This is a genomic window from uncultured Clostridium sp., from assembly GCF_937920395.1.
In the GTDB taxonomy this organism is placed as follows: Bacteria; Bacillota; Clostridia; order Clostridiales; family Clostridiaceae; genus Clostridium_AD.
Map to the genome: position 1 here is coordinate 1 of NZ_CALEVF010000280.1, position 45688 is coordinate 45688.

Annotated in this window: 48 protein-coding genes and 1 CRISPR repeat array; of the genes, 32 read left to right on the forward strand and 16 right to left on the reverse strand. The window is 29.4% G+C overall.

Annotated features, from left to right (window positions below):
• The coding region (locus Q0649_RS17680; RefSeq protein WP_298845109.1) for a TRM11 family methyltransferase at nt 1–653 on the forward strand (653 nt) is incomplete at its 5' end.
• Nucleotides 654–859: 206 nt separating this feature from the next.
• Here the strand turns inward: Q0649_RS17680 and Q0649_RS17685 are convergent.
• Nucleotides 860–1012 (reverse strand): lmo0937 family membrane protein, encoded by a 153-nt coding sequence (locus tag Q0649_RS17685; protein WP_298845111.1) that lies wholly within the window; start codon nt 1010–1012, stop codon nt 860–862.
• 184 nt (nt 1013–1196) lie between these two features.
• On the opposite strand from Q0649_RS17685, the gene Q0649_RS17690 reads away from it, so the two are divergent.
• The 3 genes from Q0649_RS17690 (at nt 1197) to Q0649_RS17700 (ending at nt 2998) form a co-directional block, all read left to right on the forward strand.
• Nucleotides 1197–1520 carry a hypothetical protein gene (locus Q0649_RS17690; protein WP_298845114.1) on the forward strand — a complete coding sequence of 108 codons (324 nt, stop codon included), beginning with the start codon at nt 1197–1199 and terminating at the stop codon, nt 1518–1520.
• A 165-nt stretch (nt 1521–1685) separates the two neighbouring features.
• Nucleotides 1686–2645, forward strand: a complete 960-nt coding sequence (locus Q0649_RS17695; protein ID WP_298845117.1) for an ROK family protein — start codon at nt 1686–1688, stop codon at nt 2643–2645.
• Between the two features lie 41 nt (nt 2646–2686).
• A complete protein-coding gene (locus Q0649_RS17700) occupies nt 2687–2998 on the forward strand; it encodes a hypothetical protein (RefSeq protein WP_298845120.1) in 312 nt (103 codons plus the stop codon).
• A gap of 71 nt (nt 2999–3069) precedes the next feature.
• On the opposite strand, the gene Q0649_RS17705 is transcribed toward Q0649_RS17700, so the two are convergent.
• Nucleotides 3070–3456: a hypothetical protein gene (locus Q0649_RS17705; RefSeq protein WP_298845123.1), complete on the reverse strand. Its 387-nt coding sequence runs from the start codon at nt 3454–3456 to the stop codon at nt 3070–3072.
• Nucleotides 3457–3717: 261 nt separating this feature from the next.
• On the opposite strand from Q0649_RS17705, the gene Q0649_RS17710 reads away from it, so the two are divergent.
• A complete protein-coding gene (locus Q0649_RS17710; RefSeq protein WP_298845235.1) occupies nt 3718–5733 on the forward strand; it encodes a YgiQ family radical SAM protein in 2016 nt (671 codons plus the stop codon).
• Nucleotides 5734–5783: 50 nt separating this feature from the next.
• Here Q0649_RS17710 and Q0649_RS17715 read toward each other — a convergent pair whose 3' ends face one another.
• Nucleotides 5784–5969, reverse strand: a complete 186-nt coding sequence (locus Q0649_RS17715) for a hypothetical protein (protein ID WP_298845125.1) — start codon at nt 5967–5969, stop codon at nt 5784–5786.
• Between the two features lie 303 nt (nt 5970–6272).
• Here Q0649_RS17715 and Q0649_RS17720 point away from each other — a divergent pair, with 303 nt between their 5' ends.
• Nucleotides 6273–6761 (forward strand): hypothetical protein, encoded by a 489-nt coding sequence (locus Q0649_RS17720; protein ID WP_298845128.1) that lies wholly within the window; start codon nt 6273–6275, stop codon nt 6759–6761.
• A gap of 88 nt (nt 6762–6849) precedes the next feature.
• Here the strand turns inward: Q0649_RS17720 and Q0649_RS17725 are convergent, their stop codons facing one another.
• Entirely contained in the window at nt 6850–7437 is a 588-nt protein-coding gene (locus Q0649_RS17725) for a protein kinase (RefSeq protein ID WP_298845131.1), read from the reverse strand.
• Between the two features lie 174 nt (nt 7438–7611).
• Between Q0649_RS17725 and pulA the strand changes: the two genes are divergently transcribed.
• The gene (gene pulA / locus Q0649_RS17730) at nt 7612–9501 is read left to right on the forward strand and encodes a type I pullulanase (protein ID WP_298845134.1); all 1890 of its coding nucleotides are present in this window, start codon (nt 7612–7614) and stop codon (nt 9499–9501) included.
• A gap of 111 nt (nt 9502–9612) precedes the next feature.
• On the opposite strand, the gene Q0649_RS17735 is transcribed toward pulA, so the two are convergent.
• Nucleotides 9613–9795 (reverse strand): hypothetical protein, encoded by a 183-nt coding sequence (locus Q0649_RS17735; protein ID WP_298845137.1) that lies wholly within the window; start codon nt 9793–9795, stop codon nt 9613–9615.
• A gap of 711 nt (nt 9796–10506) precedes the next feature.
• Nucleotides 10507–10722: a YwbE family protein gene (locus Q0649_RS17740; RefSeq protein ID WP_298845140.1), complete on the reverse strand. Its 216-nt coding sequence runs from the start codon at nt 10720–10722 to the stop codon at nt 10507–10509.
• Between the two features lie 202 nt (nt 10723–10924).
• Here Q0649_RS17740 and Q0649_RS17745 point away from each other — a divergent pair, with 202 nt between their 5' ends.
• From Q0649_RS17745 to Q0649_RS17755, 3 genes are all read left to right on the forward strand, one after another.
• On the forward strand, nt 10925–11554 hold the full coding sequence (locus Q0649_RS17745; protein ID WP_298845143.1) for a hypothetical protein: 630 nt from the start codon (nt 10925–10927) through the stop codon (nt 11552–11554).
• Nucleotides 11555–11787: 233 nt separating this feature from the next.
• Nucleotides 11788–11946, forward strand: coding sequence for a hypothetical protein (locus Q0649_RS17750; protein WP_298845146.1), 159 nt, complete (start codon nt 11788–11790; stop codon nt 11944–11946).
• A 220-nt stretch (nt 11947–12166) separates the two neighbouring features.
• The gene (locus Q0649_RS17755) at nt 12167–13315 is read left to right on the forward strand and encodes an aminotransferase class V-fold PLP-dependent enzyme (protein WP_298845149.1); all 1149 of its coding nucleotides are present in this window, start codon (nt 12167–12169) and stop codon (nt 13313–13315) included.
• A gap of 40 nt (nt 13316–13355) precedes the next feature.
• Here the strand turns inward: Q0649_RS17755 and Q0649_RS17760 are convergent, their stop codons facing one another.
• From Q0649_RS17760 to Q0649_RS17775, 4 genes are all read right to left on the reverse strand, one after another.
• The gene (locus Q0649_RS17760; protein WP_298845152.1) at nt 13356–13895 is read right to left on the reverse strand and encodes a DUF4489 domain-containing protein; all 540 of its coding nucleotides are present in this window, start codon (nt 13893–13895) and stop codon (nt 13356–13358) included.
• A gap of 175 nt (nt 13896–14070) precedes the next feature.
• The gene (locus Q0649_RS17765) at nt 14071–14640 is read right to left on the reverse strand and encodes a DUF4489 domain-containing protein (protein WP_298845155.1); all 570 of its coding nucleotides are present in this window, start codon (nt 14638–14640) and stop codon (nt 14071–14073) included.
• Nucleotides 14641–14794: 154 nt separating this feature from the next.
• On the reverse strand, nt 14795–15562 hold the full coding sequence (locus Q0649_RS17770; RefSeq protein ID WP_298845158.1) for a hypothetical protein: 768 nt from the start codon (nt 15560–15562) through the stop codon (nt 14795–14797).
• A 281-nt stretch (nt 15563–15843) separates the two neighbouring features.
• Nucleotides 15844–16611: a hypothetical protein gene (locus Q0649_RS17775; protein WP_298845161.1), complete on the reverse strand. Its 768-nt coding sequence runs from the start codon at nt 16609–16611 to the stop codon at nt 15844–15846.
• 230 nt (nt 16612–16841) lie between these two features.
• Here Q0649_RS17775 and Q0649_RS17780 point away from each other — a divergent pair, with 230 nt between their 5' ends.
• The 3 genes from Q0649_RS17780 (at nt 16842) to Q0649_RS17790 (ending at nt 20405) form a co-directional block, all read left to right on the forward strand.
• On the forward strand, nt 16842–18374 hold the full coding sequence (locus tag Q0649_RS17780) for a hypothetical protein (protein ID WP_298845163.1): 1533 nt from the start codon (nt 16842–16844) through the stop codon (nt 18372–18374).
• 159 nt (nt 18375–18533) lie between these two features.
• Nucleotides 18534–18800: a putative Se/S carrier-like protein gene (locus Q0649_RS17785; RefSeq protein WP_298845165.1), complete on the forward strand. Its 267-nt coding sequence runs from the start codon at nt 18534–18536 to the stop codon at nt 18798–18800.
• A gap of 114 nt (nt 18801–18914) precedes the next feature.
• Nucleotides 18915–20405 carry a YncE family protein gene (locus Q0649_RS17790; protein ID WP_298845167.1) on the forward strand — a complete coding sequence of 497 codons (1491 nt, stop codon included), beginning with the start codon at nt 18915–18917 and terminating at the stop codon, nt 20403–20405.
• Between the two features lie 90 nt (nt 20406–20495).
• Here Q0649_RS17790 and Q0649_RS17795 read toward each other — a convergent pair whose 3' ends face one another.
• Nucleotides 20496–20768 carry a hypothetical protein gene (locus tag Q0649_RS17795; RefSeq protein WP_298845171.1) on the reverse strand — a complete coding sequence of 91 codons (273 nt, stop codon included), beginning with the start codon at nt 20766–20768 and terminating at the stop codon, nt 20496–20498.
• A 302-nt stretch (nt 20769–21070) separates the two neighbouring features.
• Between Q0649_RS17795 and Q0649_RS17800 the strand changes: the two genes are divergently transcribed.
• Entirely contained in the window at nt 21071–22441 is a 1371-nt protein-coding gene (locus Q0649_RS17800; protein ID WP_298845174.1) for a hypothetical protein, read from the forward strand.
• Between the two features lie 115 nt (nt 22442–22556).
• Nucleotides 22557–22895 (forward strand): arsenate reductase family protein, encoded by a 339-nt coding sequence (locus tag Q0649_RS17805; protein ID WP_298845177.1) that lies wholly within the window; start codon nt 22557–22559, stop codon nt 22893–22895.
• A 76-nt stretch (nt 22896–22971) separates the two neighbouring features.
• On the opposite strand, the gene Q0649_RS17810 is transcribed toward Q0649_RS17805, so the two are convergent.
• Nucleotides 22972–23520, reverse strand: coding sequence for a biotin transporter BioY (locus Q0649_RS17810; protein WP_298845179.1), 549 nt, complete (start codon nt 23518–23520; stop codon nt 22972–22974).
• Between the two features lie 167 nt (nt 23521–23687).
• On the opposite strand from Q0649_RS17810, the gene Q0649_RS17815 reads away from it, so the two are divergent.
• A complete protein-coding gene (locus Q0649_RS17815) occupies nt 23688–24347 on the forward strand; it encodes an HD domain-containing protein (protein WP_298845182.1) in 660 nt (219 codons plus the stop codon).
• A 46-nt stretch (nt 24348–24393) separates the two neighbouring features.
• Here Q0649_RS17815 and Q0649_RS17820 read toward each other — a convergent pair whose 3' ends face one another.
• Nucleotides 24394–24606, reverse strand: coding sequence for a helix-turn-helix domain-containing protein (locus Q0649_RS17820; protein WP_298845184.1), 213 nt, complete (start codon nt 24604–24606; stop codon nt 24394–24396).
• A 386-nt stretch (nt 24607–24992) separates the two neighbouring features.
• Here Q0649_RS17820 and Q0649_RS17825 point away from each other — a divergent pair, with 386 nt between their 5' ends.
• The 4 genes from Q0649_RS17825 (at nt 24993) to Q0649_RS17840 (ending at nt 28886) form a co-directional block, all read left to right on the forward strand.
• The gene (locus Q0649_RS17825; RefSeq protein WP_298845187.1) at nt 24993–25679 is read left to right on the forward strand and encodes a response regulator transcription factor; all 687 of its coding nucleotides are present in this window, start codon (nt 24993–24995) and stop codon (nt 25677–25679) included.
• A complete protein-coding gene (locus tag Q0649_RS17830) occupies nt 25669–27180 on the forward strand; it encodes a HAMP domain-containing sensor histidine kinase (RefSeq protein ID WP_298845190.1) in 1512 nt (503 codons plus the stop codon). Before Q0649_RS17825 ends, Q0649_RS17830 begins: the two co-directional genes overlap by 11 nt.
• A 657-nt stretch (nt 27181–27837) precedes the next feature.
• Nucleotides 27838–28737 carry a hypothetical protein gene (locus Q0649_RS17835; protein ID WP_298845193.1) on the forward strand — a complete coding sequence of 300 codons (900 nt, stop codon included), beginning with the start codon at nt 27838–27840 and terminating at the stop codon, nt 28735–28737.
• A gap of 26 nt (nt 28738–28763) precedes the next feature.
• Entirely contained in the window at nt 28764–28886 is a 123-nt protein-coding gene (locus tag Q0649_RS17840) for a hypothetical protein (protein WP_298845196.1), read from the forward strand.
• Nucleotides 28887–29021: 135 nt separating this feature from the next.
• On the opposite strand, the gene Q0649_RS17845 is transcribed toward Q0649_RS17840, so the two are convergent.
• Entirely contained in the window at nt 29022–29780 is a 759-nt protein-coding gene (locus Q0649_RS17845; protein WP_298845237.1) for a 3-oxoacyl-[acyl-carrier-protein] synthase III C-terminal domain-containing protein, read from the reverse strand.
• A gap of 321 nt (nt 29781–30101) precedes the next feature.
• Nucleotides 30102–30470 carry a hypothetical protein gene (locus tag Q0649_RS17850; RefSeq protein ID WP_298845199.1) on the reverse strand — a complete coding sequence of 123 codons (369 nt, stop codon included), beginning with the start codon at nt 30468–30470 and terminating at the stop codon, nt 30102–30104.
• Between the two features lie 536 nt (nt 30471–31006).
• Here Q0649_RS17850 and Q0649_RS17855 point away from each other — a divergent pair.
• Nucleotides 31007–32755 carry an ABC transporter ATP-binding protein gene (locus tag Q0649_RS17855; protein WP_298845201.1) on the forward strand — a complete coding sequence of 583 codons (1749 nt, stop codon included), beginning with the start codon at nt 31007–31009 and terminating at the stop codon, nt 32753–32755.
• 79 nt (nt 32756–32834) lie between these two features.
• Here Q0649_RS17855 and Q0649_RS17860 read toward each other — a convergent pair whose 3' ends face one another.
• The gene (locus Q0649_RS17860) at nt 32835–33398 is read right to left on the reverse strand and encodes a uracil-DNA glycosylase family protein (RefSeq protein WP_298845203.1); all 564 of its coding nucleotides are present in this window, start codon (nt 33396–33398) and stop codon (nt 32835–32837) included.
• 330 nt (nt 33399–33728) lie between these two features.
• Between Q0649_RS17860 and thiS the strand changes: the two genes are divergently transcribed.
• The 11 genes from thiS to cas2 all read left to right on the forward strand — a co-directional run bounded on the left by thiS (nt 33729) and on the right by cas2 (nt 44873).
• The gene (gene thiS / locus Q0649_RS17865; protein ID WP_298845206.1) at nt 33729–33926 is read left to right on the forward strand and encodes a sulfur carrier protein ThiS; all 198 of its coding nucleotides are present in this window, start codon (nt 33729–33731) and stop codon (nt 33924–33926) included.
• 59 nt (nt 33927–33985) lie between these two features.
• Entirely contained in the window at nt 33986–34762 is a 777-nt protein-coding gene (locus Q0649_RS17870; protein ID WP_298845209.1) for a thiazole synthase, read from the forward strand.
• A gap of 13 nt (nt 34763–34775) precedes the next feature.
• Nucleotides 34776–35933 (forward strand): 2-iminoacetate synthase ThiH, encoded by a 1158-nt coding sequence (gene thiH / locus Q0649_RS17875; protein WP_298845212.1) that lies wholly within the window; start codon nt 34776–34778, stop codon nt 35931–35933.
• The gene (locus Q0649_RS17880) at nt 35926–36522 is read left to right on the forward strand and encodes a thiamine phosphate synthase (protein ID WP_298845215.1); all 597 of its coding nucleotides are present in this window, start codon (nt 35926–35928) and stop codon (nt 36520–36522) included. The genes thiH and Q0649_RS17880 overlap by 8 nt, the downstream gene beginning before the upstream one ends.
• 440 nt (nt 36523–36962) lie before the next feature.
• Complete coding sequence (gene cas3, locus Q0649_RS17885) at nt 36963–39389, forward strand: CRISPR-associated helicase Cas3' (RefSeq protein WP_298845218.1); 2427 nt, start codon at nt 36963–36965, stop codon at nt 39387–39389.
• A gap of 14 nt (nt 39390–39403) precedes the next feature.
• Nucleotides 39404–40141 (forward strand): type I-C CRISPR-associated protein Cas5c, encoded by a 738-nt coding sequence (cas5c, locus tag Q0649_RS17890; RefSeq protein WP_298845220.1) that lies wholly within the window; start codon nt 39404–39406, stop codon nt 40139–40141.
• Nucleotides 40116–42032, forward strand: a complete 1917-nt coding sequence (gene cas8c, locus Q0649_RS17895; RefSeq protein ID WP_298845223.1) for a type I-C CRISPR-associated protein Cas8c/Csd1 — start codon at nt 40116–40118, stop codon at nt 42030–42032. The genes cas5c and cas8c overlap by 26 nt, the downstream gene beginning before the upstream one ends.
• A 1-nt stretch (nt 42033) precedes the next feature.
• Complete coding sequence (gene cas7c / locus Q0649_RS17900; RefSeq protein WP_298845226.1) at nt 42034–42891, forward strand: type I-C CRISPR-associated protein Cas7/Csd2; 858 nt, start codon at nt 42034–42036, stop codon at nt 42889–42891.
• Complete coding sequence (cas4, locus tag Q0649_RS17905; RefSeq protein WP_298845240.1) at nt 42881–43546, forward strand: CRISPR-associated protein Cas4; 666 nt, start codon at nt 42881–42883, stop codon at nt 43544–43546. Before cas7c ends, cas4 begins: the two co-directional genes overlap by 11 nt.
• Entirely contained in the window at nt 43543–44574 is a 1032-nt protein-coding gene (gene cas1c / locus Q0649_RS17910; RefSeq protein WP_298845230.1) for a type I-C CRISPR-associated endonuclease Cas1c, read from the forward strand. The genes cas4 and cas1c overlap by 4 nt, the downstream gene beginning before the upstream one ends.
• Nucleotides 44575–44582: 8 nt before the next feature.
• Nucleotides 44583–44873 (forward strand): CRISPR-associated endonuclease Cas2, encoded by a 291-nt coding sequence (gene cas2, locus Q0649_RS17915; RefSeq protein ID WP_298845232.1) that lies wholly within the window; start codon nt 44583–44585, stop codon nt 44871–44873.
• Nucleotides 44874–45039: 166 nt separating this feature from the next.
• Nucleotides 45040–45665: a CRISPR direct-repeat array (repeat unit 32 nt; unit sequence GTCGCTCCTAACATAGGGGCGTGGATTGAAAT).
• Nucleotides 45666–45688: the final 23 nt, after the last annotated feature.

Below are 45688 nucleotides of genomic sequence, written 5' to 3' on the forward strand. Positions count from 1 at the left end.
TAGGTTTTCATGAGGGGCGTAGAATTGAATTTGAAATAGGTTTTAGCATACTTGGGGAATGTGAAATGAAAAAGCCAGAAAATATTTTTGGTATAACAAAAATAGCAAACATATGGATATTTGGTAAATGTGAAAGCAACAATTCTGAATGGTTACAAAGGAACAAAAAACCTTTTTCTTATTCTAATGCATTAAAAGTTAACGTTTGTAGAGCAATAGTTAATATAGCAGTAGGCAATAATTTAAACTGTAGTGTTGTAGATCCTTGTTGTGGTATTGGTACAGTACTAATTGAAGCTATATCAATGAAAATTAATATTAAAGGTTATGAGATAAACCCTCTAATTGGTAAAAATGCTAAGACGAATCTAAGGTACTTTGGATATGAGGATGTGATAACTATCGGCGATATGAATAATATTCAAAATAAGTATGATGTAGCCATAGTTGATCTTCCATATGGCATATTTACTCAAATTACGGCAGATGAACAGTTAGCTATCATGGGTAGTGCACGTAGAATAGCATCTAAAATGGTGATTGTTACTTTTGATGATATGAAAGAACAAATTAGATCTGTTGGATTTCATATAGACGATAGGTGTAGTGTATCTAAAGGAACTTTTCAAAGACACATATATATATGTAGTTAATAAAACCAAGTAGCACAATATTATTCATTTATAATTTAATTATACGTTAAAACTATAATCTATTACAACATTAAACTAATAACAAAAATAAGTATATCAGCTTTTATGCAAATATACTTATTTTTTGTTATCAATAGTGGTCTGTTTTGACGTAATATTAATATGATGTATTAATGTACAATAATAATTATTTATAAAATTGGTTTTTAGACTTTTTTTCTACCAGTAATCATATCTACTATAAATACTATTACGGCAACTACAAGTAATATATGGATCATACCACCACCTATTTTAAATATAAGCCCTAAAACCCAAAAGAACACTATTATTCCACCTAACCAACGTAAAAATCCCATATAAAAAACCACCTTTCATCTAGATGTTTATTTATTGTTATTATTTATTATAGTGAACCAAAATCAACTTAATTATGCGAAATCATTTCATTTTTAAATTTGGAGGAATAATTAGAATTATTGGTTACCTATTTTTTTATAATTTACTGTATAATGTAATTAATATAAAAGATAGGGTGATAAAATGTTTTTTAATAGTAAAAAGTTAAAAGCAAAAAAAGAAAATGAATTAAGACTTAAAAGAATTATTAATTTTGAAGTGAGATATGTCACAACTAGAGATCCAATTCAATACGGTGAATCTATAATAGGAAAAGGTTGTATAATAAATATTTTAGATAATCAATTTATCATTCAGAATAGTAATAATGTTATTTTTACACACTCTATAGAAGGTTTACAGGCTTCTGAATTAATGAGTCAAAACGGGATAATTTTAAGTTATACTGATGATAAAACAGGTAAATATATAGAAGTTATTGCATATTATAAGTACCATAGAAAATAAATGTATAAATAATTTTGTAAATTTATAAAATTATAAAGCATGAATACGTATATATGATATAATTTACTTGTACGTGGAATTATATAACTTACTATTAATATAATTATAAATAGAAATATTTTATCCAAAATAAATGATAGCAGCTGCTATGGAAGGAAGCATTGTATGTATATAGGTATTGATTTAGGAGGCACTAATATTGTTGTTGGTATTGTTGATGAGAACGGGAAAATAGTACACGAAAAGTCATGTGAAACAAGGTCAGAAAGAGAGCCACATGAACTAATAGAGGATATGATAGCTCTTGTTTTAAATGTACTAGACGAATTTCATATGCAAATTAACGAAATAAATGCTATAGGTATAGGTATTCCAGGTCTATCTGATAAAGAGGGTAATGTAATATTTTGTGTAAACCTTGGATGGAGAAATGTACCATTACGAAGGATGATAGAAGATGCACTTCATACACCTGTTTATATAGATAATGATGCTACTGTAGCTGCACTTGCTGAATATGAGAGTGGGTCTATGCAAAATTGTAAAAGTGGTTTAATGTTAACATTAGGTACTGGCATTGGTGGCGGAATTATAATAAACGGTGAAATTTATAGTGGCTTTAATGGAGTAGGATCGGAACTTGGACATACAGTTATTGGTGAAAATTTTTATGATTGTAATTGTGGCAGAAATGGTTGTTTAGAAACATTTGCATCATCAACAGCTATAATAAAATATGCTAAGAAACTAATTATGGAAATGAATGAACCTACTACAATTTTGGAAAATGTTGAGGGTAATATAAATAATCTAAATGCAAAAATTATTTTCGATTGTGCTAAAAAAGGTGATAAAATAGCAACACTCGCAGTTAATAGATTAATAAAATATTTAGGTATAGGTATTATTAATATAGTTAATTTTATTGATCCAGAAATAATAGTACTTGGTGGCGGGATTGCAGGGGCAGGACAATATCTTTTAGATTTGATTACAAAAGAAGTAATGGCAAATAAATACTACGAAGAATTACCTATAGCTAAAATTGTCTTAGCGCAGTTAGGAAATGAAGCAGGTGTAATTGGTGCAGCAATGGTTGCAAAACATGAAGATGTAAAACACTAAGATAAAATAATATTGTTATGCATTATTAAGGAGTGGTTATGATGAAAATTCAAGATATAATGTTAGGCGATTTTTCTAAGTATCCTGAGGAAACACAAATTTTTATGAAAGAATATACAGAAAAGCTTCGAGAGATTATAAAAGAAGAATTAATAAAAGATATATCAACAAAAATGCTTAAAGATATAGACCAAAGTAAAGAGTATTTTATGAATGTATTAACTGATATTTTAGATAATGGATATAAAGGTCTTAATAAATTGACTACTCAATCACTTATAGATAAATATCTAGTAAAGAAAAACGAGCAAGACTTTTTAAAATTGTTAGAAAAAGTAAATGATCAAGTCTAAATCCCTAAGGGTTTATTGAATTTTATAAAGATAGAATTTAATAAACCTAAATAGGATTAGACATATTAGGGTTAGTAATTAATAGATATTTCTCCACACAAAGTTGTATCTTTAGGTTGGGTCCAAATAGCTTCAATTAAAAGATTTACTTTTAACCCTGTTTTATATTTAAAAGATATCTCTTTATCATGTACCATATTATTATTTTCATAAACCACTATATTTCTTTTGGCTTTGTCTCTAATCACAATATGAAAAGTTCCATTTTGAGGCTGAAATATTTTAGCAGTAATAATTAAACTTGACCAAAAGGAATTATTAATACCAGTATCATAAAAGCCTTTTCCATTATGGATATTTATTTTAAAATCTTGTTGAATATTGTTAGTAGTCCCTGTTACTGCTTCTTCACTATATCTTATTTTTTTATTCTTTGTATTATCTATTGAACGTTGCATATATTTCCTCCTTATTTTATAAAATATTAAATTATAGTTTAAATGCATTCACTTTACAACATGAATTCATTATATTATACGCAAATATATAAAAAATGTTGTTATTAAAATTACAAGAAATTGTAATTTTTTTAATCCAAGAGATTATTAAATATATAATTCAAATTATTATTTTTAAAGAATTAATTCGTAAAGCATGATATAATTGTATTTTGAATTATATATTCAAACTTACGATTAAATCAAAAGAAGGTGGACTTAATTAAAGATAATAAATATTTACCTATTTGCATGCAAGATATTATAGATAGAGGTTGGACTGAATTAGATTTCATTATAGTTACAGGTGATGCATATGTGGATCATCATAGCTTTGGAACTGCAATCATTTCAAGGGTTTTAGAAAATGAGAGTTATAAAGTTGGAATAATAGCTCAACCTGATTGGAAAAATATAGATGATTTTAAAAAGTTAGGCAAACCAAGACTTGGATTTTTAGTTAATTCTGGGAATATGGATTCTATGGTTAATCATTATACTGTAAGCAAGAAAATAAGAGAAAAAGATTTATATTCTCCAGGTGCAAAGATGGGCCTAAGACCTGATAGAGCGACAATAGTTTATTGCAACAGAATTAGAGAAGCGTATAAAAATGTTCCTCTTATTATTGGTGGCATAGAAGCAAGTTTAAGGCGATTTGCACATTATGATTATTGGAGTGATAAGGTAAGAAAATCAATGCTTTTAGATAGCGGAGCAGATTTATTAATCTATGGCATGGGTGAAAAACAAGTTGTTAATATTGCAAAACTATTAAATGAAGATGTAGATATAAAAGATATTACAAATGTACTTGGCACATGTTATGTTTCGGAAAATACAGAAAATATAAAAGATTATATTGAAATAGCATCTTATAAAGAAGTATGTAGAGATGTACATAAATATTCACAGGCTTTTAAAATACAATATGATGAGCAAGATCCCATTCGCGGAATTGGTATTGTACAAAAACATGCTAATAAGTATCTTGTGCAAAATAAACCAGAAATGCCATTAACGAGAGAGGAATTAGATAAAGTTTATGGATTGCCCTATCAGAAGAACTATCACCCTAGTTATGAATCAATGGGTGGAATACCTGCTATAGAGGAAGTTCAATTTAGTCTAGTAAGTTCAAGAGGATGTTTTGGGAGTTGTGCTTTTTGCGCCATAACTTTTCATCAAGGAAGAATTGTGCAAAGCAGAAGTGAAAATTCACTAATTGAAGAAGCAATTCAAATTACAAAACTTAAGGATTTTAAAGGGTATATTCATGATGTAGGAGGCCCTACAGCTAATTTTAGAAGACCAGCATGTGATAAACAATTAAAAGTAGGTGCTTGCAAGGATAGGCAATGTTTGCATCCTAGCCCATGCAAAAACTTAGATGTTGATCATATGGAGTATTTAAAACTCCTAAGAAAATTAAGAGAACTTCCAAATATTAAAAAAGTGTTTGTACGTTCAGGACTACGTTATGATTATATTATGGCAGACAAAGATGACACCTTTTTAAATGAACTTATAAAGCATCATGTTAGTGGACAGCTTAAGGTTGCACCAGAACATGTTGCACATAAAGTTTTGAAATACATGGGTAAACCGGCTGGTAAAACTTATAATAAATTTTTGGAAAAATTCTATAAATCTACTGAGAAAATAGGGAAGAAGCAATACGTTATTCCTTATTTTATGTCTAGTCACCCTGGCTGTACACTAGAGTCCTCAATAGAACTAGCTGAATACCTTAGAGATATTAATTATCAACCAGAACAAGTTCAAGATTTTTATCCAACACCGGGAACACTTTCTACAACAATGTTTTATACAGGATTTGATCCAATAACGCTTGAAGAAGTTCATATACCTAAAACTAAAAATGAAAAAGCTATGCAAAGGGCGCTTCTTCAATATAAAGATCCGATGAAATATGATTTAGTATTATCCGCTTTAACACAAGCTGGAAGAGAAGATCTTATTGGTTACGGACCTAAGTGTCTAGTAAAACCTAGAGGAAAAAAGAATAAAGAACAATTTAATAAGCAGAGTGGGAAGCAAAAGGAATTTAAAGGTGTAAATAGAGATAAAATTAATACCGTAAAAAGTAAAACTAAGGATGCACCTATAAGCAAAAGGTTAAAAGATAAAAGTAAACCTATAATCACCCAAGGTAGGCCAAGTCATGGAATTAAAAGTAGCAATAAAAAGAAATCAAAACTTAAGAAAAGACAATAGTTAATTATAATAAATGCCTACACTCAATTAAAGAATGTAGGCATCTATTATTAATCTACAGTAATTATTTTGTTTATACTGTCTTGTTCTACAAGTTCACTTTTACTGAAACCCTTTCTAAAATATCTAATTTGCTTATATTTAACTTTGTTCATTTCAAAATCTAAAACGTCAATTCTATCACCACTATAAATAATAGCTTTTTTACTTCCTTTTAAATATACATGTATTTCCATAGTTTCATCTATTAGCTGCGAATCAGCTACTCCTTTCTTTATATTCTAACTTTAATAATATTAGTGTTGTATTTACATTAGTATTATATGAGCTTATTTTATTAAATAATATTCACTTTAAAAAGCTAGAAATTAAATAATATTATTTAAATTATAATGGTAATATATACATTTATCAAGGTAAAATAAAAGATTAATATTAGTTAACTATTTAGATAATAATGAATATAATATTAATAAACTAGCAAACCAATCATTTTAAAAAAAGACTACTATTGATTTAATTCTAAAGGAGATAAGATTATGATATGTAAAGAGTATTTATTGGATACTAATATTATTATAAAGGTGTGGAGTAAATATCCTACTTTGCTTGATACTATTGAAAATATAAAATCTATCGATTTTAAAATTTCTGAGGATATAGCAGGGGAATTATCAGTAAAGGAATATATAAAATTCAATGAAGATTTTATACTTTCAAATAAATTTTTAAAATTATTAGGTCATATCATTACTAATAATGAAATAGGTTCCAATTTTATCGACTGTAGTTTACCAAGTAATTTTATTAAATATCAACAAAATAAAAATTTATATTTAGTTAATGGAGATAAAATTTCAATAAATGATTATAGTTTAATTGATATCTGCGAAAAAAACAAAAAATATATTCTTGTAACGGATGATAAAAAGTTAATTCGAAATGCAAAAATAATATTAGATTCTTCAAGAGCACTGAACTTTCAAGAATTTTTAGATAATTTAAGAGACTTAAATATATTGCAATAAGACATTAGAATAAGAGACTGAAGCCTTCATGGATTACAGTCTCTTATTCTCTTTTGTATGATTATTTAATAAAGATAATTTATAAAACCTATTTAATACTTTTCTCTAAATATTGGTTAAATCTAAAACTCCATATTTTATACGTTTTTGGGCGTTTCTCATTAACTACTGATAAAAATTCATCTATTACTCCTAAGTTGTTGAGTCCTTTCATTAAATGCCTTGGATAAGTTACATTTTTAGAGTAATTGTTTTTAGGATCAATTACATTAATTGAAAAATCATCCATTAAAAACAAATCTTTACACCTAATATCTAGTCTATTAAATTTAAGTTTTGTAAACTCTTCAATAAGTTTAATTATGTTAAGTGATATTACTTCATTAATACCATGTTTTTTTATATATTTATCAAGACGTTTTCCACCTACATAATCTCTTACAATATAGTAAGCTCCATGCTCATATACGTTTGGAAAATATTTGCTTTTTCTAGTCTTAATAAAGATATTATATTCTCCCGAACAAACTTTCTTATCCTTAAAAATTTTAATTACTCTTTTGTTAGGCAGTAAATAAACTATTCCATTGTGACCAGATCCTAAAAATTCCGATGTTTTAAGCATTTTTTCAACTTTACTGTTTAATTGAATATAGCAATTTTTGTCTTCATTCATATTTTCATCTTCTTTATAATAGATATCACTATATTATATGAGAAAGGTGTATAATTATTTCCTAAATATATAAATGTTATCTTGATTAATATTATATTTAATAATATAATGTTAAGGAATATATATACAATTAATTAAGTAGTTTAGCTGATTATTAAGGAGAGATAGTTGATAATGACAAAAACATTAGATACTCAAGAATATATATACAATGGAAATGATTTAGGTGCTGTTTATTCTAAAGAAAATACAATATTTAAAGTATGGGCACCTACCATAGATAAAATATCGGTAATAGTTTATGAAACATTTAACGATTACTCCGGACAAAAACATGAAATGATTAAAGTCAAAAATGGAGTTTGGGAGCTTAAACTTGATGGAAATTATAAAAATAAATATTACAATTATTTAGTATTAAATGATGGGATAGAAATAGAGACCCCGGATATATATACTAAAGGTGCAAGTGCTAATGGTGAAAAGGGTATGATTGTTGATTTTCCTTCTATAAATCCATATAACTGGTCAAAGCACAAAAGACCGACATCGATTAATAGAACTGAATCAATTATTTATGAAATTCATATTAGAGATTTTTCATCATCAGAATATTCAGGAATGAAAAACAAAGGAAAATATTTAGCGTTTACTGAGAAGAATACTAAAACACCTGTGGGTGTTATTACAGGACTTGACCATCTCAAAGACTTAGGAATAACCCATGTTCACTTGTTACCTGTCTTTGATTTTGCAAGCGTAGATGAAAGAACAGAAGAATATAATTGGGGATACGATCCATATTTATATAATGTTCCTGAAGGCTCATATGCTACGAATCCCTATGATGGTACTGTACGAATTAGAGAGTTCAAAACTATGATCCAAACCTTGCATGAAAATGGTATTAGTGTAATTATGGATGTTGTATATAATCACACTTTTACTAATCTAAATTCTCCAATGGATATATTAGTTCCAAAATATTATTATAGAACAGATGATGATGGCAATTATACAAATGGTTCTGGTTGTGGAAATGAAATTGCGTCTGAAAAACCAATGGTGAGAAAATTTATAGTCGATAGTATTAAGTTCTGGGCTAAGGAATACAAAATAGATGGTTTTAGATTTGATTTAATGGCACTTCATGATATTGATACTATGAAGGAGGTTGAAAAGCAGGCTAAAATTATTAATTCAAATATTATTATTTATGGTGAGCCTTGGATAGGAGGACCATCTTCATTACCACAGAAAATGCAGATGAGAAAAGGTAGTCAAAAAGGCATGCAAGTATCTGTATTTAATGATGATCTAAGAAACGCATTAAAGGGAGATAATGATGGGGATGGTTTAGGATTTGTTAATGGGGGGAAGGGGTTTGAATTAGAAATTAAGAAGGGCATTGTAGGTGGAATTAAATATAATAATGATATATGTAATTTCACACAAAATCCGGGAGAATCCGTAAACTATGTAAGTGCTCATGATAACTTATGCTTGTATGATAAATTTGAGAAAAGTAACCCTCATAATACTCCTTTTGAAAGAGAAAAAATGAATAGGCTAGCTTTGGCCATAGTCCTTACATCACAAGGAGTTCCGTTTATCCAAGGTGGCACAGAAATATTAAGGACTAAACAAGGAAATCACAATAGTTATAACGCTGGAGATATGATTAATAAAATAAGTTGGGATAGAAAATCTGTGTTTTCACAAACTTATAAATATATTAAGGGACTTATTTCTTTAAGAAAAAATCAAAAGGTCTTGACATTAGACAACGAAAACGATGTAAGAAATTCATTGAAATTTCTTACATCGCCATATAACTGCGTAGCATATGAACTAACTTCAAAATTTGCAGGCAATTATGATAAATTACTTATAATTCATAATGCTAACAAAAATGAAATTAAATTTATTATACCAGATAGTGATGAATGGTTAATTATAGCAAATGAATTTGAAGTAAATGAACTAGGTGTATGTAGAGGTGATAAAACTTGTCTTAATGATATTATTGTACCAGCCATTTCTACCGTTATATTATGTAAATAGAAAAAAAACATTTGTAAAAAAAGCAAAGAAGCAACATTTTTAGAAATGTTGCTTCTTTGCTTTTAATGGATTATATACCAAAATATTTAATGGTTAAATAAAGTACGAAACCTAAGGTTCTATCTCAATATAAGCTATTGCCTTCTTATTAAATAAATATTTTTTACCCATATTGTTAACTTCATGAGGTCTTGAATTTTCAAAATTATAAAACCAGCTTTTAAATAAATCACTTTCAGATTGTTTTAAATCCAATATTTCACTTTCACCACTAATAAAAGAAATCGTTAACATTTTAGTCACTCCTTTTCAAGTAAATATTCTCTTATTATAACTATTCTCTATTTAAAAGGAATTTCCTCTTTTTATAACATAATTTATTAAAAAGAATTAAAAATAACATAATCATACTAAAATAATTTCCAAATATACTTAAATGTTAAATATATACATATATATTTATATAAAAAAAAGAAACCTTCACTAGGACAGGATTAGTGATAGATTTGTTTTTTTGTTATTAGTCTAGACATTCCAAACATTCATTTATCACATCTTCTGTGATTTCAAATACGTAATCTGTTCTCATTTAGGCACCTCCTTAATAGTATATGGGTACACAAAAAATACTAGTTGTAACTCATATAATGTGATTTAAATTCATTTTATAACAAATGAGATGTTATAATTGTTATCAGTACGTTATTCAAAAAAATTTACTAGGGATTCATTAAGAAATTTTCGAATGAAAAGGGTAAGAATTTGAGCGTGGGTTTTTAAAATTCATGTCTTCTCTTTTGTTAAGTGATTTAATGATCCGTTTTTAATGCGTTAGTACGTATTAGATAGTTTTTTTGGAATTTTTATTGTTACTAGGTAACTCTCTTAGTATATAACATTTTATCTTGAAATGCAATGAAAATTTTTAATAAAGTGCAAAAATCCAATTTATTATTAACTACTGATGTAATAATAAACTGGATTTTTATATTTAATTATTAATTTCTATTTTGAAATAATGGCTTGAACTCTTCCAACTTGTCCATCTTCCAACATAACCTTTATTCCTCTATGATGTACTGCTGAGTTTGTTAATATTCGTTGAACTATACCTCTAGTTAGGGTAGTTGTTCTTTGGTCCTTTTTCAACACAACATCCACTGTAGTACCAACTGGTACATTGCTTCTTATCTGTCCTCTGTTATCATTTTGGGTATTCATAAGCTTGTAGTCTCCTTTAATAAAATTACTTAAATGCCTATATGTTATTTTGAACATAATCTTTGTTTATATAAGCTTATCTAAAACAATACTCCATTTATCATTGTTTTGTCAAAATAAACTTCGTAGGTTTAAAAGAATAAAATAAATTAGTGTGGAGACCATATTATAGAAAATGTTTTTTTAGAAAGGAGATATTGTGATGTTAGAATCATTATTATTCATACCTGATAATCTTTTGAATCCGATTATATCATCTACTTCTATAATAATCGGTGCTATTTTGGGTGGCGTTTTCAGCTGGTTCATAAATAGAAATTCTACCGCAATATCAATTAAGACGCAAAGTAAAATTGAAAAAGCTACTAGAGAAAACGAGGAGCAAAATAAAGCATTAAAGCTTAATGAATATGCAACAATTATTCAATTAGACATATGTACAACATTATTTCAGAGTGTAAGAATGTTAAAAGAATTTGGTAAAGAGAATAAAATCAATATTTATCCTATACCTATGAATTTTAATTATGCACAGTCAATTGTTGCTTTAGCAAAAGATTTTAATTTGAAAGATATTAGTTATATTTATCAATTATATGGAATTATAGAAAAATTAAATAATGATACAAAAGGATACCATTATGATGAAAAACATTATACTTTAATAAAAGAAGATTATGAGATGTTTATTAAAAAAATTTATGGAGATAATTTTTCGAAGGTTTTAGAATTTAATATTGATATTGTTACATACGAAGATTTATACAACAATGAAATCATAAAACTTGGATATAAAAATGTACTTATTAAATTATATAATATTACTCATTAGATGTTATAAAAAGCAAATTCAGATATATTTTTAGTTTATATGGGAAAATCGGTCTAATTTACTGCTATTTTATAATATTGTATTGAAATTATCTAAGAACTACGATAAACTGATTAGTAGAGAACACAACAAGTTGAGTTTGAATGTATATAATAAATGTGGAAATTATAAATTGAAACATAAATTCTATAGTATCTGCCATTCTTGATTTGCTGCCAAAGGAGGAAGAATTTATGTCAAGTAATAATATTGAAATGATGAAAAAAATTATTGAGGAAAAAAAGAAGAAAAGTTCTGAGCAAAGTGGACTTTCAAGAGCGACTAAAGTGATTGGTAAAAAAAGCAAAGCAGCGAGAAGCACTAAAAAAACTGGCGGTGTATTTGATAAATAAATAGTTAATTTTAATAAAAACTATGTTACATAAAATAATATTAATACTAACTTAACAATAACTGGAAAATGAACGCCTATAGGGGGTTCATTTTTTTATGCAATCTTTTAATTATTTTAATAGTTTGAAAAATTAACAGTAAATTAAGCATAGAACAAAGCCTATGAAAATACTTATAGTATATAAAGAGTAAATGACATAAATAAAACAGGAGGAATTTATGATATATCTTGATAATGCTGCCACTAGTTTTCCGAAACCTGAGGTGGTCTATTCTGAAGTGTTAAAGTGTATGAAAACATATGCTGCAAATCCAGGTAGAGGTTCTCATAATATGGCGATTGCGGCTTCTTCTAAAATTATGGATACAAGGCAAGAATTAAGTGAACTTTTCAATATTCCTAATTTATTAAATATCATTTTTACATGTAATGCTACTGAATCTTTAAACATAGGCATAAAAGGAATACTAAAGCCAGGTGATCATGTTATTAGTACAGTAATTGAGCATAACTCAGTTTTAAGACCATTAAATTATCTAATTAAAAAAGGAGTAACTTTTACTCTTCTTGGGGTCGATGAAAATGGACATTTAAATATTAATAACATAAAAAAAGCCATCTGTAAAAATACTAAGGTTATTATAATAAACCATACTTCTAATGTTTTAGGAACAGTACAAGATATAAAGGCTATAGGACAAATTGCAAAAGAATCAGGAATAATATTTATGGTCGATTCATCTCAAAGCGCAGGAATTATACCAATAGATGTAGTAGAAGATAATATTGATCTATTAGCTTTTCCTGGTCACAAAGGATTATATGGTCCACAGGGAACGGGAGGGTTATATATAAAAGAAGGAATCAAGCTTGATTCGTATATTCAAGGAGGAACTGGAAGTGATTCACTGTCTATGAAGCAACCTAATTTTCTACCTGATAAATTTGAAAGTGGAACCTTGAATACACCTGGAATAGCAGGACTATGCGAGGGAATAAGGTTTATTAGGAAAATTGGAATAAAAAATATAAGAAATCATGAAATTATGTTAACAGAATATTTAGTAAAAGAATTAAGTAAATTATCCTATATTAAAATTTATGGAGGAACTGATTATAAAAATAGGGGAGCGGTAGTTTCTTTAAATATTGACAATGTAGATGTATCTGAAGTAGGAGATTTTCTTAATAAAAAAGGTATAGCAGTTAGAACTGGGTTTCACTGTGCACCACTAATACATCAAATAATTGGTACAGGACGAAAAGGTACGGTTAGAATAAGTCCAGGATATTTTAATAATATAGGTGATATTGAAAACCTTATTAAAGCTTTAAAAGATATACATGAAAAAAGGCCCTTTTTATAGGCCCTTTTTTCATGTATAATATTAAATATCAATAATACGATTATTTTCCTACTACTAAAGCTGAAAGTGTTGAATTGTTAAATGTTACGGTTGAAGTAGTTGCGCCTCCGTCTTCTACAGTAAGGGTGGCAACAGTACTTGCTGATATAAAATAAGTGCAGCAATCGATATTACAACTACTATAACAATCACAAATTAAAAAAGTAATTATATCAGTTATAACTGCTTCTGTAGAATATACCCATGAATTTCCTATTGCAGTTGCAACAGTTTCACCTTTACAAAGTCTATTTAATTGGAATGTAACAGCAACTGCTGTATCAGTTCCAGGGGTAATAACTAAATTTGTTGAAAAGTCGAACTTAATACATGGATCATTAAAACACCTTGTGCCTAAGCTAAGGGTAGCTAGTCTTGGAGTTAAAACTGCAGTGCCTGGGGTACCTACAGCAGTATCTGCTGTAGGTATTACAGTTACTGGATTTGATGCCTTACACTTTAATAAAGCTTTAGCTTCTCCAGCTTTATTGCAACAACTTTCTTTCTCATCTTGATAATAATCTTTTGAATGTAAATTCATTTATTTAATCCTCCTTAAATTTGATAACATAATTTGTAGCACAATAATAACATTTAGTAAGACTTCTATACTATAATATATGAATTAAAATTTTAAATGTTCTGATTAAAAATAAAAAGACCCTTTTTATAGGGCCTTTTTATTTTTTATGGAATTATTATTATCAATAATATAATTATCCTTCCACTACTAAAGCTACTAGTGTTGGATTGTTAAATGTTACTATTGCAGTGGCTGCTGTTACAGTACCAGTACCACCAGCTGTAGATACAGTACTTGCTGATATAAAGTAAGTGCAACACTCACTATCACAATCACAACCACTATCACTATCGCAATCACAAACTTTAAAAGTTATAATATCAGTTATAGTTGTTATTCCTGTTGTTGAATAAACCCATGGATTTCCAATTGCAGTTGCAATAGTTTCACCTTTACAAAGTCTATTTAATTGGAATGTAATAGCAGATGTTGCTGTTGTAGCTGAAGCAGTAATAGTTATATTATTTGCAAATTCGAATAATATGCATGGGTCATGAAAAGCACCTGTGTCTAAAGTAGCTGTAGCTAGTCTTGGAGTAATTACTGCAGTTCCTGGAACCCCTGCAGTGGTGGTTGATGTCGCAGTTACTGTTACTGGATTTCCAGCTTTACATTTTAATATAACTTTAGTTCCTTCTTCTTTTTTCTTTTTGCAGCCACACTCTTTTTCTTCTTCGTAATGACCTCTTGAATTTGAATTCATATATTATTCCTCCTTAAATTTAAAAGCATAATGTGTAGTATAAGAATTCTAAATGTACTGTTTACATAAGGCGGATATATTAGAATTCTTATACTATAATGTATGACTTAGATTTATAAATGTTCTAGTTAATTTTAATTATTTTAAAAATTACTTATTCTTCCTCTTCACATTCGCATTCATCATCAAACAAAGGTTTAAGTTTTTGATCTGGGAAGAATTTTGGAACTGGTGCTCGATCAAATTTTTCACAAGGGTCTTCTTCGCACTCTTCTTCACATTGGCAAGGTACTGGGCAATATCCATATGCCGGAATTAATAGCTGAACAATTAGTTCACATTTTACAATAAGATGAAATCCTAGGGTTACATCTAAAACACTTTCATCACAATCATCCTTGCAAAAGAATCCATCTAAACATTCTGCTACTAATTCAAGCTTTATAATTTCTGAATCAAGATCACTGGATTTACCAGTTGGCACAGTTGTAGCAGATATTTGCGCAATTGAATCTGGACAATATAGTTTTGGTATAACCTCTGTACGATTAATCTCATAAAATTCACATTTTGTTTCTCCATCACAGTTTATATATTCAGCATAAAATGAAATTACAAAACATACTATTACTTTTTTGTAACTAGGATTTTTTTTGAGTGGAATTTTCTCTACCGAAATAAGCTGTAATTTATAATCCCTGCAGCCTGTAAATACTCTTGGGTCTTCAAGAGGGTCACTTCTTAATTCTTCATCGGTATCTACAGTATCTTTACCGCATCCATAAACTAAACATCTTTTAATTAAGCATTGGTCAAAAACCTTTGGGATTTCAACGCAAACTAGTTCTGCTGGATCTGGAAGGTATCCTTGCTTATTAATTACACCCGGTCTTGCAATAAAATCATTATGAGAAATAGTCATTAATTATCCTCCTTTTATGTTAAATGATACACATCTAATTCGTGTTCTCTGTTTTATAGTATGCTGTTACAAATAAGATGTGATTGATAAATCAATAAATTTTAAAAAAGATTTTTAAATGGAGATTATATTTAAATATTAACATTCTAAAAGGCTCGTTTTATCGAGCCTTTTAATTATTATAGTATTATGTGAAGCGCTAATGGTTTTGTGTTACCATAGCGAAAATATTTCATTATTAATAAAGTAAGGTTGAGTAATTACTACAAAATATGGTATTATCATTCTTCACACTCATCATCACATTTATCATAAAACAAAGGCCTAAGCTTTTGATCGGGAAAAAATTTTGGAACTGGTGCTCGATCAAATATTTCACAAGGATCATCTTCACAATCTTCTTCACATTGCCTAGGAACTGAACAATAACCATATGATGGAATTAATAGTTGAACAACTAACTCACATTTTACAATAAGATGAAATCCTAATGTTATGTCTAAAATAGTTTCATCACATTCATTATTGAATAAATTACCATTTAAACATTCTGCTACCAATTCAAGTTTTATAATTTCAGAATCAAAGTCACTAGACTTACCAGTAGATACACAAGTAGCAGATATTTGTGCTATTGAATCAGGGCAATATAGTTTCGATATGACCTCTGTACGATTAATCTCATAAAACTCACATTGATTATCACCATTACAATCTGTAAAATCAGCATAAAATGAAACTACAAAACAAACTATTATTTTTTTATAACTAGAGTTTAATTTTAGTGGTATTTTTTCTAATGAAACAAGCTTTAGTTCAAAATCCCTGCAGCCTGTAAATGTTTTTGGATTATCAAGGGGATTACTTCTTAATTCAGCATCTGTATCAACTGTATCTGGTCCGCAGCCATAAACTAAACATCTTTTAATAAGGCACTGATCAAAAACTTTTGGAATTTCAATACAAACTAACTCAGATGGATCAGGAAGGTATCCTTGTTTGTTAACAAGACCAGGTCTTGGAATAAAATCATCACGAGTAATAGCCATTATTTCTCCTCCTTTTATGTCAAGTGGTACACTTTCAATTCGTATCACTTATGGTATAGTATGCTAGTGTATACTAGTTGTGAGTAATATGAGCTTCTATAATCTATGTGTTAATTTGCATTAGATTAATACAATATTAGTTAGGTGTTATATGTATTGTATCTAATATTAATTATTAGGTTATATATTACTTTGATATAAAATATAATTTCTATAAGGAGATGAGTAATATGATATTATGTAGCCCATGTATATTATACGATGGTGAAGATCATATATGGAAATTTTATGTAAATGATAATAATGATTTAATATACAATATAATGTATTCAGAAGATAAATGGACTAAAGAAAAGAAAATTGACAGCGAAGTTTTAGATTTTGTAGTAAGCTTAGATATGGATAACAAAATTTGCATTATATATAGTGTAAAAGTAGGGGAGCTTAAGTTTTGTGTATGGGAGGTTGACAGGTGGCTTGGAAAAACCATTTATACTTTTGAAAATAAAGAATATGAGATGTCAGAATTAAGTGTTATTACAATTTATAAATCAACCAATATATTTTTTATTGCTAAAAATAATTTAAGTAAAATAAAATGTTCATTAATTCATTTATGTTTAAATAAGGATGAAAGCATATTTAATACAATAGATACCATAACGTTTCAAAAGGATATTTTTTTTCATTATGAAGTACAAACCTTAGAAAATGACACTTTATCATTAATATTTATAAAAGGTGAAAAAAATGGATCATCAATAAATTTGGCAGAATACAAAAACAATAAATGGAGTACTCCTAAAAGATTGTATGGAATTATCGGTAGTAGTGTTAATTTTTATACAGCATTATATTTAGACAACATAAATATAATGAATTTGTCTAAAGAAGGCTCTTTATATGTGTTAGAAAATGTAGTAATTGGACCTGATGGAAAAATGAAAAGTTATAAAATACATGAAACTCCATGTAAACCAATTAATTTTTGTTTTGTTGAAATTAAAGGAATTCTTTGGGCAACGTGGGTTGAAGGTAAAGATGTTTATGTGTCTTCATATAAACACAAATGGAGTGAACCCTGCAAATATTATATAGAGGCTACTGATGAATTTTTAATATACAAATATTTATCTTTAAGTAATAAAGATAATGCTATAAAGTGTAGATATATACTAGGAACAAATTCGACGCAAATAAAGCTAGTATCTCCTAACTACACAAATGATTATAATAATAGTATTTCTCAAATTACCAAAGTAGATGAAAGAGTAACATTAGATTCTTCAGTTGAAAAAGGGAAAATAAATTTGCAAGAAGAAAATTTGATTTTGAAAAAAAACAATAGCGATTTTAAAAAAGAACTTATGGATTTGCAAATAAAATATCAACAAAAACTGAGAGTTATAGAGGAATTAGAAGATAATTTCTTTATGCTTACAAATGCAAAGAAAAAAGCTGAAGAAAAACTTTCTATAATAGCTGAGATTCAAAAAACTTCTATGAAAAAGTTGAAGGTAATGGAAATTGAAAAAATATCTAGTACTGTACTGCTAGATGATCTAACAAATAAATCACAAAAACTTACTAATGAATATGAAGGATTAAAAGAACAAAAAATATATAAATCTAATGTCATAAGTGAATTAAAAAATAAATTGCAACAATTAACTAGTGAAAAGGAAGCGTTAAGACAAGATTTAGATTTTGAAAAAAGTATTGGTATTGTAAATAGAATTTTCAAAAAAAAATCTGAAAAATAAATATAATAATCTCAAGAAAAAATATTACACTTTAAATTAACAAGATGAATTTACTTATCACAATAGTAGTATGATTTCATATTATAGAGTATTCAATTGTTTTATTTAATATAAAATCATTTATAAACTTGATCAGCAACAAAGGGGATGTACAAGACGATGCAAGTAGAAGAATCCGAATATTTAGTAGTTTACCCAGGTCATAATACTACAACACTTTTGTACCAAAGACTTTTAAAGAAGTCTTGCAATGTTGAATTAGTGTCAACACCAATAAAAATATCTTATGGTTGTAGTTTATCTATTAAATTTAAAGAAATCTATATGGATATTGTTAATGCTGAAATTCTAAAAATCAGTATAAAGCCCAAAGGAGTATACAAAATCATTAAAAAACTAAAGTTTAATACCTATGAAATGATTTAGTTTACATTTATATTATTTTTGGATTTGGGTTTTCCGAATCCTTTTTTTATTTTGTGCATATTTTGTACACTTAAAGCATATTTTCTATTAATAAGGTTAAAGGGTGTGATTGAAATGGATACAATTATAAGAAAAAATTTTTATTTTGTTTCAAATGTTAAAACTGGAACCTTAACTGTAATTGATGGGCTTTGCAATACAATATTAAAAGAAATAAAAATTGGTAAAAGACCATTCAAATTAGCAATAAAAGATGATAATACAATTGGTGTTGCTTGTGATGTTAGTAATACAATTTCGTTTGTTAATTGTAAAAGTTATGAAATAAGAGAACACTTTATTTCTAATAATGGTAATCTGATAATTGATAAAACAAATCAAAAGATATATGTTTCAGATACATCTGAGGTAACTATATATGATATGAATTTAGACAAAATAATAAATCGTTTTCGAGAATTTTCAGCGATTACTGATATAAAGCTTAACGCAAAAGGATCTAAACTATATGTATTAGATATGTTATTAAAACAATTAAACATTTATAGAACCGATACCTATACACTTATAAATTCATTTGAAAATTTAGGAATTAATCCAATATCCCTCTTAATTTCAGAGGATGATAAAACAGCATATATTTCAACAAAGATTGATATATTAAAAATAGATATTGGTTCAAAACTTGTAACTAAACTGATTTTGCCAAAAGGATCTTTGATAAATGATATGGTGTTAAATGAAAGGACCTTATATGCATCAAACTTAGGGCTAAATAGAATAGAATTAATAGATACTCAAACTAATAAAGTATACAATTATATTTTTACCTCAAGGTCTGAACCTACTAGCCTTTTTATAACTGATGACAATACTAAGCTATTAGTTGCTAATAGAGTTTGCAATGATTATGGTGGAATTGATATAATAGATTTAAAATCAAATTGTTTGATTAGTTCAATTCTAATGAATACAATTAATAGTCAGCCATATGATATTATTTCAATTAATCTTTCTTTTACATATGATACAACAGTTGCAATTACTAATTTTAATCCTGGTAACAAACAAATTGCGGTATTAGTAAAAAGAATATTTGCATCATATAATGAAAATATAAAATTTCCTACTATAAGCTTTAATTTACCTAAAGAAATAAATTCTTCTTATATATATAAATATACAAAGTTCGAACCAGGTATAATAGTGCCATCTACTGAATTTATGAGCTATGTATCCACAATATCTGAATTTTCAAGTATTAAATTCATTGCAAGAGTTAATTATATAACATATTATCTTGAAAACAATATAAACAAATATATAAATGGATTTTTTGAAAAACCTATAGATGTACTATTGAAGATTACCAAAGAGCGTAATTTAAATGAATTTGAGCTTAGTATTAAAACGACTAGTAACTTTACAAATAACCCCAAATTTCTAAATAATGTACTTACTTTTGGTGTTAGCACTTTAATGGAGTTAAAAGTAATAGGTGAAGATGAAATATATCTTACTAATTTAAAAGAAGAGGACAATTTTGAAGAATTCTCTGTTTTTGATGGCTCGATTTTTCCTGATGATACAATAATTCCATTTTAATATAAAAATAAATATTTTTATCTGGATTTTAGGATAATGAAACGGAAAGCGAGACGTAGCAATGTAAACTTAATTATTAAGTTTACATTGCTATTTTTCGCTTGGTTTTAATTCTTCTATTTCAAGTTTATCAAAATATATTTCCTCAATAAAATTATTTTCATCAAAACTTGATTTACGTCTTTTGTTGAATTCACTTACATTGGGTTTTAACCAATAAGGTGTTGAAATATCAAATTTGTAACATAACTCAGTTATACATATTTTTAGATTCTCTTGGTAACTATCTTCTATTTCAGATATTGCAACTTCATCTCTTATAATTCTATTATCCTTTATTAATTTGCCCCAAATTTTTAACATCGTGGCCTCCTTACTTGTATTTTTTTAAAAAATATCATTTATAATCTAATATTTTTTGCTAGTCCTAAGTTTATCATAATTATTAAATAAAGTCATGTTATATGTTAAGTATCTCTTGATTGTTTTCATCTTTAATGAAGAAGTATAAGTTGATTATTTTTACGAGATATTGCACATACTGAATTTAATATATATTCTAAATAAAATTTATATAGTATGTCTTAATATTTAAATTCTTTAATTTATTCTATATGTTACATAGTTGTATGTTTAAGTATAAAACAAAGGAGGATTAAAAATACATGGTAAATTTAGGGACAATACATTATGCATATATTATAATCATTCTAATAATTACTATTATAATTTCTATTAAAAAAGATGTAATACTTCCATGTATTTTAGGAATTGGAGTAATTGGATATATATATACAGGAAGTATCCTAAGTGCTGTTAAAATTATATATAAGGCTATAGTAATATCCGGAAAAGAATTCATTGAAATAGTTGTAGTTATTGCGTTGGTTAATGCGATGTCAAGTGCATTAAATGATTTGGGTGCAGATGAACTAATTATAAAACCAATAAGGAAATTAATGATAAACAAAACTATGTCATTCTTTGTTCTAGGTATTACCGTAACTTTGACTTCTTGGTTTATTTGGCCAACACCGGCCGTAGTTTTTATAGGCGCACTAATGGTACCAGCAGCAATACAATCTGGATTGCCACCAGTATGGGCTGCAGTAGTTTTATGTATATTTGGTAATGGGGTTGCCTTATCAAGCGATTTTGTTCTTCAAGCAGCGCCATCTATAACTGCGAAAACTGCGAACTTACCAAATGCACTAGGAATAATTCGAGAATGCCTCCCATTTTGGGGTGTAATGAGTATAGTCACTATTACTATAGCGTTTATACTTATGAGAAGAGATAAAACCATAAAAATTGAAGTAGACACAGATATAATTGAAAACAAGAAATCTTTGAAAAACAATTTAATAGGAACAAAGGTAATAGCAATAGTTACTCCGTTTATATTTATAACAGACATATTTTTTATAAAAAAATTTAATTTTATAGGCTCTGAGTCAACAGCCTTAATAGGTGGAACAGCATCAATAATGATGATAATTTGTTCTATAATTAATACTAATTTTAAAACATCATTAGGAGATGTTACTAAATATATTAAGAGTGGTTTTAGTTTTGGAATAAATATTTTTGCACCAATTATAATTATTGGTGCTTTCTTCTTTCTCGGAAGTGAAAGTACTGCTGTTGATATATTGGGAAATGGGGCTACTGGAATTCTAAGTGATATAGGAGTATTTGCAGCAAACAAGATACCATTATCTAAGTACTCTGTTGTAGGTATACAAACAGCAGTAAGTACTCTTCTTGGCCTTAGTGGTTCAGGCTTCGCTGGTCTTCCGTTAGTAGGTACATTAGCTAATACCTTTTCAACTACAATAAATATAGATAAAGAACAAATTGCTGCATTTGGTCAAATAATTACAATTTGGATAGGTGGTGGAACTATAATTCCGTGGAGTGTGGTTGCTGCGGCGGGAATATGTAAGGTTGAACCTTTTGATGTTGCTAGGAAGAATATTATTCCTGTAACGTGTGGAATAGTTGCTACAGTAATATTAGCACTACTAATTTTATAATTATTAGTGCTAATGTGTTAATTAATGGTGCCTAATTTAGAATTAATAGTGACCAATGCTTTAATTAATGGTAGCATGATATAGATACTAATACATTTGGGGGGAGTTTACATAAATGAATATTCAATTTTTTGGAACAAAAAAATGTTTTGATACAAAAAAAACTGAACGATATTTCAAGGAAAGAAACATAAAATATCAATTTATTGATTTAAATATTAAAGGGCTTAGTAATGGCGAATTTCAAAGTGTAAAAAGATCTGTTGGATTAAATAATTTAATTAATACAAATGCTAAAGATTACAAAAAATCAAATTTAAGCCAAATAAGGGGGGATGAGATTAAAGAAGAAATTTTATTAAAAAACCCTCAACTTCTTAAAACTCCTATAGTACGTAATGGGAAAGATGCCACTGTTGGTTATGTCCCCGAAATATGGGCAGACTGGGAATAGTAATATTACGTAGGCAACTAAATGAGATAACTTTTAGCTGCCTCCAGAAATACTATAAGGACTAATTTTTATTATATTAATTCGAATATTTTGATAATCTAGGAATCAATTGTTTGGATAATATTATTGCAATTACTGCTTTTATAATATCGCCAGGTATAAATGGTATACAAGCGTATTTTAGAGCTTCATAAAAGTTTATGCTTTTTCCTATATAAGTTGTAAAAATAAAATAGAAATAGGGTACACCAATAATATAAATTATAAAACTTCCCAAAATAACTGAATATATTATTTTAGAAAGAGACTTATCTTTTTCAGTAAGTTTTCCAATTACATAAGCTGCAATAATATAGCCTATGAGAAAGCCGAAAGAAGGTCTTACTATGGCGCCAAGGCCTCCATAAGCACCAGAAAAAATAGGTAATCCAATTAAGCCTAAAACAACATATGTAATTTGAGATAAAGCTCCTAATTTGGAACCTAGTATAATTCCTGATAAAATAACGAAGAAAGTTTGAAGCGTTATAGGTACTGGGCCTAGAGGTATAGACAAAATTCCTCCAACTGCCGTTAGTGCTGTAAATAATGCAGCAATTATCAAATCTCGAGTCGATAATTTCAAAATATATTCCTCCTAAAGCTTAAATTGAATTATACAATGTCTAAATAAGCCAATGTAGTTTATTAACCATTGTAAACTTTTTTATATTAATGGTTTACAATAATAATAATATCATTAATGATTTTGAAAGTCAATTAATATATATTTATTACAAAGGAGGCGGTTTAATGGATAAGGAACTAATTATAAATAAAACAATGGAATACGTAAAAAGTAAACTAGCAGGGGAAGGAACAGGTCATGATTTCTTTCATATATTGAGAGTTTACAAAACTGCAATTTATATATCTAAAAAAGAAGGGGCCGATTTATTTGTTGTTGGGTTAACTGCTTTATTACATGACATTGCGGATTGGAAATTTAATGATGGTGATAGTGATATTGGACCTAGACTTGCAAAAGATTGGTTAGAGGGTTTAAATGTTGATGATGCTATTATTAATAAAATTACTAATATAATACGAACTATGTCTTTTAAAGGTGGAACAACCAATTCTAAACAAGAAACAATTGAAGGCATGGTGGTTCAAGACGCTGATAGATTAGATGCAATTGGTGCTATAGGAATTGCAAGAGCTTTTGCTTATGGTGGATATAAAAAGAGAGAACTATACAATCCAGATATTAAACCACAGAAATATAAAGATTTTGATCAATATAAGGGAAGTGTTGATACTACTATTAATCATTTTTATGAAAAACTTTTATTACTAAAAGATTTAATGAACACTAAATCAGGCAAAACTATGGCAGAAGAAAGACATGAATTTATGATGACATATTTAGATCAATTCTTTGGAGAATGGGATTGTATTGAATCAAACTAAAGTTAAGATGAATTAACTTTATAGTTAATTCACCTCTTAACGTTTCTTAAATTCTTCTAAGTTCGTCTATATTAACACATAGGATAGTTGCTATTGTTTCAATTATATTAAAAGATGGATTTTTTTTGCTTCCTCGTTCAAGTTCTTCTAAATAAGTCTGTGATACATGTACACTTAAATTCTTAGATAAAGTTGATATATCTTTGCTTGTTAAGGATTTAGTAAGTCTTAATTCTCTAATCTTAGCACCATTAAGCATATAAAAACCTCCTTATATAGATATATATATAATACATATAAGCTGATATCTTTGTCATAATAAGTTGTACAAGCTAAGTATACTATGAATAAAGAAATAGCTATGTTATTTTTATGCTTTTTTTGTTAAGATTAGAAGTAATTTAGAAAAGTTACTAGATTAGATGCGTTTTATTTTCATAGAACTGACCAGTTATAAACTTCGTTCACACTTTGTTAGCATATTCGCCATTTAAGTGCCATACTGTATCTTTATTATAGAGATAAGAATAAAAAAAATTGCATTAAAAAGAAAATAAGACATTATTATTTGTATTATAAAAAACAATAGATTTCAAATGATTTATTTATATTTAAGATTTAAATTTATGATTAAGGAGAATTTATATGATGGAAACTATTTTAATAGTTGATGATGAAGAAAGAATTAGAAATCTTGTATCCATTTATTTAAGGAAGGAACAATATAATATTCTGCAAGCTGAAAATGGAAGAGAAGCTATAAATGTCTTTAATAAAAACTCGGTAGATTTAGTTATTCTTGATGTAATGATGCCTATTATGGATGGATGGGATGTATGCAAGGAAATAAGAAAGACTTCTAATATTCCAGTTATAATGCTTACTGCTAAATCTGAGGAAGATGATGAATTATTAGGCTTTGAATTAGGTACCGATCATTATATTACAAAACCCTTCGTTCCAAAGTTACTAGTCGCTAAAGTTAAAGCAATTATAAGACGAACTTATAGTACTGAAAGTGTTGTAAAAGAAGAAGACAACTTTGACGGGCTCGTAGTTGATAATTTAAGCCATGAGGTTACAGTAGATGATGTAGAAATAAACCTATCGCCAAAAGAATTTGAACTATTAAACTATTTTATACTTAATAAAAGGATTGTGTTAAGCAGAGAAAAAATATTGGACTCTTTATGGGGTATTGATTATTTTGGAGATTTAAGAACCGTGGATACTGTTATAAAAAGATTAAGAGAAAAGTTAGGTGAAAAGTCTTACCTTATATCAACCGTGAGAGGAACAGGATATAAATTCGAGGTGAGAAATGAAAAGTAAAAAAAGCATTACAAGAAAACTTTTCGCAATAACTTCTATAGTTTTTGTGGTTTTCATAACAACTAATTTAATAGTTCAATCTGCATTTTTCGGGCAATTTTATATAAAATGGAAAAAGGACACTTTGTCTCATGACCTCGTTAACTTTAGAGAAAAATATAGTTTACTTAAAACAAATGACGAGGAGACTAGCTTAATTAGTAGTTTTGAAGATCAAAATAATTATAAAATAATTATTAGAGATAAAGCAGGTAATTTAAAATATCTTACAAAAACAGTTGACGTAAGAAAGGACTCTATAAAAGCAAGAAGTATGGATCAACTAATGTCAACTCAAATAGAAACTTTAGGTGGGGTTGATAAATTCAAAAAAGATAAAAAACCTTTGATCTTTCTTACTGATAATAACCTAGATTCGGAAGAAAGTGAGGCTAGCATTTCCTACAGTGTTGCCGGCATTTCTTATGATGAAAAAAAAGATGAATTTATATATGTATATACTTCATTACAACCGGTAAATGAAGCAGTTCAAGTTATTAAGGAATTTTACTATTATTTTTATATAGGAGCCATAGTAATAATTTTATTCCTGTCTTTAATATATTCAAATATGATTGCTAAACCATTGATAAAAATAACTAAAACAGCAAGCAAAATGGCAAAACTTGATTTTTCAGAAAAATGTGTGGTAAAAAGTAATGATGAAATTGGTGCTTTAGCGACTTCGCTTAACCTCCTTTCAGAAAATTTAAATGAATCGTTAACATCACTTAAAGATGCTAATTCAAAGTTAGAAAAAGACATTGAAAAAGAGAAAAAATTAACAGAAATGAGGAAAGACTTTGTGGCAGCAGTTTCTCATGAACTTAAAACACCTATAACACTTATAGAAGGGTATACTCAAGCATTAAATGATGATATTTTAGAAGGAGAGGAGAAACAATATTTTATAGATGTGATAATGGATGAATCAAGAAAAATGAATAGCTTAGTATCAGACATGCTAAATTTATCTCAACTAGAGTCAGGAAATTTTAATTTGATTCAAGAAGATTTTTATATAGATGAACTAGTAAAACCGCTTGCAAAGAAATTTTCATCCCTACTTAATGAAAAGGACATTAAACTTAGTGTGAATTTAGTTCAAAACATAAAAGTAACTGCTGATTGGAACAGAATAGAACAAGTTTTAACGAATTATATGACTAATGCAATAAGACATACTAACAATGGTGGCTCGATAACTGTGACAATGATAGATAGAGATGACAATGTTTGCGTTGAAGTTGAGAATACTGGAAGTAAAGTTGATGAAACTGAAACGGATAAAATATGGGATACTTTCTATAAAATAGATAAATCAAGGACTAGAAAACTTGGAGGTACTGGACTAGGACTTTCAATAGTTAAAAACATTATATTACTTCATGGTGGTAGTTGTGGGGTAGCAAACACAGACATGGGAGTTAAATTCTATTTTATTTTAAATAAACATCACTAATGTATAAGGTACATTATAATTTATATCGTTTTTTTAATATTAAATATAATAGTATAACGGGTAAGTCAAATGATAGGTATAAATCATTTGACTTACCCTTTTTATATTAGTTTATAGGACTTAATTTAACAATTATTTGCATTACCCAAGATATATGTTGCTTCCTCTTTTTGACGCTAAACTTTAGTTGCTTAATATCATTAAATATCGGCGCATACCATTTTTTATATATTATAATAGTTATGGTTTTATTAAAAATTTCTGTATTTATTTCAAATAAAACCATTCAATATAATAAAAGTTATATTGAATGGTTTTGCTTTTACTTTAAATTTGGCTTTTTTACTCATTTTAGCAGTGATTTTCTTTATTTTATGGTATACTTGTATTGTAAACATTATGTTTACGTAAATAAACGTTTTAAATTTAATAGTATACAAATGTATACAAAACATTGAATTGTAAGTATTAATAATAATTTTTAATTATACTATCAAATAAATTGATAAAAATTTGCCCATACAAATATTCTTCATGATATTATAGATATAATGAAATTTTATGAGGAAATAGCTGTCTTTCAGTTATACATAGCTTCTAATATGTAAATAATGGGATTAATTTTATAAAATACCGCATTAAGAGAGGACGGATACAATGGATGCAATATTAAGCGTAAGAATAAGTGACGAGGTAAAACAAAAGTTTAATGAATTAGCTCAAAGTGAGGGAATAAACAATAAAGAATTTATGGAACAAGTAGTTAAATACTATGAATTAAATAGAGCAAGAGAAGAAGACAGTAGTATGTCCGAAGATATAAATGAATTACAAACAATAACAAACAGAATGTCCGATATATATATAAATATAGTAGAAAGAAATAATATAAAAGCTTTAGAGGTAAAAAATGTTCACAGAAATGAATTAGTAGATAAAGAGAAAGAAGTTAAAAAGCTATATGAAAACATTATTTCATTAAAAGAAGAGAAAAAAGAAGAGAATAAGAGGATTACTTTGCTTGAGAAAGACCAATCTGATAATAAACATATTGTTAAGGAATTACAAGAAAATACTAAGAGTTTGAAAACACTAAATAACATGCAAGGTGAAAAAATATTAAAGCTAAATGAAACCAATGAAAAATATGTTAAATATAAAGATGAAATTTTAATTCAAAAAACAGAAATTGATAAACTAAAAAATGAAAACATACAATTTAAGCAGGACTTATCAAATAAAAATGAGGAAGCTAGAAGAATAGCAAACCAAGTAGATGAATTAAATCAAATTAACAAGAATAAAATAGATGAACTTGAGTCAAAAGCTAAATTAGACATTGAAATGCAAAAGGAAAGAGCAATCTTCCAAATGGAGAAAGAACTTTTAAAATTGAAAGAGCAGCAACAATTAAAGATGCAGGAATTACAAGAAAGCTTTAATGAGCGAATTAATAAATTACTAAAGGAAAAAGAGGAAGCTGCGGAGAAATTTAAAAATATGGTTTCAGAAATAAATGAAGCTCGAACAAAGCAGATTAGTATTAAAGAAAAGTAGCATCATGTGGTATATAAATTGGGTGAATGAAAGGGCTAGATAAATGGTTAGAACTAGATTCAAGTAACTTAAAAAGAGAGAGGTCTATAAAAACAAAAGGCTTGGGAGCACTCAAATACACGAAGAAGTTATTGGAGAATATCCAATAGGCCAATTATGAATATTGCATATAAAGATAAAGACCTAGAAAATCTAGGTCTAATCAGTATAACAAAATATTATCTAGATGTTGTTGGTGCTTATAGAATCTCCATGTACCCATATTTCATAAAATAGAGGAGTAGTTAGAGTCTAAAGGCTAAACAGCAGGAAGTGATCCCTGCACCGACTGACCAGAAAATCACTAGGTCTCCTGAGTGAATCTCGTTATTTAAAAGAGCAGTAGCAAAAGCTATAAATGGACTGGTACAACCAGTATAACCGTATTCGTCACCGATATAAGTAAATTTAGAGATATCTTCATGGAGATTGGTACATAACTTATCTATATTATTTTTAGAAAATTGAGACATAAAATATCGTTTAACATCTTTCTTAGTTAAATTATGATTGGCTAAGATAGATTCAATAGAGTTTTCGGCACTTATAAAGGCTTCATCAGTATTGAAGGGATTCCATAGAAGTTTCTTACATGAATTATCTACTTCTGAGATATTGGAATAGCCACATTCAGGCATAAGAATTGTATCGTGGTAAGAACTATCAGTATAATAAGCGTTACCTATAACACCATGATTAGCTTCTTCGCAACGCTCAAGAATAATAGCAACTGCTGCATCACCAAAGTTAGAGTAGGTTATTTCATCGCTATCCTTAGAATGATGATTAATATGCTCGGACCCCACTAGGAGAACACGTTTCATGGTGGGGTTATTCATAATACTATTATATAGCTGATCGAGGGAGACAATCATTCCTACACAATTAGAATTTGTATCATATACACATGCAGAGGCCTTTCCATTGATAGCATGATGGATTTTAACAGCATTAGAAGGTGCAATATATTCAGGGGTTGAAGATGTGAAAACAATTAAATCGATATCTGATCCTAATAAATTCGAAGTAGATAGTACTTTCTTGGAAGCTTCAATAGCCATTGTTAAAGCATTTTCATTATCGGAAGCTAAATAGCGTGATTTTCTTCCTAAATTATCAAATAATGGTTGTATATCTTTATTAAGCTCCTGAAAATGCTTTATGAAATAACTATTATCTACTTTAATTTCTGGATGGTAAATTGCTGCATTTATTATTTTTACACCTATATTATTCGTTAGTAATCACTCCTTAAAATCTGATGGTAAAATAAAGCAAAGATATACAAAAGTTCGTATATCTTCTCTGTTAATAGAATATTTATTTTATAGTTCTTTTTCTGCGTCTTCTAGTGAAGAAACAAATAATGCTGAAAGATTAGATTCTTTAGCAATTCTTTTTACTTGCATTTTTGCAGATATAACTGTTGGTTCAACAAATACCATTTTCTTAAATCCGCTTGAAGTATATAATTGGTAACACTGAGAAAGAACTGGAAGAATTTCTGGCTTAAGCACTGCCAAAGATCTTGCGTCAATAAGGAATGAATACTCACCTGGCTTAAACTGTGCTAGTGCTAAGTTATAGTCTTTTACAAACTGTTCCGCTTTTTCTAGTTGAAAAAATCCTTTTAATTCTATAATAAATCTTTTTTTTGCTGTATCTGTTTTTATTGAATACATTTCATTTGCCATTTTGTAATCCCCTTAATAGTTATATTTATTATATTATCGGTTAATCCAAGAATAACTGTAGGTATTTATTATATTTTAGAGATTACTTATATAAGTCAGTTCTGTCAACGGACTGTGATATATTTAGACACCCCTCGCATCCACCATAAGACAGCAACAATTTTGATGCAATGGAAAACCCTCGAATTCCAGGGCTTTTATTGTTTTTTTGTGTATATGCAAGGCGTTGTTCTAGATAAGAAAGGAAAACGAAAAATGAAACCAAGTATACCAAGAGATGCATTGTGTCATAATTTTACAGGATGTTTTGAAAGCAGAAAATAGAATTAATTTAATAAATATAATACTTATTAATAAAAGGAAGAAGATATGTTCTAACATACCCCCACGTGGAGACAGTCGTATTGATGTCAAGAGTGTAAAAATTAAGTTGACAGGAAGCACTGATAAATAAGGATAATTTAGATTGACTAGGACATAAATATGTTATACTTAAAGAAAAATCAAGATGCATAAAAGAAAGGAAAACAACTAAAATGGATACAAAAGAATTTCAAAAAAGATCTCTAGTTTCAATATTCTTCTCATATTTTAAACCACACAAGAATTTATTTATATTAGATATGTCATGTGCATTTTTAATTGCTGTTATCGACTTATCATTTCCAGCAATAACTCGTTATTCTCTAAATGATCTATTACCTATTAATGCTTATAAAACTTTTATAACTATTATGGTGATTATGTTAATTGCATATACATTAAGAGCTTTTTTCTACTATATAATAACCTACTATGGTCACACTTTTGGTGTATTAGTAGAAGCAGATATAAGAAGCGATTTATTTAAGCATATGCAGGAATTGTCTTATGGATACTTTGATAGAAACCGTACCGGTCAACTACTGAGTAGATTGACAGCAGATTTATTTGATATAACTGAACTTGCTCATCATGGTCCTGAAGATGTTTTTATATCAACATTGACAATAATAGGATCACTAGGTATCTTATTTACTATTCAGTGGAAATTAACTTTGGTTATTGCTTTAATCTTGCCTATATTTCTATTAGTTGTATGGTATAGACGTTCTGAAATGTCAAAAGCTTCTCTTGAAGTGAAAGAAAAAACAGCTTCTATAAATGTAAATATTGAATCAGGAATTTCAGGCATGAAAACAGCGAAAGCATTTGCAAATGAGAATTCAGAATTTGATAAGTTTAGTGAATCAAATGATGCTTTCAAAACATCTAAAACCAAATTCTATAAGGCTATGGGATATTTCAATGCTTCAATGGAATTTTTTCTTTGTATTTTGCCAGCAACCGTTATCTTAGTAGGTGGTATATTAATTATGAAAGGACAAATGAATCAAATTGATTTAATCACTTTTACCTTATATATTGCCACTTTTATAACTCCAATTAGAAAACTTTCAAACTTTGCTGAACTATTTGCAACAGGTGGAGCTGGACTTGTACGTTTTGTAGATATGATGCGTACTGAAACTGAAATGAAAGATGATCCTAATGCTATAGAGATAGGCAGAGTAAAAGGCGAATTAGATATTGAAAATATTAGTTTTTCTTATAAAAAAGGGATTCAAGTATTACACAATATTTCTCTTCACGTCGACCCTGGTGAAACAATTGCAGTCGTAGGTCAATCGGGTGGAGGAAAATCAACACTATGTAAATTGATTCCCAGGTTCTATGATGTTGATGAAGGGAAAATTTTGCTTGACCATGTAGATATACGTAATATTACACAAGAATCATTGCATAAAAATATTGGAGTTGTAGAACAAGACGTGTTCCTTTTTGCTGATAGTATTCTTGAAAACATTAGATACGGTAGACCTGAAGCTACTCCTAAGGAAGTTGCAATAGCAGCAAAACAGGCTGAAATTTATGATGATATTATTGCTATGTCTGATGGATTTAATACTTTTGTTGGTGAACGTGGTGCAATGCTTTCTGGTGGACAAAAACAACGTATTTCTATAGCTCGTATATTTCTAAAAAATCCACCATTCTTAATTTTAGATGAAGCAACTTCTGCCCTTGATAGTGTTACTGAAGCTAAAATACAAGAAACTTTTGATAATCTAATAATCGGAAGAACAACCTTTGTTATTGCTCATAGATTGTCTACTGTTAGAAATGCAGATAGAATTCTTGTATTTGATAGTGGAAATATTATTGAAGATGGAAATCACGAATGTTTAATGGAAAAAAACGGTGTATATGCCGAGCTTTATAAAACTCAACATATAAGTAAATAGATGATTTCTGAATTTTAAATTACAATAGACATTTTAAAAGCAAATTTGACTAGATATTTAGAGGAGTTGATAGTAAGGTCTATTTTTTCTCACTAACCTCATCATATTTCGTCTTAATCGTCTTAAAATCTTCCCAAGTATCTCGCTTTTTAGATGGATCACGTAAAAGTGCAGAAGGATGATAAGTTGCAATTAAAAAATAGCCTTTTCTATAAAACCAAATGCCGTGCTCCTTTGTAATTTTTAAATTTGGGGATATAATGCTTTGGGCTGAAACTCGTCCTAGGCATACAATTATTTTTGGATGAATTAATTTAACTTGATTTCGAAGAAAGGGTAGACAAGATATTTTTTCTATATCTAGTGGATTTCTATTTTTGGGTGGTCTACATTTTATAATATTTGCGATGTAGATTTCTTCTCTAGAAATATCAACCGAAGTCAGAATTTTATTGAAAAGTTGACCGGATTTACCTACGAAAGGTATACCAGATAAATCTTCCTGCTCTCCTGGAGCTTCACCAATAAACATTAAGTCGGTATGAATATCTCCTTGACCGAAAACCATATTCGTTTTGGTTTTATGTAAATCACATTTTGCACAATTATTACACATTTTTTTAAGTTCAGTCAAATCAACCATTCAAATTTCACCCCTAACAATTATAGTATCTTACATTATAGCATATAATTAAAGTATTGAAAATAATATACATTTTATTAATAATATACAATTAAATTAATTTATTTGAATTTTTATATCAGAAGAAACTCAAGTTATCTAGTAATAAATTAAGCGATATTTCAAATGAAATGTGCTATTTATCTTATAAAACTACATTGACATTATATAATTATGTTGGTACAATGTTTTAAAGAGTGATGACTAAGGTCACACAAAGGGGTACACCACCACGGGTGTAGGTCTTTGTGTGACCTTTTTTGTTGTATACAAATTTCGGGGGGTGGAATTATGATTTACGTAAATGGTAACGAAATAAGCAATGCTGATAATTTAAAGTTATCTGATTATCTAGTACGAGAAGGTTATAAAATTTCTTGTGTTGCAGTTGAATGTAACAATTATATTGTGTCAAAAACTCAATATGAAGAAAAAATATTAACTGATGGTGATGTTATTGAAGTTATGAGTTTTGTAGGAGGCGGCTGATTTGAATATAAAATTAATGGTAATAAAATAAAGGTATGTAAAATAAAGGAGAAAAAAACATGGAAAATAATACTGATAAACTTATTATAGGTGGACATGAATTTAGTTCACGATTTATATTAGGATCTGGAAAATATTCACTTGATCTAATAAATGCAGCTGTTGAAAATGCTGGTGCGCAGATTATTACTTTAGCATTACGTCGTGCTAATTTGGGCGGCAGTGCTAATATTTTAGATTATATACCTAAAAATGTTACATTACTTCCAAATACATCAGGGGCTCGTAATGCGCAGGAAGCAGTTCGTATTGCACGTCTAGAACGCGAGATTGGATGCGGAGATTTTATTAAAATTGAAGTTATTCGTGATTCAAAATATTTGCTGCCAGATAATTATGAAACACTAAAAGCTACTGAAATCCTTGCAAAAGAAGGTTTTATAGTAATGCCTTATATGTATCCAGATCTAAATATTGCAAGAGATATGGTAAATGCTGGAGCGGCTGCTATTATGCCACTTGCTGCACCTATTGGATCAAACAAAGGGTTATGTACACGTGATTTTATTAAAATATTAATTGATGAAATTGAACTTCCAATTATTGTAGATGCAGGAATTGGGAGGCCATCTCAGGCTTGTGAAGCTATGGAAATGGGAGTTTCGGCTATTATGGCTAATACTGCAATTGCTACGGCAGGTAATATTCCAGCTATGGCGGATGCTTTTAAGAAGGCAATAGAAGCTGGAAGAGGAGCATATCTTTCAGGGATTGGTAGTGTAATTTATAATGGGGCCTGCGCTTCATCACCATTAACTGGATTTATTGAAGAATAAGGAGGAGATTTAAATGGAACAACGTATCGATCATATGAAATATATGGAAGGCATGGAAGAGACTAATTCTAATGTTATGGATCAGGTTATCTCAAAAATGAAATCATACGATTCTGAAAAATATACAGCTCAAAATGTGCTTATGGCTCTTAAGAAAGACGTATTAGATATTGAAGAGTTTGCAGCTTTATTATCACCTGCAGCATTACCTTTACTTGAGGAAATGGCTAAGCGTGCTAAAGTAGAGACACATAAGCATTTTGGCAATTCAGTTTATATGTTTACTCCAGTTTATATTGCTAATTATTGTGAAAACTATTGCATTTATTGTGGGTTTAACCGCTATAATAAAATTAAGCGTGCGAGACTTAATTTCGATGAAATAGAAAAGGAAATGCAAAGTATTGCGAGAAGTGGACTACAAGAAATATTAATTCTTACTGGTGAAAGTCGTAGTATGTCTGATGTTTCGTATATTGGTGAAGCTTGCAAAATAGCTAGAAAATATTTTAAGGTAGTTGGTCTTGAAGTATATCCAATGAACTCAGATGAATATGCATATGTACATAAATGTGGTGCAGATTTTGTTACAGTATTTCAGGAAACTTATAATTCAGATAAATATGAAACATTACATTTAGAGGGACACAAACGTATTTTCCCTTATCGTTTTAACGCACAGGAAAGAGCATTAAAAGGTGGAATGCGAGGTGTTGGATTTGCTGCACTACTGGGACTAGATGATTTTCGAAAGGATGCTTTCGCAACAGGACTTCATGCATACCTTCTTCAACGTAAGTATCCACATGCTGAAATTGCGCTTTCATGTCCAAGGTTATGTCCAATAATAAATAATGATAAAATCAATCCCAAAGATGTTCATGAAAAGCAGCTGCTACAGATAATTACTGCATATAGAATATTTTTGCCTTTTGCAAACATTACTATATCAACTCGTGAACGTGCTGGTTTTCGGGATAATGTAATTGGACTTGCAGCAACTAAAATTTCAGCAGGAGTTTGTGTTGGAATAGGTGGTCATATAGATAATGAAGAGGCTAAAGGTGATGAACAATTTGAGATTTCGGACCCACGTACAGTATCGGAAATATCTGATGTAATTAAGGATCATGGTCTTCAATCAGTTATGAGTGATTATATATATGTATAAATTGATTGCTATTACCAATCGTCATCTTTGTAAGAATGACTTTTTACAGCAGATACAAAATATATGCTTATTAAATGAAAAAAATGCTTTGGTTAAGTCTGTGAGTGTAGTACTTAGAGAAAAAGATTTATCTGAAAATGATTATAAGGATTTAGCAACTAAGGTATTAAAAATATGTAAAAAAAATAATACAGAGTGTATATTACACACTTATTATAAAGTAGCAACAGAACTTAATTGTAAAAAGATTCATCTGCCTTTACATGTTTTAAAATCTAAGCCAGATATATGCAAAGAATTTAATGAAGTTGGAGTGTCTATCCACAGCGTAAATGAAGCAAGAGAAGCTGCTAGTTTAGGTGCAACTTATATTATAGCAGGTCATATATTTGTTACTGACTGTAAAAAAGACATTCCACCTAGAGGTTTAAACTTTTTATCAGAGGTCTGTAGTTGCGTAAATATTCCTGTTTATGCTATTGGTGGTATTCTTCCTACAAATGCTCAAAAAGCTATTAATGCAGGCGCAGATGGTGTTTGTATTATGTCAGGGTTAATGACTTTCGAAAACCCTAGAATATTTATATGAAAAACAAATCTTCACATTATAATAATTCGATAAATTTGTTGAATAAAGAAGCTTAAACTGGAAAACACATCCTTCATTCTTAATTAATTGAAATAATAAGTATATCCTTCTGTTATTAGTAAACGGTAAGGATGTACTTATTATTTTTATTTACCATTTAATATTATTTATTAAATTTTAATATATTCCTGTATTTAGTATTTTTTGTATAATACTAAATATTGCATTTAAAATAATTGCATTTTTTCTGTTTTTAAGATATAATATGCTAAAAAAATATATAAAAGTAAATTATGAAAATTAATGGAAAAATAGAATAAAAAAGGTTATAGTATATTTATAATAGTTTTCATTATTTAGCATTTTAAGAAGATTTGTGAAAATATGTTCTATATACAAAAATACACAGGTGAAGTCAATAATTATCAAGGAGGTATCATATGTTATGCGCTCACATTAATCCAATTACATTAAAGGAACAAGGTGTTAAGGAACACTTGGATAATGTTTCTAAAATGTCTATGAAATATGGTGCAAAAATTTCGCTTGAGGCTACAGGAGAATTAATTGGTATTCTTCATGATATGGGAAAGGAAACACATAAATTTGATAAATATATACATTATTCCTCATCGCACCCAAGTGATAAATCCCTCAGGGGAACAATAAATCACTCTACAGCAGGTGCAAAGTTTATTTATGATAATTTCTATAATACAACTGATATGTTCCAAAAGTTCACAGCACAGCTTATTTCATTGGCTATTTGTTCTCATCATGGAGGACTTATAGATTGTTTAGACTTAAAGGGCATTGATATATTTACTAATAAAATGGAAACGGATAAAGATATTTTGTATGAGGAAGCTCTACGTAATTTTAAGTCAGAATATTCGGGAATTGAACACATTAAAGATCTGTTCAATAAATCAAAGGATGAAATAAAATTTGTTTTTACAAACATTAATAAGATAGATGGAACTGCTAAATTTGGGCATTTCGCAGCTGGAATGCTTCAAAAATACCTTTTTAGTTGTGTTATTGATGCGGATAGATATGACACATATACATTTATGGAAGGAAAAGATCAGAAAAAAAGTATTGATAAATCAGCTTTATGGAATGAACTTGTGGATAAATTAGAAACTAAACTAGAAAGTTATCCCAAAATAACTAAAATAGATTTATTGAGAGAAGAAGTTTCTATAGCATGTAAAAATTTTGCCAAAAATAAACCAGGAATATATCAGCTTGCTGTGCCAACAGGAGGAGGAAAAACCCTTTCTAGTTTAAGGTATGCTCTAGGGCATGCAAAGAAATTTAATAAAGATAGAATTTTTTATATTATTCCTTTTACTACTATTATTGATCAAAACGCTAAGGATATAAAGGATATTTTATGCCGTGATGATGTAATTCTAGAACATCATTCAAATCTTGTTGTAGATAACCAGCAGGAGGATTATAAACTTTTAACGGAGAGATGGGATAGTCCTATTATTCTTACTACAATGGTACAGTTCCTTGATACTTTATTTAGTGGAGGTACGCAAGGCGTTCGGCGAATGCATAACCTTGCAAATTCAATTATAATATTTGATGAAATTCAGGCAATACCTATCAAGTGTATTAACATGTTTAATAGTGCAATAAATTTTCTTTCAAACATCTGTAATGCGACAATTATACTTTGTACAGCTACGCAACCACTTTTATCCACAACAAAAATGCCTTTAATGCTGAGTGAAAATGCTAATATAATTACGGATATACATGAGAAATTCAAACAATTTAAACGTGTAAATTTGGTGGATAAAAGGATTATTGAAGGGTACAGTGTATCAGCAATGAAGGAATTTATTTTAGAAATTATGGAAAAGTTAGATAACGAAATGGAGATTAATCACAAGCTAGCTAGTGTATTAGCAATTTTCAATACTAAGAATGCTGCAAAAGAAGTTTTTAATGAATTGAAAAAAGCAAATGTAGATTTACCTAAAGAAAAACAGTATTTAATTTTTCACTTGAGTACTAATATGTGCCCTTCTCATAGAATAAAAATTTTAAAAGATATGAGAAAAAAGTTGGGGCATCAGAGGATAATTTGTGTAAGTACTCAGTTAATAGAGGCAGGTGTAAATATTTCATTTGGGTGTGTGGTGAGGTCTCTTGCTGGACTTGATAGTATAGCGCAAGCAGCAGGTAGATGTAATCGTCATGGAGAAAGTTCTTGTAGTGATGTTTATATAGTTAATGTTGATGGAGAAAACGTTAGCAAACTGGTGGATATAAAAGAGGGACAGGAATGTACAAAGAGAGTTCTTGATGAATATAAAGAAAACCCAAATGTATTTGATAATGATCTTCTTTCACCCAAAACCATGGAAAGATATTATAAGTACTATTACTATAATAGAAGTGCAGAGATGGATTATACATTACCTAAGCCAGACAATGATAATTCAATGTATGATTTATTATCTGTAAATAATGAGGGCGGTAATGCATTTAATAGTAGGAATGGTTGTAAATCAAAATTAATGTTAAAACAAGGATTTAAAACTGCAGGTAAAGACTTTCAAGTAATTGATCAGAATACAACAGGTGTCATTGTTCCATATGAAGAAGGTGAGGAGCTTATAGCTCTTATAAATGGTCAATGTAGTTTAGGAGAATTAAAACAGTATTTAAAGAAAGCACAGCAGTTTTCGGTGAATATATATGAAACAGATAAAAGAAAACTTGAACAAATGGGAGGTCTTATTGGGTTAAAAGATAATGCAATAATTGCTCTTAGAAAAGAATTCTATACGGAAGATGCAGGGGTAACATTTGAAAATGCACCAATGGAATTTTGTAATTTTTGAGGAGGTTGAGGTAAGTGGAAAGAGAAAATATTGTTGAATTTAAAGTTAGTGGGCGTTACGCACTTTTTAGCGATCCTATAAATAGAATTGGAGGAGAAAAATTCTCATATCAAGTACCGACTTATCAAGCATTAAAGGGAATGCTTGAGAGTGTATATTGGAAGCCTACACTAAGATGGATAATTGACGAAGTTAGAGTAATTAATCTAATTAAAACTCAATCACAGGGAATACGACCCGTAAACTTTAGTGGAGGGAATACGCTGTCCATTTATACGTATCTGGCAAATGTTGAATATCAAGTAAGAGCTCATTTTGAATGGAACTATAATCGTCCTAATTTAGAGCAGGACAGAAATGAGAATAAGCATTATTTAATTTCTAAAAGAATGATCAAATGTGGTGGTAGAAGGGATGTTTTCTTAGGAACCAGGGAGTGTCAAGCATATGTTGAACCATGCAAATTTGGAGAAGGAGAGGGGGATTATGACAATTATGGGTCGCTTTCCTTTGGGCTAATGTTTCATGGCTTTGATTATCCGGATGAAACAGGGGAAGATGTACTAACGGCTCGGCTTTGGACACCAATAATGAACAATGGTTATATCAAATTTATAAGACCTGATGAATGTACTATAAAACGTGAGCTATCATCAATGAAACCTAAGGTGTTTGATGAAAATAATTTCAGTGGTTATGAGGAATTTGAAAAGGAGGGGGAGATTATTGAGCTGGATACAGAAACTTTATGATACTTATGAGAATTGCAAAAGTGAAGTGGGGGTTCCTGGAACAGATGAGAAGAGAATTACGCTTCTTCCAATTTCCCATTCAACGCAAAATGCGCAAATAGAAGTTGCTATTAATGGAGAGGGTAAATTCCTAAGGGCAAGGCTACTTGAAAAAAATGAAGTTATTACAATTATTCCTGTAAATGAAGATTCGGCTGCAAGGGGGAATGGAAATTTACCGCACCCACTTTGCGATAAATTGCAATATGTTGCTGGTGATTATAGCAAGTATGTAGAGAAGAAAAAAGGTGAAAAATTTTACGAAAATTATATAGGGAAACTTGAGGATTGGTGTAATTCACCTTACTCTAATAGAAAAGTTAATGCAATTTTATGTTATTTAAAAAAGAAAGCACTTATATCAGATTTAATACATCAGAAGATATTGATATGTGATGATAATGGTGGGCTTAAACAAGGTGTGAAGCTTGGAGTAGGTGATCAAAGTGATGCTTTCATAAGATTTAGGGTGGAAATTTTGGGTGAAGATGAATCTGCTGTATGGCTTGATAAAGATATTTATGAAAGTTATATTAATTATTATTTAAGTCTTAAAGAAAAGGTAGATTTGTGTTATGTAAAGGGACAAGTCATTCCTTGTTCAGTAAAACATCCTGCAAAGATTAGACATACAGGAGATAAGGCAAAACTTATTTCGGCAAATGATGCTAGTGGGTTTACATATCGAGGACGGCTTGGTGGGGAAGATGACAAAAATAAAGTTGTGAGTATTGGTTACGAAACTTCACAAAAGGCACATAGTGCATTACGATGGCTTATAGAAAAACAAGGTTATAAAAATGGTGATCAGGTGATTATAGTCTGGGGCACTAAAAATCAAGATATTCCTGACCCTTTGTGCGATACGCAAGATAGTATGTTTGGTAAAGAAGAGCCAGCTGCTATTTCAACCGAAAAGGAGTTTGCAAAGAGGTTGAATAGTGCTATTGCAGGTTATGGTTGTGATTTAGCTATAAAAGCTGAAATAATTATTATGGGACTAGATGCCGCAACAACAGGAAGACTATCTATCACATATTATCGCGAACTTGATGGTATGGATTTCTTAAATAGGATTGAAAACTGGCATAAGACTTGTATTTGGAAGCATTCGTATAAAAAAATATCCGATGGTGTTGATGAAAAAGGAAAATTGAAATTTAAGCCAATTACTTTTATCGGTGCTCCATCTCCTAAGGATATAGCTTTAGCATGTTATGGGGATAAAGTGAATGATAAGTTAAAAAAATCAACTGTAGAAAGATTATTACAATGTATTATTGATGGTGCTGGGATACCTTATGATTTTGTAAATTCAGTAATAAACCGTGCTTCAAATCCAGTTTCAATGGAAAAGTGGGAATGGGAGAAAGTATTAACAATAACTTGTGCATTAGTGAAAAAATATAGATATGATAAATTTAAGGAGGAATGGTCAATGTCACTTGATGAAAATCAGATGGATAGAAGTTATATTTTTGGCAGGCTTTTAGCGGTAGCACAGCAAATTGAAGAATATGCGTTATATACGGTTGGTGAAAAAAGAGAGACGAATGCAGAAAGACTAATGCATCAATTTAAAATTCATCCTTATAAAACATGGGGTATTATTACAGATAAGCTTAAGCCATATATGGCAAGGTTAGGGTTAAAGGGCACAAGTTTAACGGAACTAATGACAAAGATAAATTCTATGTTACCATATGAAGAATTTACAAGTCAAAAGAAATTAGATGACAGTTATATCTTAGGTTATTATTGCCAAAGACAAGTTTTTATTGATGAAAAAAATAAAAGAATAGAAGAAAATGCAAAAAAGAAATTACAAAAAACAAACGAAGGGGAGATTTAATATGAGTAATTTTGTAAATAAGATTGATTTTGCGGTTATTATTTCAGCTAAAAATGCAAATCCTAATGGAGACCCATTAAACGGAAATAGACCTAGAGAAAACTACGATGGGTTTGGTGAGATTTCTGATGTTTGCATCAAAAGAAAAATTCGTAATCGCCTTCAAGACATGGGCGAGGAGATATTTGTTCAATCAGATGAGAGAAGAACAGATGGCTTTAGAAGTCTTAAAGATAGGGCTGAAGGTTGCCCAGAACTAAAAAAATCAAATAAAGACAAAGAAAATTATGCGAAAATAGCTTGTGAAAAATGGATTGATGTTAGAAGTTTTGGTCAAGTATTTGCATTTAAAGCAGGAGCTGATAATTCTGTTTCAATTGGGATAAGGGGACCGGTTTCAATCCATTGTGCTGTAAGTGTTTCACCAATTGAGATATCAAGTATGCAAATAACAAAAAGTGTTAATGGAGAAACTCAGAAAGACCCAGATAAGAAAAGTTCAGATACAATGGGTATGAAGCATAGAGTTGAATTTGGCGTTTATGTGATTTATGGAAGTATTAATATTCAATTAGCAACAAAGACAGGTTTTAGTGAAGAGGATAGTGAACTTATTAAAAAGTCATTAATAACACTTTTTGAAAATGACTGTTCATCTGCTCGCCCTGATGGAAGCATGGAAGTATGTAAGGTTTATTGGTGGAAACATAATGCACAAATGGGTCAATATTCTTCTGCAAAGGTGCATAGAAGTTTGCAAGTTGTACCAATTGTAGATATACCAAAGAGTATTAATGATTATAATATTTCTAATGAAACATTAGATGGGCTAATACCAGAAATATATGATGGAATATAAAGAAGATGATTTTTTGCTGTTGTCTGGGATACAACATTTTGAATTTTGTAAACGTCAGTGGGCATTGATACACATAGAACAGCAATGGCAAGAAAATCTTCGAACAATTGAGGGCGAAATTCTTCATGAGAAAACACATGATGATACTGTAAAAGAAAAACGTGGAGATATAATTATTTCCCGTGGGATGAAAATATTCTCGTATACACTTGGAATAACTGGAACTTGTGATGTAGTTGAACTACATAAGGATTCGCAGGGGGTAAATATATTTGGAAGGACTGGGAAATATAAGCCAGTTCCTGTAGAGTATAAGCGTGGGAAACCAAAAGAAGATGCATCAGATGTTCTACAATTATGTGCACAGGCTATGTGTATTGAGGAAATGTTATTATGCCAGATTCCTGAAGCATATTTGTTTTATGGGGAAACAAAACGTAGACTTAAAATCGTATTTGATAATGAATTACGTGATCATGTGAAAATTATTTTTAAAGAAATGCATGAATTATATGATAGAAGATATACACCTAAAGTTAAAATATCTAAAAGCTGTAAAGCGTGTTCACTTACTGAGGTTTGCATGCCGAAGTTATGTAAAAATCCATCTGCCCTTAATTATATTAAGAAAAATATTTTGGAGGTGGAAGAATGAGAAAACTACTAAATACACTTTATGTTACATCTCCAAATACTTATTTATCCCTTGATGGAGGAAATATTGTGATTTTAAAAGAACAAATAGAAATTTCAAGAATTCCATTACACAATCTTGAAGGGATTGTGGCTTTTGGTTATACTGGTGCAAGTCCAGCATTAATGGGTGCATGTGCAAAACATAACATTGCATTAAGTTTTATGAAACAAAGTGGTAGGTTCCTTGCAAGAGTAGTTGGTGAGGTTAGGGGTAATGTTACTTTAAGAAAGGCTCAGTATAGGCTTTCAGACAGTAATGAGGAAAGTAATAAAATAGCTAAAAACTTTATTATAGGAAAAATTTATAATGCGCGTTGGGTTATTGAACGTGCAACTCGTGATTATGCAATAAGACTTGACGTTGATAAGTTAAAAGGAGTTTCTAAAACTCTTGTAAATTCGCTTTCATTAGTTGAACAAAGTGAAAATTTAGATCAGCTCAGAGGATATGAGGGGGAAGCAGCTTCGCAATATTTTAGCGTATTTGACGATCTAATTCTTCAACAAAAAGAATCTTTTTATTTTCATTGTCGTAATAAACGTCCACCTCTAGACAATGTTAATGCGATGTTATCATTTGTATATACGCTTTTAGCACACGATGTTGCAGCGGCATTGGAAACAGTTGGATTGGATCCTTACGTAGGATTTTTACATCGTGATAGACCGGGTAGAGTTTCACTAGCTCTTGATATGATGGAAGAGTTACGTTCAGTTTATGCAGATAGATTTGTTATATCATTAATAAACAAAAGGGAAGTAAATTCAAAAGGTTTTACACAAAAGGAAAATGGAGCAGTTAATATGGATGATGAGACAAGAAAAAGCATATTGAAAGCTTGGCAAAGCAAGAAGCAAGAGAAAATTACGCATCCATTTTTGCAAGAAAAAGTAGAATGGGGACTCGTACCATATGTTCAGGCAATGCTATTGGGTAGGTTTATTCGTGGTGATTTGGACGGATATCCTCCATTTATGTGGAAGTAGGTGATAAAATGTTAGTGCTTATAACGTATGATGTAAATACACAAACGCCAAGTGGGATGAAACGGTTGCGTCAGGTGGCAAAACAATGTGTTAATTACGGTCAGCGTGTTCAAAACTCAGTTTTCGAGTGTGTATTGGATGCAGCCCAATGCCGTGAGGTTGAGCATAAGCTTGAGAAAATCATTGATAAGGATAAAGATAGTTTGCGATTTTATTATTTAGGGAACAATTATAAAAATAAGATTGTGCATATAGGTGCAAAAGAATCAATTGATATTGAAGGTACACTTATAATTTAGTGCGTATGTTAAGCAAACATAAAATAGTGGAGCCTTCGCACCATAAATATAGTAAAAAATCTTTGTTAAAAGTGTGATATATGATAGGAGGGATATAAATTAAGAAGAAAAATGTAAAAATATCTTAAATTCTCATAAATTTAAAGGATTTTGGGTTATTTTTGCTGTCGCTCCTAACATAGGGGCGTGGATTGAAATCGAATCACCGCTATATATCACTTTGTCTAAACTGTGTCGCTCCTAACATAGGGGCGTGGATTGAAATACATATATAAGAAAAGGAATATTGGTTAAACTGGTCGCTCCTAACATAGGGGCGTGGATTGAAATTATGATTTGTTGAATAGTTAAAGGTTTTGATTCTGTCGCTCCTAACATAGGGGCGTGGATTGAAATAAACTCACTACAACACTTGCAGCAGTCAGTGCAAGTCGCTCCTAACATAGGGGCGTGGATTGAAATAAAGGTGTTCGCAAACAAACTACAGAAGAAATTGAGTCGCTCCTAACATAGGGGCGTGGATTGAAATTTTAGCTATTAAATCAATTAAAACAGTGGGAATTGTCGCTCCTAACATAGGGGCGTGGATTGAAATTATGGATCTAAGTAAAATTAAGGATAAAGAACAGTCGCTCCTAACATAGGGGCGTGGATTGAAATATACAGACATTTTGAAGTAGATAATCCAAAACAAGTCGCTCCTAACATAGGGGCGTGGATTGAAATCCATTACTACCTTATCACCTGCCATAGCTATTACGTCGCTCCTAACATAGGGGCGTGGATTGAAATGATTTAATCCCAAACCAATTTTC

Bases quoted from the DNA above. Each gene is read 5' to 3' on its own strand.
- Q0649_RS17880 (WP_298845215.1), top strand. From the start codon at position 35,926: ATGTATAAATTGATTGCTATTACCAATCGTCATCTTTGTAAGAATGAC.
- Q0649_RS17775 (WP_298845161.1), bottom strand. From the start codon at position 16,611: ATGGCTATTACTCGTGATGATTTTATTCCAAGACCTGGTCTTGTTAAC.
- Q0649_RS17850 (WP_298845199.1), bottom strand. From the start codon at position 30,470: ATGGCAAATGAAATGTATTCAATAAAAACAGATACAGCAAAAAAAAGA.
- Q0649_RS17815 (WP_298845182.1), top strand. From the start codon at position 23,688: ATGGATAAGGAACTAATTATAAATAAAACAATGGAATACGTAAAAAGT.
- Q0649_RS17835 (WP_298845193.1), top strand. From the start codon at position 27,838: ATGGATGCAATATTAAGCGTAAGAATAAGTGACGAGGTAAAACAAAAG.
- Q0649_RS17825 (WP_298845187.1), top strand. From the start codon at position 24,993: ATGATGGAAACTATTTTAATAGTTGATGATGAAGAAAGAATTAGAAAT.
- Q0649_RS17805 (WP_298845177.1), top strand. From the start codon at position 22,557: ATGAATATTCAATTTTTTGGAACAAAAAAATGTTTTGATACAAAAAAA.
- Q0649_RS17855 (WP_298845201.1), top strand. From the start codon at position 31,007: ATGGATACAAAAGAATTTCAAAAAAGATCTCTAGTTTCAATATTCTTC.
- Q0649_RS17840 (WP_298845196.1), top strand. From the start codon at position 28,764: ATGAAAGGGCTAGATAAATGGTTAGAACTAGATTCAAGTAACTTAAAA.
- Q0649_RS17685 (WP_298845111.1), bottom strand. From the start codon at position 1,012: ATGGGATTTTTACGTTGGTTAGGTGGAATAATAGTGTTCTTTTGGGTT.
- Q0649_RS17780 (WP_298845163.1), top strand. From the start codon at position 16,842: ATGATATTATGTAGCCCATGTATATTATACGATGGTGAAGATCATATA.
- cas2 (WP_298845232.1), top strand. From the start codon at position 44,583: ATGTTAGTGCTTATAACGTATGATGTAAATACACAAACGCCAAGTGGG.
- cas3 (WP_298845218.1), top strand. From the start codon at position 36,963: ATGTTATGCGCTCACATTAATCCAATTACATTAAAGGAACAAGGTGTT.
- Q0649_RS17755 (WP_298845149.1), top strand. From the start codon at position 12,167: ATGATATATCTTGATAATGCTGCCACTAGTTTTCCGAAACCTGAGGTG.
- Q0649_RS17820 (WP_298845184.1), bottom strand. From the start codon at position 24,606: ATGCTTAATGGTGCTAAGATTAGAGAATTAAGACTTACTAAATCCTTA.
- Q0649_RS17690 (WP_298845114.1), top strand. From the start codon at position 1,197: ATGTTTTTTAATAGTAAAAAGTTAAAAGCAAAAAAAGAAAATGAATTA.
- Q0649_RS17705 (WP_298845123.1), bottom strand. From the start codon at position 3,456: ATGCAACGTTCAATAGATAATACAAAGAATAAAAAAATAAGATATAGT.
- pulA (WP_298845134.1), top strand. From the start codon at position 7,612: ATGACAAAAACATTAGATACTCAAGAATATATATACAATGGAAATGAT.
- thiH (WP_298845212.1), top strand. From the start codon at position 34,776: ATGGAACAACGTATCGATCATATGAAATATATGGAAGGCATGGAAGAG.
- Q0649_RS17765 (WP_298845155.1), bottom strand. From the start codon at position 14,640: ATGAATTCAAATTCAAGAGGTCATTACGAAGAAGAAAAAGAGTGTGGC.
- Q0649_RS17750 (WP_298845146.1), top strand. From the start codon at position 11,788: ATGTCAAGTAATAATATTGAAATGATGAAAAAAATTATTGAGGAAAAA.
- Q0649_RS17725 (WP_298845131.1), bottom strand. From the start codon at position 7,437: ATGAATGAAGACAAAAATTGCTATATTCAATTAAACAGTAAAGTTGAA.
- Q0649_RS17785 (WP_298845165.1), top strand. From the start codon at position 18,534: ATGCAAGTAGAAGAATCCGAATATTTAGTAGTTTACCCAGGTCATAAT.
- cas4 (WP_298845240.1), top strand. From the start codon at position 42,881: ATGGAATATAAAGAAGATGATTTTTTGCTGTTGTCTGGGATACAACAT.
- thiS (WP_298845206.1), top strand. From the start codon at position 33,729: ATGATTTACGTAAATGGTAACGAAATAAGCAATGCTGATAATTTAAAG.
- Q0649_RS17870 (WP_298845209.1), top strand. From the start codon at position 33,986: ATGGAAAATAATACTGATAAACTTATTATAGGTGGACATGAATTTAGT.
- Q0649_RS17715 (WP_298845125.1), bottom strand. From the start codon at position 5,969: ATGGAAATACATGTATATTTAAAAGGAAGTAAAAAAGCTATTATTTAT.
- Q0649_RS17760 (WP_298845152.1), bottom strand. From the start codon at position 13,895: ATGAATTTACATTCAAAAGATTATTATCAAGATGAGAAAGAAAGTTGT.
- Q0649_RS17795 (WP_298845171.1), bottom strand. From the start codon at position 20,768: ATGTTAAAAATTTGGGGCAAATTAATAAAGGATAATAGAATTATAAGA.
- cas7c (WP_298845226.1), top strand. From the start codon at position 42,034: ATGAGTAATTTTGTAAATAAGATTGATTTTGCGGTTATTATTTCAGCT.
- Q0649_RS17695 (WP_298845117.1), top strand. From the start codon at position 1,686: ATGTATATAGGTATTGATTTAGGAGGCACTAATATTGTTGTTGGTATT.
- Q0649_RS17700 (WP_298845120.1), top strand. From the start codon at position 2,687: ATGAAAATTCAAGATATAATGTTAGGCGATTTTTCTAAGTATCCTGAG.
- Q0649_RS17790 (WP_298845167.1), top strand. From the start codon at position 18,915: ATGGATACAATTATAAGAAAAAATTTTTATTTTGTTTCAAATGTTAAA.
- Q0649_RS17830 (WP_298845190.1), top strand. From the start codon at position 25,669: ATGAAAAGTAAAAAAAGCATTACAAGAAAACTTTTCGCAATAACTTCT.
- cas1c (WP_298845230.1), top strand. From the start codon at position 43,543: ATGAGAAAACTACTAAATACACTTTATGTTACATCTCCAAATACTTAT.
- Q0649_RS17860 (WP_298845203.1), bottom strand. From the start codon at position 33,398: ATGGTTGATTTGACTGAACTTAAAAAAATGTGTAATAATTGTGCAAAA.
- Q0649_RS17770 (WP_298845158.1), bottom strand. From the start codon at position 15,562: ATGACTATTTCTCATAATGATTTTATTGCAAGACCGGGTGTAATTAAT.
- Q0649_RS17720 (WP_298845128.1), top strand. From the start codon at position 6,273: ATGATATGTAAAGAGTATTTATTGGATACTAATATTATTATAAAGGTG.
- Q0649_RS17740 (WP_298845140.1), bottom strand. From the start codon at position 10,722: ATGAATACCCAAAATGATAACAGAGGACAGATAAGAAGCAATGTACCA.
- Q0649_RS17745 (WP_298845143.1), top strand. From the start codon at position 10,925: ATGTTAGAATCATTATTATTCATACCTGATAATCTTTTGAATCCGATT.
- Q0649_RS17735 (WP_298845137.1), bottom strand. From the start codon at position 9,795: ATGTTAACGATTTCTTTTATTAGTGGTGAAAGTGAAATATTGGATTTA.
- Q0649_RS17800 (WP_298845174.1), top strand. From the start codon at position 21,071: ATGGTAAATTTAGGGACAATACATTATGCATATATTATAATCATTCTA.